The organism is Pseudomonas sp. GW821-FHT09A09 (assembly GCF_059418405.1).
This window is the reverse complement of record NZ_JBWKPU010000028.1, coordinates 1-57,671: the sequence shown is the minus strand read 5'-3', so window position 1 is coordinate 57,671 and position 57,671 is coordinate 1. Positions and strand designations below refer to the sequence as shown.

Below are 57,671 nucleotides of genomic sequence, written 5' to 3'. Positions count from 1 at the left end.
TCATCACCATGCGGAAGTCGTTAACCAGACGCTCCAGCGCCTCACCGGAAATGCCCGGGGCTTCGTCGTTCAGGTGCAAGCTGGCATCTTCCAGGGCCGACTGCGTCATGTACTCTTCCATGGCGTCGTCGTCTTTGATGTATTGCTCTTGCTTGCCCTTTTTGACTTTGTACAACGGCGGCTGGGCGATGTAGATGTAGCCGCGTTCGATCAGCTCCGGCAACTGACGGAAGAAGAAGGTCAGCAGTAGGGTACGAATGTGCGAACCGTCGACGTCAGCATCGGTCATGATGATGATGTTGTGATAGCGCAGCTTGTCGATGTTGTACTCTTCGCGGCCGATACCGCAGCCCAACGCCGTGATCAAGGTGCCGACTTCCTGAGAGGAAATCATCTTGTCGAAGCGGGCTTTTTCAACGTTGAGGATCTTACCCTTCAACGGCAGGATGGCCTGAGTGCGACGGTTACGACCCTGCTTGGCGGAACCGCCAGCAGAGTCACCCTCCACCAGGTACAGTTCGGAGAGGGCAGGGTCCTTCTCCTGGCAGTCGGCCAATTTGCCCGGCAGGCCAGCGATATCCAGCGCACCTTTACGGCGGGTCATCTCACGGGCTTTACGCGCCGCTTCACGAGCACGTGCGGCGTCGATCATCTTGCCGACAACCAGCTTGGCTTCGTTCGGGTTCTCCAGCAGGAAGTCAGAGAAGTACTTGCCCATCTCTTGTTCCACTGCGGTCTTCACTTCGGAAGACACCAGCTTGTCTTTGGTCTGGGAGCTGAACTTAGGGTCCGGCACTTTAACCGAGATAATCGCAGTCAGGCCTTCGCGCGCGTCGTCACCGGTGGTGGCAACTTTATGCTTCTTGGCCAGGCCTTCGGCTTCGATATAGGTGTTCAGGTTACGCGTCAGTGCGGAACGGAAACCCACCAAGTGAGTACCGCCATCGCGCTGCGGAATGTTGTTGGTGAAGCACAACAGGTTCTCGTTGAAGCTGTCGTTCCACTGCAGGGCGATTTCTACGCCGATGCCGTCTTCACGCTGGATGTTGAAGTGGAACACCTGGTTGACCGCAGTCTTGTTGGTGTTCAGGTATTCAACGAACGCACGCAAGCCACCTTCGTACTTGAACAGCTCTTCCTTGCCGCTGCGCTCGTCTTTAAGGACGATACCTACGCCGGAGTTGAGGAAGGACAGCTCACGAATACGCTTGGCCAGGATGTCCCAGCTGAAGTGGATGTTCTTGAAGGTCTCGCTGGAGGCCTTGAAGTGAATCTGGGTACCCGTGGTTTCACTGTCACCCACAATCGCCATCGGTGCTTGAGGCACACCGTGCACGTAGGTCTGTTCCCAGATCTTGCCGCTACGGCGAACAGTCAACACCAATTCTTCGGAGAGGGCGTTTACTACCGAAACACCTACACCGTGCAAACCGCCGGAAACTTTATAGGAGTTGTCGTCGAACTTACCGCCGGCGTGGAGCACGGTCATGATGACCTCTGCCGCCGAAACGCCTTCTTCTTTGTGCACGTCTACCGGAATGCCACGACCGTTGTCGCGCACGGTGATGGACTCGTCCGGGTGGATGATGATGCTGATATCGTCGCAGTAACCGGCCAGAGCTTCGTCGATCGAGTTATCGACCACCTCGAACACCATGTGGTGCAGACCGCTACCATCATCGGTGTCGCCGATGTACATACCGGGACGTTTGCGTACGGCATCCAAACCTTTCAGCACTTTAATGCTGGTCGAGTCGTACGTGTTTTCTTCGCTCATGCCTTCACTCCCGATGGTCGTGGGTCTGGGTGATACGGCCCTGTTCCACGTGGAACAAAGCGACTGGCGTTTCCGTCTGCCAGCCTTCCCTCAATAATTCGTGGTCTACACAGGTGATAAATACCTGGCAGCGTAAGTCTTCCAACAAGCGGCATAACGCACGGCGGTGTTGCTCGTCGAGCTCTGACGGCAAGTCATCCACCAGATAAATACACTGACCGCGCCGAGCCTGGCTAACCAGGTGGCCCTGGGCAATACGCAGTGCACACACCACCAACTTCTGCTGACCGCGGGACAAGATATCCGCAGCATTATGTGCGCCGAGTCTAAGGCGCAAGTCAGCCCGTTGGGGTCCGGCCTGGGTATGGCCAATTTGCTGATCCCGTTGCAAGGACGTGGCAAGCACCGCACTCAGTTCACGCTCTTTGTCCCAACCACGGTAGTAGCTCAGCGTCAGCCCCTCGAGGTCCAATAGCTCACTCAAGGTCTGCTCAAAGACTGGTTTCAAGGCTTTGATATAGGCGCGTCGGTATTCATCTATTTCGTCGCTGGCCAGGCACAGTTCCCGGTCCCAGGCCGCTTGTGAAGCGGCGTCAAGTGTACCATGCCGCAGCCATGAGTTCCGCTGCCGCAGGGCCTTCTGCAGGCGCTGCCAAGTGGCCATGAAACGCGGTTCCACGTGGAACACTCCCCAATCGAGGAATTGCCTGCGGACTTTTGGCGCACCTTCCAACAGCCTGAAGCTGTCAGGGTTGATCAATTGCAGCGGCAGGATTTCTGCCAACTGCGCCGCACTGCGCGCGTTTTGACCATCGATACGAATCTGAAACTCCCCACCACGATCACGGGATATCCCCAGGGCGCTGTGCCCACCTTCAGCCAATTCGACCTGGCCAAATACCGTGCACGCCAGTTGTTCGTACTGAATCACCGGCAACAAGCGAGCACTGCGAAACGAACGGGCAAGGCCTAGCAGGTGAATGGCTTCCAGCACGCTGGTTTTGCCACTGCCGTTGGCGCCGTGGAGGATATTGATGCGGGGGGAGGGGGAGAAGGTCACCGGGTGCAAATTGCGCACCGCGGTGACCGAGACGCGACTGAGGGACATCTAGCTTCTGCTGAGCATGATTACAGACGCATCGGCATGACAACGTAAGCCGAGTCGTCGTTATCAGATTCTTGCACCAGCGCGCTGCTGTTGGAGTCGGACAGAATCAGGCGAACCTGTTCGGTGGTCATCACACCCAGCACGTCGAGCAAGTAGCTTACGTTGAAGCCGATTTCCAATGAACCGCCGTTGTAGTCGACGCCCACTTCTTCTTCCGCTTCTTCCTGCTCCGGGTTGTTGGCCTGGATTTTCAGCTGACCATTGGCCAGTTGCAGGCGAATGCCGCGGTACTTTTCGTTCGACAGGATCGCAGTACGGCTGAAAGCTTCACGCAGCGCCTGACGATCGCCCAGTACCAGCTTGTCGCCACCTTTAGGCAGGACGCGCTCGTAGTCCGGGAACTTGCCGTCGACCAACTTGGAAGTGAAGGTGAACTCGCCGGTGGTTGCGCGGATGTGGTGTTGGCCCAACACGATGCTGACAATGCCTTCCGGCTCAGTGAGCAAGCGGGCCAGCTCCAGGATACCTTTACGCGGCACGATGACCTGGTGGCGGTCAGGCTGACCAATATCAGCACGCATCGAGCACATCGCCAGGCGGTGACCGTCTGTAGCCACAGCGCGGATAATGCCTTCGGACACTTCCAGCAGCATGCCGTTGAGGTAGTAGCGTACATCCTGCTGGGCCATGGCGAAGCTGGTGCGCTCGATCAAACGGCGCAGCTTGCTTTGCTCCAGGCTGCAGGTCAGAGAGCCTGGGCCTTCTTCCACGGTTGGGAAGTCATTGGCCGGCAGTGTGGACAAGGTGAAGCGGCTGCGACCGGCCTTGACCACCAATTTGGCTTCATCGACCTTGATGTCGATCAGCGCGTCGTTCGGCAAGCTCTTGCAGATGTCCATCAGCTTGCGCGCCGGCACGGTGATCTCGCCAGGTTCGGCGGGTTCTTCCAGCTGCACACGACCAACCAATTCGACTTCCAGGTCGGTACCGGTCAGGGACAATTGCTGGCCTTCGACCACCAGCAATACGTTGGAGAGCACCGGCAAGGTCTGTCGGCGCTCGACGACGCCTGCGACCAGTTGCAGGGGTTTCAACAGGGCTTCGCGTTGAATGGTGAAATGCATGGTCTAGTCCCTTGCCTTAATAAGCTGCGCTGGTGTCATCAAGTAGTCAGTGTACGCAGCAGGTTCTTGTAGTCCTCGCGAATATCCGCGTCGGATTCCTTAAGTTCGTTGATCTTGCGGCACGCGTGCAAGACCGTGGTGTGGTCGCGACCGCCAAACACATCACCGATTTCCGGCAGGCTGTGGTTGGTCAACTCTTTGGAGAGCGCCATGGCCACCTGCCGAGGACGTGCGACCGAGCGCGAACGGCGCTTGGACAGCAGGTCGGAAATCTTGATCTTGTAGTACTCGGCCACGGTGCGCTGGATGTTATCCACACTCACCAGCTTGTCTTGCAGCGCCAACAAGTCTTTCAAGGATTCGCGAATCAGCTCGATGGTGATGTCGCGGCCCATGAAGTGCGAGTGAGCGATGACGCGCTTGAGCGCACCTTCCAGTTCACGCACGTTGGAGCGAATGCGTTGAGCAATAAAGAATGCCGCATCGTGTGGCAGATCGACTTTGGCCTGGTCGGCCTTCTTCATCAGGATCGCAACGCGGGTTTCCAATTCTGGCGGCTCGACCGCAACGGTCAGGCCCCAACCGAAACGGGATTTCAAACGTTCTTCCAGGCCTTCGATTTCCTTCGGGTAACGGTCACTGGTCAAGATGACCTGCTGGCCACCTTCGAGCAGGGCGTTGAAGGTATGGAAGAACTCTTCCTGGGAACGTTCCTTGCGCGCGAAGAATTGAATGTCATCGATCAGCAAGGCATCAACGGAGCGATAGAACCGCTTGAACTCGTTGATGGCGTTGAGCTGCAAGGCCTTGACCATGTCAGCCACGAAGCGCTCCGAATGCAGGTACACGACCTTGGCATTCGGGTTCTTCTTTAATAGGTGGTTACCCACAGCGTGCATCAAGTGCGTCTTACCCAAGCCTACGCCGCCATAAAGGAAGAGTGGGTTGTAACCGTGCTTGGGGTTATCGGCGACTTGCCAGGCAGCCGCGCGGGCCAACTGGTTGGATTTACCTTCGACGAAATTCTCAAAGGTAAAGGTGCGATTCAGATAGCTGGTGTGCTTGAGCGCGCCTTCGACCTGGACCGTGCGTTGTTCGGCACGCACCGGGGCCTGTTGTGAGCTGGCGCCGGCCATCGGGTCGAAGCTGTCGCGGGACGGCTCTTCGTGCTCTGGAGCATTCTTCTGCGCAGACGATTTTGACGCCGCAGGTGCTGGGGCAGGCGCCGTAGCAACCGGAGCGGTCGCTACCTGGGCTTGCGACGCAGCAGCAGCCAGCGGTGCATTGGGTGCGGCGCGAGGTGCGGAACTGCGTTTGCTGCCTATTAATAAGGAAAGCGCAGGCGCGAGGCCGTTGCCATGTTCGTCGAGCAATTCGAGAACGCGGCTCAGGTACTTCTCGTTGACCCAATCGAGAACAAAACGATTCGGCGCGTAGACACGCAACTCGTCGCCTTCGGCTTCGACCTGTAGCGGACGGATCCAGGTGTTGAATTGCTGGGCAGGCAGCTCATCGCGCAAAAGCTCCACGCACTGCTGCCAAAGTTCCACTGACACGGATATCCCCTAAGTTGAAAGCCGGTGAGGCAAAAACAGCCGCCATTGTAGCGGCGAGACGCCCACTTATCCACATGTAGGTTGCTCACAGCACACCCAAAATCAATGCCTTAACCACAAAAAATACGACCAATGGTCTGTGCATAAGCTCTGTGGATAAACGCACCTGAGCTCGTTGTACAAGTGGGGTCGAAAGTCTGTGGGTAACTGGCCTGTGGATAACAACCTGTTTCACGCACAGCTTATCCGACAGCGCAGCACAGGGAGAGCACCGTTTTCCCCCGTAGTTGTCATTCTCTGTACAGCAGATGAAATAAGGGCTAAAGGCAGTTATCCACAGGTGAAGACCTCTCTAGCTTTTATAAGCTTTACAGAAAAGCTTTAAATAACTTCCTTCTTTATTTTTATATCTATGCCCAGTCTCATGAAAGGCAGGCACACCGAAAAGGGCTCCCTGGCCTATAGAGATCTAATTAAAGGAAAAGCTGGTTGGAAATTGACCTAGAGGCTTGCTTTCTCTAGAATCGCCGGTCTCTTAAAACGGGGGCCATTCCGGCCCGTTGTGGACGAACCAGGTAACAACGCCATGAAACGTACTTTCCAACCAAGCACCATCAAACGCGCCCGTACCCACGGTTTCCGTGCTCGCATGGCTACCAAGAACGGCCGTGCAGTCCTGTCGCGTCGCCGCGCCAAAGGTCGTGCGCGTCTGGCAGTTTGATAATCCGGTACTGGTGGTGAGTCAGGACTTCAGTCGGGAAAAGCGTCTGCTAACCCCCCGGCACTTCAAGGCAGTCTTTGACTCCCCCACCGGCAAGGTTCCGGGGAAAAATCTCCTGCTCCTTGCGCGTAACAACGATCTTGATCACCCCCGTCTCGGGTTGGTGATTGGCAAGAAGAGCGTAAAGCTCTCCGTTGAGCGCAATCGCCTCAAGCGTCTGATGCGCGAATCGTTTCGCCTCCACCAGGACACTCTGGTTGGTTGGGATATTGTTATCGTCGCGCGCAAAGGCTTGGGGGATGTAGAAAACCCCGAATTGATTCAGCATTTCGGCAAGCTCTGGAAACGTTTGGCGCGTACCCACAAGCCAGCACCAGCAGTCAGCACCGAAACTGTAGGGGTAGACAGCCTTGATGCGTAAACTGGCCCTCGTTCCGATCCAGTTTTATCGCTACGCCATTAGTCCTCTGATGGCCAACCACTGTCGTTTCTACCCCAGTTGTTCTTGCTACGCGTTAGAGGCCATAGAAAATCATGGTCTTCTGCGCGGTGGCTGGCTGACCTTTCGTCGTTTAGGTCGCTGTCATCCGTGGAATCCCGGTGGTTATGACCCGGTTCCACCTATCCCTACCTCCCGTTCTTCTTCGATGGCCGAGTAATCATGGATATTAAACGCACGATCCTGATCGTCGCCCTGGCAATCGTGTCCTACGTCATGGTTCTTAACTGGAACCAGGACTATGGCCAGGCTGCCCTGCCGACTCAGAATGTTGCTACCAATCAGGCTGCGCCGGCTATTCCGGACACCCCGTTGGGTAACAATGCTTCCGCCAGTGCCGATGTACCCAGCGCGAATGCCGATACCAGCACCCCAGTTGAAACGCCGGTTATCACCAATAAAGACCTCATCCACGTAAAAACGGATGTGCTCGATCTGGCAATCGACCCACAAGGTGGTGATATCGCCCAGCTGAAGCTGCCGCTGTATCCACGTCGCCAGGATCACCCGGATGTTCCGTTCCAACTGTTCGATAACGGTGGCGAACGTATTTATCTGGCACAAAGTGGCCTGACCGGCACCAACGGTCCGGATGCACGTGCGACCGGTCGTCCGGTTTATTCGACCGAACAGAAGACTTACCAACTGGCTGATGGCCAGAACCAGTTGAACGTCGACCTGAAATTCAGCCTCGACGGCGTCAACTACATCAAGCGTTTCAGCTTCACCCGTGGTTTGTACGACTTGAAGGTCACTTATCTGATCGACAACGAAAGCGACAAGGCATGGACCGGCAACCTGTTTGCCCAACTGAAGCGTGACAACAGCGCCGATCCTTCTTCCAGCACCGCCACCGGCACCGCGACATACCTGGGCGCCGCCCTGTGGACAAGTAGCGAGCCGTACAAAAAAGTGTCGATGAAAGATATCGACAAGGGCGCGCTGAAAGAAACCGTGCAAGGTGGCTGGGTTGCCTGGTTGCAACACTACTTCGTGACCGCCTGGATCCCGAACAAGGGTGAAGCCAACCTGGTTCAAACCCGCAAAGACAGCCAAGGCAACTACATCATTGGTTTTACTGGCCCGGCGTTGACCGTGGCACCAGGCGCCAAGGCTGAAACCAGCGCTACCCTGTACGCCGGCCCGAAAAGCCAGGCTGTGCTGAAAGAGTTGTCCCCAGGTCTGGAACTGACTGTGGATTACGGCATTCTGTGGTTCATTGCCCAGCCGATCTTCTGGCTGCTGCAACATATCCACAGCATTGTGGGTAACTGGGGCTTCTCGATCATCTTCCTGACCATGCTGATCAAAGGGATCTTCTTCCCGCTGTCGGCAGCCAGCTACAAGTCGATGGCGCGCATGCGTGCCGTGGCTCCGAAACTGGCGGCTCTGAAAGAACAACATGGTGATGACCGGCAGAAAATGTCGCAGGCCATGATGGAGCTGTACAAGAAAGAGAAGATCAACCCGTTGGGCGGTTGCTTGCCGATTCTCGTACAGATGCCGGTGTTCCTCTCGCTTTACTGGGTACTCCTGGAAAGCGTGGAAATGCGCCAGGCTCCGTTCATGCTGTGGATAACTGACCTGTCGATCAAAGACCCGTTCTTTATCCTGCCGATCATCATGGGCGCAACCATGTTCATCCAGCAGCGACTGAACCCGACTCCGCCGGATCCGATGCAGGCCAAGGTCATGAAAATGATGCCAATCATCTTCACCTTCTTCTTCCTGTGGTTCCCTGCTGGTCTGGTGCTGTACTGGGTGGTCAACAACGTGTTGTCGATCTCTCAACAGTGGTACATCACACGTAAAATCGAAGCGGCTACCAAAAAAGCTGCGGCGTAATTTACTCTGTGGATAACCACTCAAGACGCCCCCTAGTGGGGCGTTTTGCTTTCCGTCACTTTTGTTCTGGAACCTGCTGATGAGCGCTCCTCGTGAAACCATCGCTGCTGTCGCTACCGCTCAAGGTCGCGGCGGTGTCGGTATCGTTCGTATTTCCGGACCGCTTGCGAGCGTGGCAGCCATGGCCATCAGTGGCCGCGAGCTGAAGCCACGTTATGCCCATTACGGCCCGTTTCTGGATGCCGACGAAAGCGTGTTGGACGAGGGCCTGGCCCTCTATTTCCCGGGACCTAACTCGTTTACGGGTGAGGATGTTCTGGAACTGCAGGGCCACGGTGGTCCGGTGGTGCTGGATATGTTGTTGCAGCGCTGCCTGCAATTGGGTTGCCGCCTGGCACGCCCTGGGGAATTCAGCGAGCGGGCTTTCCTGAATGACAAGCTCGACCTGGCCCAGGCTGAGGCGATTGCCGACTTAATCGAAGCCAGTTCCGCACAGGCTGCGCGCAATGCACTGCGTTCACTGCAGGGCGCATTCTCCCTGCGTGTGCATAACTTGACCGAACAACTGATCAGCCTGCGTATCTACGTCGAGGCAGCGATTGATTTCCCGGAAGAAGAAATCGATTTTCTCGCCGATGGCCACGTCCTGACGATGCTGGATAAGGTCCGTGATGAGTTATCCACCGTCCTGCGCGAGGCAGGCCAGGGCGCGTTGTTACGTGACGGTATGACGGTAGTGATTGCCGGCAGGCCGAACGCGGGTAAATCCAGCCTGCTGAACGCATTGGCGGGCCGTGAAGCGGCGATTGTTACCGAGATTGCCGGCACCACACGGGATATCCTGCGCGAACATATCCACATCGATGGCATGCCACTGCACGTCGTCGACACGGCCGGCTTGCGCGATACCGATGACCAGGTGGAAAAGATTGGTGTAGAGCGTGCACTCAAGGCAATCGGTGAAGCGGATCGCGTGCTGTTGGTGGTGGATGCCACTGCGCCTGAGGCTGTGGATCCCTTTGCCTTGTGGCCGGAATTTCTTGAGCAAAGGCCGGACCCGGCCAAAGTCACCTTGATCCGCAACAAGGCGGACCTGACTGGTGAAGCGATCGCGATGGAAACCAGTGCGGACGGACATGTCACCATCAGCTTGAGTGCCAAGGCGGCCGGCGATGGCCTGGAACTGTTGCGTGAGCACCTCAAGGCCTGCATGGGATACGAACAGACCTCGGAGAGCAGCTTCAGTGCACGTCGTAGGCACCTGGAAGCCCTGCGACACGCCAGCGCGGCGTTGGAGCACGGTCGGGCGCAGCTGACCCTGGCAGGTGCTGGAGAGCTGTTGGCCGAGGATCTGCGTCAAGCACAGCAGCTGTTGGGGGAAATCACCGGGGCATTCAGCTCTGATGACCTGCTCGGTCGAATCTTTTCCAGCTTTTGCATCGGTAAATAACCTTCCGTTATCCACAGACAGGCCATTCGTGCCTGTCTGTTTTCCCCCTTTCGCCCGACACCTCACGAATTTTCCTTCTATCACCAAGACTTTGGAGGCATTCGCGTGGACGCAATTTGCCCCGAGAAGTGGATTTCTGTGGATTAAGCCCTGTGAATAACCGCCTCTGTGCCCAGTTGATAACAGGGCCTGAAACCTGAGTAAAAACCCGTCTGTGGATAACCACCTCTTTCATCCACAGGCTTAAAGCACTTATCCAAGGGCCTCATTGGCACATGACCACAGACTTTTGAATCGCTGTACATCACGTAAATAGAGGCTTGTGTAAATCTATCCACAGAAAGATAGGTCAGTAGAAATAAACATAAAAACAAAGATTTAATAAATTTCTCTCTTTTAATTTCTATTGTCTGTGATTCATCCACAGCTGGTTAAATTTTGTGCAAAGGGTTCTTTAGGAAGGGCTAAGTCCCTATACTTGCCGCCAAAGCTCTAAAACCCTTTCAACAAACAATTCCTGATTACCTACATAAGCAGGCACGAGGTGCGTGGTGGATTTCCCTTCCCGTTTTGAAGTGATCGTCATCGGCGGCGGTCATGCCGGTACCGAGGCAGCACTGGCGTCAGCACGCATGGGCGTAAAAACCCTGTTGCTGACGCATAACGTGGAAACCCTCGGTGCAATGAGTTGCAACCCCGCCATTGGTGGGATCGGCAAAAGCCACTTGGTCAAAGAAATCGACGCCCTCGGCGGCGTGATGGCCATGGCTACCGACAAGGGTGGTATTCAATTTCGCGTGCTGAACAGCCGCAAAGGCCCGGCCGTGCGTGCGACTCGGGCTCAAGCCGACCGTATCCTGTACAAGGCAGCGGTGCGCGAAACCCTGGAAAACCAGCCGAACCTGTGGATATTTCAACAGGCCGCGGATGACCTGATCGTCGAAGAGGATCAGGTACGCGGTGTTGTGACCCAGATGGGCCTGCGTTTCTTTGCAGAATCCGTGGTGTTGACCACCGGTACGTTCCTCGGCGGACTTATCCACATCGGTATGCAGAACTATTCCGGCGGCCGCGCCGGTGATCCGCCATCGATTGCCCTGGCAAAACGCCTGCGTGAATTGCCGCTGCGTGTCGGCCGCCTGAAAACCGGGACCCCGCCGCGTATCGACGGACGTTCTGTGGACTTTTCGGTAATGACCGAGCAAGCCGGTGATACGCCTATCCCTGTGATGTCGTTCATGGGCTCCAAAGAACAACACCCGAAACAGGTCAGTTGCTGGATTACCCACACCAACGCCCGCACCCACGAAATCATCGCTGCGAACCTCGACCGTTCGCCGATGTATTCCGGGGTGATCGAAGGTATTGGCCCACGTTATTGCCCGTCGATTGAAGACAAGATCCACCGCTTTGCCGACAAGCAAAGCCACCAGGTCTTCATCGAACCCGAAGGCTTGACCACCCACGAGCTGTACCCGAACGGGATTTCCACTTCCCTGCCGTTCGACGTGCAAATCCAGATCGTGCAGTCGATTCGCGGTATGGAAAATGCTCACATCGTGCGCCCGGGCTACGCCATCGAGTACGACTACTTCGACCCGCGTGACCTGAAGTACAGCCTGGAAACCAAAGTGATCGGCGGCCTGTTCTTTGCCGGGCAAATCAACGGCACCACCGGTTACGAAGAAGCCGGCGCCCAAGGTTTGTTGGCCGGGACCAACGCAGCACTGCGCGCCCAGGGCAAAGACAGCTGGTGTCCGCGTCGCGATGAAGCGTACATCGGCGTGTTGGTCGACGACCTGATTACTCTGGGTACCCAGGAACCGTACCGGATGTTCACTTCCCGGGCGGAATACCGTCTGATCCTGCGCGAAGACAACGCCGACCTGCGTCTGACCGAAAAAGGCCGTGAGCTGGGCTTGGTCGACGACGTGCGCTGGGCGGCCTTCTGCAAAAAACGCGAAAGCATCGAGCTGGAAGAGCAACGCTTGAAAAGCACCTGGGTTCGCCCCGGTACGGAGCAGGGCGATGCGATTGCCGAAAAATTCGGCACGCCGCTGACTCACGAATACAACTTGCTGAACCTGCTGTCCCGTCCGGAAATCGACTACGCTGGTCTGGTCGAAGTGACAGGCAATGGCGCGCAAGATCCACAGGTCGCGGAACAGGTCGAAATCAAGACCAAATACGCCGGTTACATTGATCGCCAACAGGATGAGATTGCTCGTCTGCGCGCCAGTGAAGACACCAAGCTGCCTGCGGATATCGACTACACCGGGATTTCCGGGTTGTCGAAAGAGATTCAAAGCAAGCTGGGGATAACTCGCCCTGAAACTTTGGGCCAGGCTTCCCGTATTCCCGGCGTCACCCCGGCAGCGATTTCGCTGTTGATGATCCATTTGAAAAAACGCGGCGCGGGCCGTCAGTTGGAGCAAAGCGCTTGAGTTCGTTGGTCACCTCGCAACACGCCGAAGAGTTATCCACAGGTGCGCGCCAATTGGGCGTTGAACTGACTGCAGCCCAGCACGAGCTGCTGCTGGGCTACCTGGCCCTGTTGATCAAATGGAACAAGGCCTACAACCTGACCGCCGTGCGTGATCCGGACGAAATGGTGTCCCGTCACTTGCTCGACAGTTTGAGCGTGATGCCATTCATCGAAAACGGCCGCTGGCTCGACGTCGGCAGTGGCGGCGGCATGCCGGGTATCCCACTGGCGATCCTGTTTCCGGAGTCGCAAGTGACCTGCCTGGACAGCAACGGCAAGAAAACCCGCTTTCTGACCCAGGTCAAACTCGAACTCAAGCTGGATAACCTGCAAGTTATCCACAGTCGCGTCGAAGCCTTCACGCCTGAATTGCCCTTTAACGGAATTGTTTCCCGGGCGTTCAGCAGCATGGAGAACTTCAGCAACTGGACTCGCCACCTGGGCGACCGTGACACCCGCTGGCTGGCAATGAAGGGCGTCCATCCAAGCGATGAGCTGTTAGCATTGCCGGCAGACTTCCACCTCGATAGCGAACACGCCTTGGCCGTACCCGGTTGCCAAGGCCAACGCCATCTGCTGATACTGCGCCGCACGGCATGATTGGGAACACAAGCAAGAATGGCTAAGGTATTCGCGATAGCGAACCAGAAAGGTGGCGTGGGTAAAACCACCACCTGCATCAACCTCGCAGCATCCCTGGTCGCTACCAAGCGCCGGGTGCTGTTGATCGATCTTGATCCACAGGGCAACGCCACCATGGGTAGCGGTGTGGATAAACACGGCCTGGAAAACTCGGTCTACGACTTGCTGATTGGCGAGTGCGACCTGGCCCAGGCCATGCACTACTCCGAGCACGGTGGTTATCAACTGCTGCCGGCCAACCGCGATTTGACCGCGGCGGAAGTGGTGTTGCTGGAAATGCAGATGAAAGAAAGCCGTCTGCGCAGCGCTTTGGCGCCGATCCGCGAGAATTACGATTACATTTTGATCGACTGCCCGCCGTCGCTGTCGATGCTCACGCTCAATGCGCTGGTGGCCGCCGATGGGGTGATTATCCCTATGCAGTGCGAGTACTACGCACTGGAAGGGTTGAGCGACCTTGTGGATAACATCAAGCGTATCGCCGAGTTGCTCAACCCGAACCTGCAGATCGAAGGTCTTTTGCGCACCATGTTCGATCCGCGCCTGAGCCTCATGAACGATGTGTCGGCGCAGCTCAAGGAACACTTTGGCGACCAGTTGTACGACACAGTGATCCCACGCAACATCCGTTTGGCCGAAGCGCCCAGTTACGGCATGCCGGCGCTGGCGTATGACAAACAATCCCGTGGCGCACTGGCCTACCTGGCCCTTGCCGGCGAGATGGTTCGTCGCCAACGCCGCAACTCACGCACCGCTGCTGCCCAGCCAACTTAAGGAATCCCCATGGCCGTCAAGAAACGAGGTCTCGGACGTGGACTGGATGCACTGCTGAGTGGTCCGACCGTCACATCGCTTGAAGAACAAGCGGTGCAGGCCGACGAGCGCGAGTTGCAGCACCTGCCCCTGGACCTGATCCAGCGTGGCAAATACCAGCCACGCCGGGACATGGACCCCCAGGCGCTGGAAGAACTGGCCAATTCGATCAAGGCTCAGGGCGTGATGCAGCCGATCGTGGTCCGCCCGATCGGTGGCGGGCGCTTCGAGATCATCGCCGGTGAACGTCGCTGGCGCGCTAGCCAGCAGGCCGGCAAGGAAACCATTCCGGCCATGGTGCGCGACGTGCCGGATGAAACCGCCATCGCCATGGCGTTGATCGAGAACATCCAGCGTGAAGACCTCAACCCGATCGAAGAAGCGATTGCGTTGCAGCGGCTGCAGCAGGAATTCCAGCTGACCCAGCAACAAGTGGCCGAGGCGGTGGGTAAATCCCGCGTGACCGTATCCAACCTGCTGCGTTTGATCGCGCTGCCGGAAGTCATCAAGACCATGTTGTCCCACGGCGACCTGGAAATGGGTCATGCCCGTGCTTTGCTCGGTTTGCCGGAAAATCAACAGGTTGAAGGGGCGCGACACGTTGTCGCACGGGGGCTCACCGTTCGTCAGACTGAAGCGCTGGTTCGCCAGTGGCTCAGCGGCAAACCTGCACCGGTCGAAACGGCCAAACCTGATCCGGATATCGCGCGTCTCGAGCAGCGCCTGGCCGAGCGCCTAGGCTCTGCGGTGCAAATTCGCCACGGCAAGAAGGGCAAAGGGCAATTGGTGATCGGATATAACTCACTCGACGAGCTTCAGGGCGTCCTTGCCCACATCCGTTGAAACATTTGCTTATGTAGCGCGCGATCGGAAAACACTACCCGACAGTTGAATAGGGGCTGAACCGCCCCTATACTCTGCGCGCATTTTGTCGGCACAAATTATGCCAAGTTATTGATTTCCGGCAGCCGACCATTGAGGAGCAAGAGTGATGGAAACCCGCACGCCAAACACGTTGCCGTTCCATCGCTTGGCCGTTTTTCCGGTTTTATTGGCTCAATTTGTCATTTTGCTGATCGCCGCATTGGCGCTTTGGTATTGGCATGGAGTCGTTGCCGGATATTCAGGACTCTGCGGAGGCCTGATAGCCTTGCTGCCCAATATGTATTTTGCTCACAGGGCCTTTCGGTTTTCCGGCGCCCGAGCAGCCCAGGCTATCGTCCGGTCTTTTTATGCCGGCGAGGCGGGGAAACTGATTTTGACGGCAGTGCTGTTTGCACTGACCTTTGCAGGTGTGAAGCCATTGGCGCCGCTGGCTGTATTCGGCGTCTTCGTGTTGACCCAACTGGTCAGCTGGTTCGCTCCCCTGCTAATGAAAACAAGACTTTCGAGACCTTAGGGCGTTTGAGGCAACCATGGCAGAAACAACCGCTTCGGGCTATATCCAGCACCACTTGCAGAACCTGACCTTCGGTCAGCTACCCAATGGCGGCTGGGGCTTTGCCCACTCCGCAGCAGAAGCCAAAGAAATGGGCTTCTGGGCTTTCCACCTGGATACTCTGGGCTGGTCGGTCGCATTGGGTCTGATCTTCGTCCTGATTTTCCGCATGGCGGCAAAGAAGGCGACTTCCGGTCAGCCAGGTGCTTTGCAGAACTTCGTTGAAGTATTGGTCGAATTCGTCGATGGCAGCGTGAAAGACAGCTTCCATGGCCGTAGCCCGGTGATTGCACCGCTGGCACTGACCATCTTCGTCTGGGTGTTCCTGATGAACGCCGTCGACCTGGTACCGGTCGACTGGATTCCTCAGTTGGCCATCCTGATCTCCGGCGATCACCACATTCCATTCCGTGCGGTTTCCACCACGGACCCTAACGCCACCCTGGGCATGGCCCTGTCGGTGTTCGCGTTGATCATTTTCTACAGCATCAAGGTCAAGGGCATCGGCGGCTTCATCGGCGAACTGACCCTGCACCCGTTCGGCAGCAAGAACATCTTCGTTCAAGCCCTGCTGATCCCGGTGAACTTCCTGCTGGAGTTCGTGACCCTGGTCGCCAAGCCGATCTCCCTGGCCCTGCGACTGTTCGGCAACATGTATGCCGGCGAACTGGTGTTCATCCTGATCGCTGTGATGTTCGGCAGCGGCCTGCTCTGGCTTAGCGGCCTGGGCGTCGTTCTGCAGTGGGCGTGGGCTGTGTTCCACATCCTGATCATCACCCTGCAGGCCTTCATCTTCATGATGCTGACCATCGTCTACCTGTCGATGGCGCACGAAGAGAACCATTAAGACCAGTCTCGACTAGTCTGATGTCCTTCCCGGTGAAACGGGAAGGTAGGCCCTACCGGGCTATGAAACGATTTGTTTTACCGCTTTAAAATCTAAAAAACCTAAACCATACGACGTAAAAGTCGGGAGGAAAGATGGAAACTGTAGTTGGTCTAACCGCTATCGCTGTTGCACTGTTGATCGGCCTGGGCGCCCTGGGTACTGCCATTGGTTTCGGCCTGCTGGGCGGCAAATTCCTGGAAGGCGCAGCGCGTCAGCCAGAAATGGTCCCAATGCTGCAAGTTAAAATGTTCATCGTCGCCGGCCTGCTCGACGCCGTGACCATGATCGGCGTTGGTATCGCTCTGTTCTTCACCTTCGCGAACCCCTTCGTTGGTCAACTCGCTGGCTAATCACTCGACTTTTCGAGTGATTAGGGTGATGGACAACGAATGAGCGAGGTGTTGGCGTGAACATTAATGCAACCCTGATTGGCCAATCCGTTGCGTTCTTCATTTTTGTAGTGTTTTGCATGAAGTTCGTGTGGCCTCCGGTCATCGCGGCTTTGCACGAACGTCAGAAGAAGATCGCGGACGGTTTGGACGCTGCCACCCGTGCAGCTCGCGACCTGGAGTTGGCCCAAGAGAAAGCGGGTCACCAACTGCGCGAAGCTAAGGCACAGGCAGCTGAAATCATTGAGCAAGCCAAGAAACGCGGTAACCAGATCGTCGAAGAGGCTGTTGAAAAAGCCCGCGTCGAAGCTGACCGTGTGAAGGCTTCGGCTCATGCCGAGATCGAACAGGAACTGAACGGCGTCAAAGACGCGCTGCGTGCCCAACTGGGTGCTCTGGCGGTCGGCGGTGCTGAGAAGATCCTCGGTGCCACAATCGATCAAAACGCGCACGCGGAGCTGGTTAACAAACTGGCTGCTGAAATTTAAGCGAGGGCGATCATGGCAGAACTGACCACGTTGGCCCGACCTTACGCCAAGGCAGCCTTCGAGCACGCCCAGGCCCACCAGCAGCTGGCCTCTTGGTCAGCCATGCTCGGCCTGGCAGCAGCGGTGTCGCAAGACGACACCATGCAGCGCGTGCTCAAGGCCCCGCGCCTGACGAGCGCAGACAAGGCCGCCACTTTTATTGAAGTGTGCGGCGACAAGTTTGATGTGAAGGCACAGAACTTCATCAATGTCGTTGCCGAAAACGACCGTCTCCCGCTGTTGCCGGAGATCGCCGCTCTGTTCGACCTGTACAAGGCCGAGCAAGAGAAGTCGGTAGACGTTGAAGTGACCAGTGCTTTCGCATTGAACCAAGAACAGCAAGACAAACTCGCCAAGGTTCTCAGTGCACGACTCAACCGGGAAGTGCGCCTGCATGCTGCGGAGGATGCATCCCTGATCGGGGGTGTTGTCATTCGCGCCGGCGACCTGGTTATCGATGGCTCGATTCGCGGCAAAATCGCGAAACTTGCCGAAGCATTGAAATCTTGAGTTTGAAGGGGCAGCAGAGCAATGCAGCAACTCAATCCTTCCGAAATAAGTGAAATTATCAAGGGCCGCATCGACAAGCTCGATGTGACCTCCCAAGCCCGTAACGAAGGCACTGTCGTCAGCGTATCTGACGGCATCGTGCGGATTCACGGTCTGGCCGACGTCATGTACGGCGAGATGATCGAGTTTCCGGGCGGCGTCTACGGTATGGCCCTCAACCTGGAGCAAGACTCCGTAGGTGCCGTTGTATTGGGCGCGTACACCAGTCTGGCTGAAGGCATGAGCGCCAAGTGCACTGGCCGCATCCTGGAGGTTCCGGTTGGTAAGGAACTGCTGGGTCGCGTTGTCGACGCACTGGGTAACCCTGTTGACGGTAAAGGTCCACTGGGCAACACCGAGACCGACGCGGTCGAGAAAGTTGCTCCAGGCGTGATCTGGCGTAAGTCGGTAGACCAGCCTGTACAGACTGGCTACAAGGCTGTCGATGCCATGATCCCAGTCGGCCGTGGCCAGCGTGAGCTGATCATCGGTGACCGTCAGATCGGTAAGACCGCTCTGGCGATCGACGCGATCATCAACCAGAAAGACAGCGGCATTTTCTGCGTCTACGTAGCCATCGGTCAGAAACAATCGACCATCGCCAACGTGGTTCGCAAGCTGGAAGAAAACGGCGCCCTGGCCAACACGATCATCGTGGCTGCCAGTGCTTCGGAATCTCCTGCGCTGCAATTCCTGGCACCGTACTCCGGTTGCACCATGGGCGAATACTTCCGCGACCGCGGTGAAGACGCGCTGATCGTTTATGACGATCTGTCCAAGCAAGCAGTGGCTTACCGCCAGATTTCCCTGCTGCTGCGCCGTCCACCAGGCCGTGAAGCTTACCCAGGCGACGTGTTCTATCTCCACTCCCGTCTGCTGGAGCGCGCATCCCGCGTTTCGGAAGAGTATGTAGAGAAGTTCACCAACGGCGCAGTGACCGGCAAAACCGGTTCCCTGACCGCACTGCCGATCATCGAAACCCAGGCTGGCGACGTTTCCGCGTTCGTTCCGACCAACGTGATTTCCATCACCGACGGTCAGATCTTCCTGGAATCGGCCATGTTCAACTCGGGCATCCGCCCTGCAGTGAACGCCGGTGTTTCGGTATCCCGTGTGGGTGGTGCCGCTCAGACCAAGATCATCAAGAAGCTCTCCGGTGGTATCCGTACCGCTCTGGCTCAGTACCGTGAACTGGCGGCATTCGCCCAGTTCGCTTCTGACCTGGACGAAGCGACCCGTAAGCAACTTGAGCATGGTCAGCGCGTTACCGAGCTGATGAAGCAGAAGCAATACGCCCCAATGTCGATCGCTGACATGGCGTTGTCGCTGTATGCCGCTGAGCGTGGGTTCCTGACTGACGTCGAAATCACCAAGGTCGGCAGCTTCGAACAAGCGCTGATTGCTTACTTCAACCGCGATCACGCCGACTTGTTGGCCAAGATCAACGTGAAGGGTGACTTCAATGACGAAATCGACGCTGGCATGAAAGCCGGTATCGAGAAGTTCAAGGCCACCCAAACCTGGTAAGCCGCAGCGGGAGCCGCAAGGCTCCCGCTTGCTAACCTGATAGGTGTTACATGGCAGGCGCAAAAGAGATTCGCAGTAAGATTGCGAGCATCAAAAGCACGCAAAAAATTACCAGCGCCATGGAAAAAGTGGCGGTCAGCAAAATGCGCAAGGCACAAATGCGCATGGCTGCTAGCCGTCCTTATGCGGAGCGTATCCGCCAGGTAATTGGGCATTTGGCCAACGCCAACCCGGAATACCGCCACCCGTTCATGATCGACCGCGAAGTTAAGCGTGTGGGTTATGTGGTAGTGAGCAGTGACCGTGGTTTGTGCGGTGGTTTGAATACCAACCTGTTCAAGGCCCTGGTCAAGGACATGGCGGTAAACCGCGAAAAGGGCGTCGAGATCGATCTGTGTGTTGTTGGTAGCAAGGGTGCGGCCTTTTTCCGCAACTTCGGCGGTAACGTCGTTGCAGCTATCAGCCACCTGGGTGAAGAGCCGTCGATCAATGATTTGATCGGCAGTGTGAAGGTGATGCTGGATGCTTACCTGGAAGGCCGGATTGACCGCCTGTCCGTGGTATCCAACAAGTTCATCAACACCATGACCCAGCAGCCAACCGTGGAGCAATTGATTCCACTGGTGGCGACTCCGGATCAGGAACTCAAGCACCACTGGGACTACCTCTACGAACCAGACGCCAAAGAGCTGCTTGACGGCTTGATGGTGCGCTACGTGGAGTCGCAGGTGTACCAGGCGGTGGTCGAGAACAACGCAGCTGAACAAGCGGCGCGGATGATCGCGATGAAAAACGCTACCGATAACGCCGGTGATCTGATCAGCGATTTGCAGCTGATCTACAACAAGGCGCGTCAGGCTGCGATCACCCAAGAGATCTCGGAAATCGTCGGCGGCGCTGCCGCGGTTTAACGGTTCAAATATTCAGAGGATCCAGCTATGAGTAGCGGACGTATCGTTCAAATCATCGGCGCCGTTATCGACGTGGAATTTCCACGCGACAGCGTACCGAGCATCTACAACGCGCTGAAAGTACAAGGCGCGGAAACTACTCTGGAAGTTCAGCAGCAGCTGGGCGACGGCGTAGTTCGTACCATTGCGATGGGTTCCACCGAAGGCTTGAAGCGCGGTCTGGACGTTGTCGACTCTGGCGCAGCCATCTCCGTACCGGTCGGTAAAGCGACCCTGGGCCGGATCATGGACGTACTGGGCAACCCGATTGACGAAGCGGGCCCGATCGACACCGAAGAGCGTTGGGGCATTCACCGTCCAGCACCTTCGTTCGCGGAGCAAGCTGGCGGCAACGACCTGCTGGAAACCGGCATCAAGGTTATCGACCTGGTTTGCCCGTTCGCCAAGGGCGGTAAAGTCGGTCTGTTCGGTGGTGCCGGTGTAGGCAAGACCGTAAACATGATGGAACTGATCCGTAACATCGCCATCGAGCACAGCGGTTATTCCGTGTTCGCCGGTGTGGGTGAGCGTACTCGTGAGGGTAACGACTTCTACCACGAGATGAAGGATTCCAACGTTCTGGACAAAGTGGCACTGGTTTACGGTCAGATGAACGAGCCGCCGGGAAACCGTCTGCGCGTAGCACTGACTGGCCTGACCATGGCCGAGAAGTTCCGTGACGAAGGTAACGACGTTCTGCTGTTCGTCGACAACATCTACCGTTACACCCTGGCCGGTACTGAAGTATCCGCACTGCTGGGCCGTATGCCTTCGGCAGTAGGTTACCAGCCGACCCTGGCCGAAGAGATGGGCGTTCTGCAAGAACGTATCACTTCGACCAAAGAAGGTTCGATCACCTCGATCCAAGCGGTATACGTACCTGCGGATGACTTGACTGACCCGTCGCCTGCGACCACCTTCGCCCACTTGGACGCCACCGTCGTACTGTCCCGTGACATCGCTTCTCTGGGTATCTACCCAGCGGTCGATCCACTCGACTCGACTTCGCGCCAGCTGGACCCGAACGTGATCGGCCAGGAGCACTACGACACCGCTCGCGGCGTTCAGTACGTGCTGCAGCGTTACAAAGAACTGAAGGACATCATTGCGATCCTGGGTATGGACGAGCTGTCGGAAGCCGACAAGCAGTTGGTAAACCGTGCTCGTAAGATCCAGCGTTTCTTGTCGCAGCCGTTCTTCGTGGCTGAAGTCTTCACCGGTGCCTCGGGTAAATACGTTTCCCTGAAAGACACCATTGCTGGCTTCAAAGGCATCCTCAACGGTGACTACGACCACCTGCCAGAACAAGCGTTCTACATGGTCGGCGGCATCGAAGAAGCGATCGAGAAAGCCAAGAAACTGTAATCCAAGCGCCCGGAAACGGGCGCTCATCAGGTTGAGGCAATCAGATGGCTATGACAGTCCATTGCGATATCGTCAGCGCGGAAGGGGAAATTTTCTCCGGTCTGGTAGAGATGGTGATTGCACACGGCGAACTGGGTGACCTTGGTATTGCCATGGGCCACGCACCGCTGATCACCAGCTTGAAGCCAGGTCCGATCACTCTGACCAAGCAAGGCGGGGACAAGGAGGTGTTTTACATCTCCGGTGGTTTCCTCGAGGTTCAGCCGAACATGGTCAAGGTACTTGCCGACACCGTGCAACGTGCTGGCGACCTGGATGAAGCCTCCGCTCAGGAAGCCGTCAAGGCTGCTGAGAAGGCCCTGAACGAAAAGGGTGCGGACTTCGACTACAGCGCTGCTGCTGTACGTCTGGCCGAGGCTGCAGCCCAGCTGCGCACGCTCCAGCAGATCCGCAAGAAGTAAGCGGCCACGCCGTCATGCTTCAAGCGCGATTGATTAAAAAGGGTAGCCTCGGCTACCCTTTTTCTTTTTCAGCAAAACACTTCTCTGGTCTGAAGACGGACCGCCCAGGATTGGTAGCCATTCATGTCTCTTGAAATCGTCATTCTCGCCGCAGGCCAGGGCACCCGCATGCGTTCAGCCCTGCCCAAGGTGCTGCACCCGGTTGCCGGCAATTCCATGCTGGGCCACGTTATCCACAGCGCCCGGCAACTTGATCCACAGCGCATCCACGTGGTGATCGGCCACGGTGCCGATGTGGTGCGTGAACGCCTGGCGGCCGACGACCTGAATTTCGTATTGCAAGACAAACAACTCGGCACCGGCCACGCCACTGCGCAAGCCGTGCCATTTATTACCGCCGACACCGTGCTGATCCTCTACGGCGATGTGCCGCTGATCGAAGTCGAAACCTTGCAGCGCCTGCTCAAGCACGTGGTGCCTGGCCAAATGGGCCTACTCACCGTAGAGCTGGATGACCCCACCGGCTACGGTCGCATTGTGCGTGACGCCAGCGGAAAGGTTGCCGCCATCGTCGAGCACAAGGATGCCAGCGAAGCCCAGCGCGCCATCACCGAAGGCAACACCGGCATTATGGCGGTGCCTGGCAACAAGCTCGCCGACTGGATGAGCCGCCTGTCCAACAACAACGCCCAGGGCGAGTACTACCTCACTGACGTCATCGAGATGGCCGTGAGCGATGGCCTGCTGGTCGCCACCGAACAGCCCCACGACCCGATGGAAGTGCAGGGCGCCAACGACCGCAAGCAGCTTGCGGAGCTTGAGCGTCATTACCAGCTGCGTGAAGGCCGCCGCCTGATGGCTCAGGGCGTAACCCTGCGCGACCCGGCTCGCTTTGATGTACGCGGCGAAGTCACCGTCGGCCGTGACGTGCTGATCGATATCAACGTGATCCTCGAAGGCCGCGTGATCATCGAAGACGACGTGATGATCGGGCCTAACTGCGTGATCAAGGACAGCACCCTGCGCAAAGGCGTGGTGGTCAAAGCCAACAGCCACCTGGAAGGTGCCGTGATGGGCGAGGGCAGCGATGCCGGCCCGTTTGCACGCCTGCGCCCTGGCAGCGTGCTGGAGGCCAAGGCCCATGTGGGTAACTTTGTCGAACTGAAAAACGCCCACCTGGGCGAGGGCGCCAAGGCCGGTCATTTGACCTACCTGGGGGATGCTGTGGTTGGCGCGCGCACCAACATTGGCGCGGGTACCATCACCTGCAACTACGATGGGGCCAACAAGCACCAGACCGTATTGGGCGAAGACGTGTTCATCGGCTCCAACAACTCGTTGGTCGCTCCGGTGAAAGTAGGCGACGGCGCCACTACGGCGGCCGGTTCAACCATCAACGTGGATGTGGATAACTTGCAGCTCGGCGTGGCCCGTGCCCGCCAGCGCAACATCGACGGCTGGAAACGCCCGGTCAAAATCAAAAAGAGCTGAGTTATCCACAGCTCTATGGCCTAGTGCGGTTCCCTGTGGGAGCTGGCTTGCCTGCGATAGCGGTCTGACATCCAAGATGGGTGTCGCCTGACACTCCGCCATCGCAGGCAAGCCAGCTCCCACATTTGGTTTGTGATGACCCAAAAAAAATTTTGCTCGCCCTGCTTGACGATCTTTCGCCAATAGGTTTTTATTGCCTTCGTTATCTTTCGAAACGAAACTTATCATCACCATGTCGAAACGAAATACACCCCAACGGCGCCACAACATTCTGACTTTGCTCAATGAACAGGGCGAAGTCAGCGTGGACGAATTGGCCAAGCGTTTCGAAACCTCGGAAGTCACCATCCGTAAGGACTTGGCTGCCCTCGAAAGCAATGGTCTGTTGCTGCGCCGCTACGGCGGTGCAATCACCATGCCCCAGGAACTGGTGGGTGACGCCGCCCAGCCCATCTCGGTGTACAAGCGCGCCATCGCCCGTGCCGCCGTGATGCGCTTGCGTGAGCACGCCCGCATCATCATCGACAGCGGCAGCACCACCGCCGCCATGATCCCGGAGTTGGGCCACCAGCCTGGCCTGGTGGTGATGACCAACTCCCTGCATGTGGCCAGCGCCTTGAGTGAGTTGGAGCACGAACCGGTGCTGCTGATGACCGGCGGCACCTGGGACCCGCATTCGGACTCGTTCCAGGGCCAGGTTGCCGAGCAGGTGCTGCGTTCCTACGACTTTGATCAACTGTTCATCGGCGCCGACGGCATCGATCTGCAGCGTGGTACCACCACCTTCAACGAACTGTTGGGCCTGAGCCGTGTGATGGCCGAGGTCGCCCGTGAAGTGGTGGTGATGGTCGAATCCGACAAGATCGGCCGCAAGATTCCCAACCTGGAACTGCCCTGGAGCAGCGTCCATACCCTTATTACCGATGATCGCCTGCCGCTTGAGGCCCGCGACCAGATCCAAGCCCGCGGCATTACGCTGATATGCGCGGCAATCATCTAGGAGAAACACCATGTGTGGAATTGTAGGCGCAGTCGCTGAACGCAACGTTACCGCCATCCTGCTCGAAGGCCTCAAGCGCCTCGAATACCGCGGCTACGACAGCGCCGGCGTGGCCGTATTTACCAACGCCGGCAAGCTTGAGCGCATGCGTCGCCCGGGCAAGGTCAGCGAGTTGGAACAGGCCCTGGCCGGCGAGCCGTTGGTGGGCCGTTTGGGCATCGCCCACACCCGTTGGGCCACCCACGGTGCGCCCTGCGAGCGTAACGCCCACCCGCATTTCTCCGGCGACTTGGCCGTGGTGCATAACGGCATCATCGAGAACCACGAAGTACTGCGTGAACAACTCAAGGGCTTGGGCTACGCGTTCACCTCGGACACCGACACCGAAGTCATCGCTCACCTGCTGAACCACAAGCTCAAGACCCTGGGCGACCTGACCGTGGCCCTGAAAGCCACCGTGAAGGAACTGCACGGTGCCTACGGCCTGGCCGTCGTGTCCGCCAGCCAACCCGACCGCGTGGTTGCCGCCCGCAGTGGCAGCCCGCTGGTGATCGGCCTGGGCCTGGGGGAAAACTTCCTCGCCTCCGACCAACTGGCCCTGCGCCAGGTCACTGACCGCTTCATGTACCTGGAAGAAGGCGACATTGCCGACATCCGCCGTGAAAGCGTGCAGATCTGGGACGTCAACGGCAATTCCGTCGAGCGCGAAGCCGTGCAATACCGTGACGGTGCCGAGGCTGCCGACAAGGGCGAGTTCCGCCACTTCATGCTCAAGGAAATCCACGAGCAGCCTTCCGTGGTGCAACGCACCCTCGAAGGTCGCCTGAGCCAGAACCAGGTGCTGGTCAATGCCTTCGGCCCGCAAGCCGCCGAGCTGTTCGCCAAAGTACGCAATGTGCAGATCGTTGCCTGCGGCACCAGCTACCACGCCGGGATGGTTGCGCGTTACTGGCTGGAAGAACTGGCCGGTATCCCGTGCCAGGTCGAAGTCGCCAGTGAGTTCCGCTACCGCAAGGTGGTGGTGCAGCCTGACACCCTGTTTGTGACCATCTCCCAGTCCGGCGAAACCGCCGACACCCTGGCCGCGCTGCGCAATGCCAAGGAGCTGGGTTTCCTCGGCAGCCTGGCGATCTGCAACGTCAGCATCAGCTCGCTGGTGCGTGAATCCGACCTGACCCTGCTGACCCAGGCCGGTCGCGAAATCGGCGTAGCGTCCACCAAGGCCTTCACCACCCAGTTGGTCGGCCTGCTGCTGCTGACCTTGTCCCTGGGCCAAGTGCGCGGCACCCTCGCCGAGGGCGTCGAAGCCACGCTGGTAGAAGAACTGCGTCGTTTGCCGACCCGTCTGGGCGAAGCCCTGGCGATGGACAGCACCGTGGAAAAAGTCGCCGAGCTGTTTGCCGACAAGAACCACACCCTGTTCCTCGGCCGTGGCGCGCAGTACCCGGTGGCGATGGAAGGTTCGCTCAAACTCAAGGAAATTTCGTACATCCACGCCGAAGCCTACCCGGCCGGCGAGCTGAAACACGGCCCACTGGCCCTGGTGGATGACGACATGCCGGTGGTCACCGTTGCGCCTAACAACGAACTGCTGGAGAAGCTCAAGTCGAACCTGCAGGAAGTGCGCGCCCGTGGCGGCCAATTGATCGTGTTCGCCGACGAAAAAGCTGGCATGACCAACGGTGAAGGCACCCACGTCATCAACATGCCGCACATCCACGACACCTTGTCGCCGATCCTCTACACCATCCCGCTGCAGTTGCTGTCGTACTACGTCGCCGTGCTCAAGGGCACCGACGTCGACCAGCCGCGCAACCTGGCGAAGTCGGTGACCGTGGAGTAACCCCTCATGAATCGACTGGCTGCCATGGAAGCCTTGGTGCGCGTCATCGAAACCGGTTCGTTTTCCGGTGCGGCACGCCAGCTTCACGTGGGGCAGCCGGCGATTTCAAAAGCCATCGCCCAGCTCGAAGAGCGGCTGGGTGTGCGCCTGCTGTTGCGTTCGACCCACGGCCTGACGCCCACCGAAGCCGGACAAAACTTCTACGAACACGCCAAACGTTCGATCGAAGAGGCCGACGAGGCGGACATGGCCGCGCGGGGTGCCGCGACGGCGCTCACCGGCCGTTTGCGGATTTGCGCCGCCGTGACCTTTGCACGGCTGCACATCGTGCCGCACCTGGGGCAGTTCCTCGCGGAGCACCCGTCGCTGGAGGTCGAGGTGGTGCTGGATGATCGCAACGTCGATCTCATCGAAGCCGGCATCGACGTGGCGCTGAGGATGGGCGACCTGGTCGACTCCGGTTTGACCGCCAGGAAAATCGCCCAGTCTCGCCGCCTGGTGCTCGGCACGCCGGCCTATTTCGAAAGCGCTGGCGAGCCGCAGGTACCTGCGGATGTGGCGTCCCATCAAGCCGTCGTCTACGACCAACGGGGCGGGGGCGCGGTGTGGGCGTTCCAGCAAGGTTCGGAAAAAACCACCGTGACCGTTCGCGGGCGACTACGCATCAGTGCGGCTGAAGGTATTCGTGAAGCGGTGCTGGCCGGGCTGGGCCTCACCATCTCCTCCGAATGGATGTTCGCCCCCGAGCTACAGGCCGGAACCGTGAAACCCGTGCTGCAAGACTGGACACTGCCCTCCATCGACCTGTGGGCCGTGTTCCCCACGGGTCGTCAGGCCAGCGCCAAGGCGCGGGCTTTTATTGCGTTCGTGGAGTCGCGGATGGCAACGGCATCCCCGCCGACCTGATCCTCTTGCTCAAGGCCAAGCTATTCTGATCTGGAATAACCTTCATGCTTGGTCACCCTCTACAAGGCATGTGCCTCCCTCAGTACCGTTGAGTTCTTGGTCCGTAACCCACGGGCACTCATCAGGTGGAGCACTGCATGGCCAGGCTACAAGGCAAGGTCGCCGTCATCACAGGCGGCAACAGCGGTATCGGGCTGGCGACAGCCAAGCGTTTCGTCGATGAAGGCGCCAGCGTTTTCATCTTCGGCCGCCGCCAATCTGAACTGGACAACGCCGTCAGCCTGATTGGCGGCGACATCACGGCGGTGCAGGGCGACGCGTCCGAACCCCGCGACCTCGACCGGCTCTACGCCACGGTCGAGCAGGCGAAGGGCAAGCTGGATGTGCTCTTTGCCAACGCAGGTGTGGTGGAGCTTCGCCCCCTGGAAGCATTTTCCACCGAACACTACGACAAGACCTTCGACGTCAACGTGCGCGGCCTCGCGCTCACCGTGCAGAAGGCATTGCCGCTGCTGCGCGATGGCGCCAGCGTCATCCTCACCGGCTCGATTGCCGGAGTCAAAGGCTACCCCACCTACGGCACCTACAGCGCCAGCAAGGCAGCGGTCCGCTCGTTTGCTCGCACCTGGACGATGGAGCTGAAAGACCGCGGCATCCGGGTCAACACCATCAGCCCGGGCGCCATCGATACGCCGATCATGGACAGCCAGGTATCCACGCCCGAAGAGGCTGACGCCCTGCGCGTTCAGTTCGCACAAGCCACTCCCCTCGGACGCCTTGGCCGGCCTGAAGAGGTGGCATCGGTTGCCCTCTTTCTCGCCTCTGAAGACAGCAGCTTCGTGGCCGGTATCGACCTGTTTGTCGATGGCGGCATCGCCCAGGTCTAGTCACCGCATCCACTCAAAAACACGGAACTCATCATGACCAAGCTATTCAGCTCCACCCAAGTCGGCACCCTCAACCTGGCTCACCGCGTCGTGCTTGCACCGCTTACCCGCCTGCGCACCGAAACCGGTGATGTACCCGGTGACTTGATGGTCGAGTACTACACCCAGCGCGCCACCAAAGGCGGGCTGCTGATCGCCGAAGCCACCAGCGTGTCGCCCATGGGTATCGCTTATGCGCTCGCGCCCGGCATCTACACCGATGCGCAAGTGGCTGGCTGGAAGCGTGTGACCGACGCCGTGCACGCCAAGGGCGCCAGCATCTACCTGCAAATCTGGCACGGCGGCCGCCAGGCGCACCCGGGCAACCTGGACGGTGCGCAACCCGTCGCCCCTTCGGCGATTCGCGGTGAAGAAAAATCGGTGATCCGCGACGGCGACAGCATCGCCGAGGTGGATCAGGTGGTGCCACGCGCGCTCAGGATCGACGAGATCCCGGGCGTTATCGAAGAATTCCGCCGTGGGGCAGAACGCGCCAAGGCCGCAGGCTTTGACGGCGTAGAACTGCATGGCGCCAACGGTTACCTGCCGGACCAGTTCCTGCAGGACGGCTCCAACCACCGCGACGACGCTTATGGCGGCCCGATCGAGAACCGCGCGCGGTTCATGCTCGAAGTCGTCGAGGCACTGGTCTCGGTGTGGGGCGGCAATCGCGTTGCCGTGCGCATCTCACCGAGCGGCCAGTTCGGCACCATGTCGGACAGCAACCCGGCCGCGACCTTCGGTTACCTGGCCGAGGCACTCAACCGCTTTGGCCTGGCCTACCTGCACGTCATCGAGCCGCGCATTCGCGGTTACGAAGACATCGAGCTGAACGTCCCCGCCGTGGCCTCCAAAAGCCTGCGCGGTCTCTTCAAGGGACCGATCCTGGCGGCCGGCGGATTCTCACGGGAAACCGCCGAAGAAATCATCGCGGCGGGCGATGCCGACCTGGTCGCGTTCGGTCGGCTCTTCATCTCCAACCCCGACCTGCCAGAGCGCCTGCGCAGCGGCGCGCCGCTCAATGATTACGACCGTAATACCTTCTACGGCGGCCGTGGTGAGGGTTACATCGATTACAGCTTCCTCGACGAAGTCGTCGCCTGACGCTGTCTTTGTGGCGAGGGAACAAGCGCCCTCGCCACACGGATGTGTACGCACGATTGAGCGTAAACGAACCTTCACGAAATAAACCGGCCCTTCCAGGTGTTCCCTTGGGGAGAACGCGCCAAGCCACCCCTGGAAGACCATCATGCTGACCTGTTTCGAACCCCTTGAAGCCCTGTCCGCCTCGCAAGCCCCGTTGCAGGCACTGTTCCAGCACGCGGCCGAACGGCCCAATGCCATTGCTCTGATTGCCGACGGTGACGTGTGGTCCTATCACCGCCTGGCCGGTGAGGTGGTGCGCCTGAGCAATGGGTTCAAGCGTGAGGGCGTCGAGCCGGGTGATCGTATCGTCATGCTGGTGCGCACTTCGCCGCTGTATGCGGTGTTCCTGTTTGCCGCGATGATGAGCGGCGCAATCATGGTGCCGCTCAAGACTGAATTCACTGCGCGGGAGCTGGAGGAGTTCCTGGGCTGGCTGCGGCCTCGGCTGTTTATCCATGAAGCGGATTTGCAATCCGTCATCGCCCAGATAGACGACGCGGCTATCGAACGCACGCGCACCTTCAGCAGCACGAGCTGGCACGCGCTGCTGGGCGAAGGCAGCCCGCAAACGGCGGCAGTGCCCGGTGATATCGACTCAACCTGCCTGCTGCTGGCGACGTCCGGCACCACCGGCATGCCCAAGCTGGTGGCCTACAACCAGCGTGCGATTGCCCACGTGGTCGGCGCCTTGGGCGCGTGGCAGCTGGATCTGGACTCGTGCACCCTCGGCAGCACGCCGGTGGCCCATGTGTCTGGCTCGTTCGTGTTGATGGCGACAATCATCAAGGGCTGCCAGGAAGTCATGTTCAGCCGCTTCGATGCCGACAAACTGCTCGACGCCATCGAGCAAGAGGGCGGCTCCATGCTGTTTGTCGCGCCGTTCATCTGCCCGCCGCTGGTGGACGCCCAGCGCAAGCGCCCACGGGATCTCAGCTCGTTGAAAGTCTGCGGGATTGGCGGCGACGCGTGCCGGCCGATGGTGGCCGAGACTTTTCAGGACACCTTTGACCTGCGCCTGAACAACACCTATGGCCTGACGGAATGCCTGGGCAGCATGGCCTTCGGCTCCGCCTGGGACACCCTCACCGCCGTGCCCGGGCGCGCCCGCCTGGTGGATGCCAACGGCGTGGCCGTGGCCCCGGGCGAGGTGGGCGAATTGCAGATGTGCGGCCCCAACCTGAGCCTCGGCTACTGGACCGGCCCCGGCGACATCATCAGCCACAGCCGTGATGGCTGGTTTTCATCCGGCGACCTGATGCAGCAGGAACCCAACGGCGAGTTTCGTTTTGTGGGGCGCTGCAAAGACCAGATCGTCTGCTTCACCGACAAGATCTCCCCGGTGGAAGTGGAAAACCAACTGATCCTGCACCCGGCAATCGCCGACGCTGCCGTGGCCGGCGCGCCGGATTGCAACGCCGGGCAACGCGTGGTGGTGCTGGTCAAGCTGGAACAGGAGGCTGCCGGCACCACGGCGGATGAACTTCTCGCCTGGCTGCGCACGCGCCTGGCGCCGTTCAAGTTGCCCCAGCGCATCGTGTTGAGCCAGACCATCCCGCGTAATGCGCTGGGCAAGGTGGACCGGAATGAGGTGGTGCGAATGGCCCAATCCAATTAACGACCTCTTGTCGAATCTGTGGGCTACTGCCGAGCGCACGGTCCGGCTTTAACCCTAGAATGCCCCCTGTGGATAACTCACCCAGGGACGCGCTCACCATGAATATCGAACTGCTAATCGCCGGCATCGTTGTGCTGATCATTGTCGTCGGCCTGGTGGGCTGGATGGTGGGGGTCTACAACGGCCTGGTGATGCGGCGTAACGATGTGGATAAAGCGTTTGCCAACATCGACGTGCTGCTCAAGCAGCGGGCTGATCAGATCCCGGACCTGATGCGTGTGGTGCAGACCGCCATGAATCACGAGCACGCGCTGTTCACCCGGCTCAGCGATGCGCGCCAGCAGTACCTGAATGCCAGCAGCCTCAACGACAAGGTCGATGCGTCCAACCAGTTGAACGCGGCGCTCAAGTCGGTGATTGCGGTGGCGGAGGGTTACCCGACGTTGATCTCCGGCCCCAACATGGTCGAGTTGCAGCACGCCATCTCGGCCGTGGAGGAGCGCATTGCCGACCGCCGTGAGTTCTTCAATGAGTCGGTCAACCTCTACAACATCGCCATTGCGGTGTTCCCCGACCTGTTCTTTGCGCGGATGCTCAGCTATCAGCGCATCCCGCTGCTGGCCATCAGTGCCGAAGAAACCCGTTACGAAGGCGTGAAGCTTGAGGTGCCGGGGGCATGAAAACCACTCAGGCGGGCGTTGTGGTGAAAAAGCCGAAGTGGAAAACGGCGCTGGGCCTGATGTTCCTCGCCGGTTTTATCGCCTTGATGGTGTACGCGCCGAACATCCTGATCGCGCTGTTTTTCCCGATGCTCATCCTGATCGGCCTGCTGGTCAGCTTTGGCCCCAACTTCTACAAAACCGAACAGCGCCTGGCCACCAGCCAGATACGCTCGTTGGCCATGGGCCTGGTGGAGGTGCGCGGCAAGGTCATTGCGGACAAGACGATGCTGTCGCCGGTCAATGGCAAGCCGTGCGTGGGTTATGTGTGGATTGTCGAAGAGGGCACCCAAGACAAAGATGGCGATTGGAGCTGGAGCCGAGTGTCTGGCGAGGCGCGCTGCAATGACTTTCGCCTGAAGGACGCCAGCGGTGAGGTGGCGGTGATTGCCGAGGGCATTGATCTGTTCGGCAATAAATCGCCCGACGAATACGCGTTGCTGGGCAGTTCCCGACGCCAGGGCGAACTTCTGCTGGTGCAGGACCTGGACGTGATGCTGATCGGCGACGCCTGTGAGCGCGATGGCCATACGGTAATCGCACAGGGCAAGGACCCGAAAGCCGTGTTTGGCGTGGCGCTGACCGCTGATGTGGAAAACCGTCGTGTGCTGGCGCCGTTATGGCGTGCCGGTGGCTTCTATGGCGCGATAGTCGGGCTGCTCGGCGTCGGCGTGATGGCCATGACCCCGGCCCATTTTGCGCAACTGCATTTACCGGGGCCCGACACTTATCCACAGATGGCCGGACAGGGTCCGGTGTATCAGTTGCTCGCCTGGCTATACCGCGAAGGTGGTTTTCCGATTCCGTTCATGGCGGCGTTCGGCTTCATGCTGACGATTTTCATGGTGCTGATCTGGACCCGGTTGTTGCTGCCCAAAGGGGTACGCCTGGCCGTGGGACGTGTACTCGGCGCGTGGGCGGCGTTGGGAGCGGTCATCGGCGGGGTGGTGGCCTTGCTGTTGTTTGTCGCCCATGTGGATGCATTGAAGCAATTTTTGATCTGGATGCTGATCTTGCTCGGCACCCTGGCGTTCTCGCTGTTTGAGCAACGCAAGATGGGCGTGGCGTATCAACATTTTGCCAAGCGCGTGAGCAAAGGCAGTTTCAGCGACGAAGACGCCTGATCAGGGCACAAACTCCACTTTCAGCCCCCGGCTGGTGCTGCGCCCCTGATCATCGGTGACCCGCAACCGATACTCCCCCGACTTGCCCGGCCGCCAGTTCAACAGGGCTTGCGGCGGGCCCTGGGCGATCAGGGTCTGGTCGGCGAACCAGTACAGCGTCGTTGCATCGCTGGCGGCGTTGGCGTTCAGCGGGATGCTTTCCTGGGGTTGAGACAGGCGCAACTGATAGCTCACCTGGGTCAGTGGCGAGCGGATCTGCGGCGCTTCGCTCGTGTCACTGATGCGATTGGGCTGGCAGTTTTTCATCACGTTGGGTGGCGTGCGCCGAGGCAGGCCGGCCGCGCGGTACAGGCGTTGCACGTCGCTGGGCCAGAATTCGAAGATTTCTTCACGGGTGTATTGGGCATCGAAGGGCGGGCACGCGGCCTTGCCGGTGCGGGTGTCGATCAGCATCGGGCGATGCAGGTTGGACACGCGAATCGGCGAGACGCCGGGGATGTACCAGGTCTTGCGGGTTTGCGGGCACCAGCGGTTGGGCAACTCGCCGGACGCGGCGCAGACGTCGATGCGCACCAGCCCCACGGGTGGCTTGTCGGGTTTGATCACCACGTTGGGCAACGCCAGGGGCAACGCGTCGGCGATGCGGAAGAACAACGGCGCGGCGGTCTTGGCCCCGATAAACGCCGGGTTCGGCCGGCCATCGAAGTTGCCCACCCACACCACCAGCACGTAGGGGCCCACCAGGCCGGCACTCCACGCATCGTGAAACCCCCAGGAGGTGCCGGTTTTCCAGGCGGTGCGCCAATGACGGCTCGGCAACCCGTCGGGGCGTGGGTTGCGGCGCAACATGTCGCGCACCATGAATGCTGCTTGGGGCGTGAGCAACTGTGGGCCGGTGGATTGAGGCTGTTCCTGCAGATAGCGCAACGGGCGCGAATGCCCGTCGCCGGCCAGCATCACGTACAGGCGGGCCAGCTCTTCCGGGGTCATCTCGCCGCCGCCGAGCGCCAGGGCCAGGCCGTAATGGCTTTCGTCGCGCAGGCCCTTGATGCCGGCGCGTTGCAGCAACCCGTACAACGAAGGTGATTTCACCTGGCTGGCCAGCCACACGGCCGGGATATTGCGACTACGGATCAACGCATCCCGCGCCGTCAGTGGCCCGACAAAACTGCCGTCGAAATTTTCCGGCTGGAAGTAGCCGAAGTTACTCGGCAGGTCCTTGAGGATGCTCATGGGGTGAATCACCCCCTGATCCAGTGCCAGCCCATACAGGAACGGCTTGAGCGTCGACCCGGGCGAGCGCCGCGACAGTACACCGTTGACCTGGCCGTGGATGCCTGTGGATAAGTAGTCCGCCGAGCCCACCAGTGCCTTGACGCTTTGGTCGCGGCTGTCGATCAGGATGGCCGTGGCGTTTTCCACACCGGTGCTGCGTCGTTCGGCGATAAAGCCTGTGATCAGGCGTTCCAGTAACTGCTGCAGTGGTAGGTTGAGTGTGCTGTTGAGCTCGTTGCCCGGCTGGGACGCCAGCAGCTGTTCACTCAGGTGCGGCGCCAGGAACGGGATCTGCTGGCGGTTGCGCGCTTCCAGGGGCAAGTCCAGCAAGCTGTCGTTGCGCGGGTCCTGTGGATAAGTGGCGCGCCAGTCGGCCATCAAGCGCAGCCTGGCGTTTTGCAGCGACGGCCCGAAGCGCGCGCGCCGCCCGGGTTGCTGAGGGATCACGGCCAGTGCCAGCGATTCAGACAACGAAAGCTGCGCCGCCGACTTGCCAAAATAGATGCGGCTGGCCGCCTCGGCGCCTTCGATATTGCCGCCCATGGGCGCCAGGTTCAGGTAGGCCTCAAGGATGTCGTGCTTGCTGTAGCGTGCTTCCAGCCACAGCGCCAGGGCCATCTGCTGCACCTTGCCGGGGACCTGGCGGGTGTTGAGGTCCCACAGGCGTCGTGCCAATTGCATGCTCAAGGTCGAGCCGCCCTGGCGCTGGCCACCGCTGTAGGTGGCCATGGCCGCCCGCAGCAATGCCGGAGGATTGACCCCCGGGTGCCAGTAGAAATTACGGTCTTCCTTGAGCAACAAGGCTTCGACCAATGAAGGCGACATCCGCTCCAGGGGGAGCCACAAGCGGTATTGCCCGTCGTCCGCCAGTGTCATGCGCAGCAGTGAGCCATCGTCGGCCAGCACCACCCGTGATGAGGTCACGGCCTGTTCCAGCGGGGCGTGCGGCCAAAGCCGCAACCCCGCCAGCACCACCGCCGCTGCAAACAGCGGCGCCAGGCGTTTAAGGCTTGGTAATTTCAAGCTGGCCTACTTTGCCGCGCCCTTGCAGGGTGGTTTCGTACATGCCTTCGGCATAAGCCGGTGGCGTATTGAAGGTCCCGGCGTTGGTGGCGCGTACGCGGTACACGAAAGTGCCTACATCGCGCAGCGCGGTGCCGTATAACACCACTCGGTCATCACGCACGTCGACGTAGTCCGGCTGCCAGTTACTCAGCTCGGTTTCGCCGATCGGCGCTTGCCAGGCATCGGCCTCTTGGTTGTCTTCGCTGGTTTCCACGTACTCGGCATCGTCGCCTTCACTTTCCTCGGTGCTCGCGGCTTCCGGCTCCGGCGGCAGGTTATACACAGGCTCGACCCCGCCCGGCAGCAGGTCGACCACGGCCACCTGTTGCACTTGATCGCGGTCGGTAGCCCGCAGGCGCAGGCGCACCAGGAACTCATCGCCGACGGCGACTTTGCTCACCGGGTCGCCCTTGAGGTCGAGGTATTCGTGGATGATTTCCAGGCCGTTGGTGATCGACTTGAGCTTGGCACCCTTGTCGAAGCCGGCTTCGCTGAGCATGTAGAACGCGGCCGGGCCGTCGGTTTTTTCCATTACCAGTTTCTGCGTGGCGCTCGGCACGGCCGCGCGGGGTGGCTGGCCAGCCATTTCCAGCAATTGCTGTTGTTTGTCACTCAGCCACGCGGTGGCCTTGAGGGTCATGTCGCTTTGCGCACGTTGGCCGTAGTTATCCAGCGCACGCAGCAACAGCGCGGCCGACAGCGAGTTGTAACGCTGTTCGTTGAGACGTTTGCCGAGTTTATCCAGCAGCGCCGTCGGCACGTCGTCGATCATCTCCGGGAAGTGCCGTGCCAGCAGGTGCAGGTGTTCTGCGTCGTGCACCAGCGGGTCGTAGTACAGGCCGTCGCTGTCCCACTTATCCACAAGGGAACGCCACGGGATTTTGCGGAACAGCGTGTCGGCCTGGCGATCCTGCTTGAGCAGCTTGTAGCTGGCGGCCAGGTACGCAGCGCCCAGGTCGTTCTGCCAGGTGTCCTTGAAGTAGCTCTCGTAACGCTCGCGGATATCACTCAACGCACCGCTCACCAGAATCCCCTGACGGCTCAGCAGGTAACTGGCGTAGGCGCGGTTGCGCAATTCCGACAAGCCTTCGCTCGGGCCGTTGGCCAGGTCGGTCAGGTACGCATTGGACCGCACCAGCAGGTCCTCCGGCACTGGCAGCCCACGTTCCTTGGCTTCGATCAGGAAGTCAGTGGCGTACAGGCTGGCGTAAGGCGCTACATCCGGGTTGGCCGCCCACAGACCAAAACCACCGGCCCCGTTCTGACGCTGGCGCAACATGCGCACCGCGCCTGTGAACGCCTGTTCGGCTTCCGGCGCGTTGCCGCCCCAGATCAGCGCCGGCATGGCCTTGGACACCAATTGCTCGGTGCAGGCATAGCCGTAGTCGTCCAGGTAATGCTTGAGGCCATTGGCCCATACCAGCGGCGACGCAGCCACGCCCACTTGCACATCGCGCAGTTGGCTGAACAGTTCGCGGGTGGGCTTGAGTTCTTTGTTGGCGCCGTCGAAACGGCCCAGGCTCAAGGCCACGCGGTGCTCGCTCAATGGGCGGACCGAGGTGGTTTCCGCCACCTGGACTCGCTTGCCATCCGGCAGCACGGCGACAAAGCGCAGGTCCGCCGAACCAAGGGTTTCGCCGACCTTGATCTTGAACTCAGCCGTGCCTTCCTTGCGCGGTTGCAGCGACAGCGTGCTGCCCTTGTCGCCCTGAACGTTCAAGCCGTCGCTGGTCTGCAGTTCAAACTTCACATCCGCCGCGGCGTCGAGGTTGCTGAACACCCCGGCGCTCACGTTGAACACATCGCCCGGCGCTACAAAAGCGGGGACGTTTGGCGTGATCACGATCGGCCCGCGCACTTCCGTGTTGGCGTCGCTGACGCCGACGCTGTCGTTATCCACCGCCACTGCAAACAGGTGCAGCTTGCCGTTGAAGCTGTCCGGCACCTGGTAGTGCAGCACGGTTTCACCGGCCGGCAGGTCCACCAAGCCGGACCACCACGCCACAGGCGGCTGGTGTTTACGCTTGAACGGGTTGAGGTGGTTGGCCAGTGCGCCTTCTGTATCACCACCAGGCGCCGCCCCACTGAGCAGGCGGCTGAATTCCGGCAGGATCAGGTCAAGGATCTGACTGGTGCCGACCTCCAACGCACGTTTCTGGAAGAAGAAACCCAGCGGGTCCGGCGTCTGGTAGCGCGCCACTTGCAGGATGCCTTCGTCTACCGCGTAAACCACGGCGCGGCCCGGGCGGTCGGCGGTGACCTTGATGTCCAGGGTCTGCCCCGGCTCGATCTTCGCCGGGCCTTCGACCTTCAGCGCCATGCGCCGCGCATCCAGGTTGATGCTGAACGGCACCACGCCATAAGACAGCGGGCTCATGTACACCTCGGCCGAACCCATGTCCCGCACAAACTGCACGTTGACGTAGGCATTGCCCTCAAGCCCCGCAGGCACGCGGATGTGCTGCACGCTGTTGGTGCTGTCGGCCTTGAACCACTGCTGGGTGTAGACCTTGTCGCGCTCGATGGTGATCAAGCCCGCGCCGGTGTACGGCGCGCGGATGCTGATGGCGATCTCATCACCGGTGGCATAGCTGCGTTTATCCAGGCGCAGTTGCAGTTCGGCGTTGCGCTCCAGGGAGCGCGAAGTGTTGCCGCGCCCGGCCACGCTGTAGTCGATCTGGTTAAGCAGGTTGCCGTTGGCATCCTTGAGTTGCAGGGTGAAATCCCCCGGCGTACCGGTGTTCAGAGCCTGCTTGGCGCCGTCTTTGGTCATCACCAGCGGTGAAGCCGGTTGGCTGATGTTCTTGATGCGCGACTCGTATTTGTAGGTGCCGTTGGACTGTTTCACCAGCACCGACACGTAACGGTGTTCCACCACTTCCGTGGTCAGGCCGTCGACCGCCACCGGCGTAAGATCTGGCGCTACCGCCAGCCATTGCACCTGGCGCGGCGCATCCTTGGCGACATACGACAGCGAATCCTGACTTTTCACACCGACCAGGTAAGGCGCGGACGACACCAGCAAGGCGTTTTGCGCCGCCACGTTACGACCGCCCTCGGCTTCGAACACCTGGGTCATCACCTGCAGGCGATAGGTGCTGTTGGCGAAGCGTTGCAGGTTGAGGTCGAGCGTGGCCTGGCCGTTGTCATCCACGGTGGTTTCGGCCAGGTCTTCGGTGCTGGCGTCTTCCAGGGCGTTGTTCAGGCGGAAGCGGTAATCCGGGTAGCGGTCGAACGCCGCGAGCGTTGGGCTCAGGGACATTTTCGCGGTGACGCGGCGGCCGGACGCCGGGGCGCCGAACAGGTGCATGGCGGTGACCTTGGCCACCACCTGGTCCGGTGGAATCCAACCCAGCACCGGCGTGTCGTGCAGGCTCAGGCTGACCTTCATGCGATCCGGCTCGAAATCCCGCACCTTGAAGCTGACACTGCCCAGGTCGGTGCGGGTCTGCTTCTCGCCAATCAACTGCAAGGTCGCGGTGTACTCACCGGCCGGGGCGACTTCGCTGCTGGGGAAATCAAAGGTTTCAAAGCCGCTGGCCGACAGTTTCAGGGGCTGGCGAATCACTTCCAGGCCCCGTGGGTCGGTGATTTGCAGCTCGACGGGCAGGCCTTGCAGGGCACCTTTCCAGTTGCCGCTGCGCACGATCATGCCCAGGTGCGCGGTCTCGCCCGGCCGGTACAGGCCACGGTCGGTGAACAGGTAGGCGCTGAGGCGATCAATCGCGCCGTCCTCTTCCAGACCGCCTACGTCGAAGCGCGACAAATCCAACTGCTGGGACTGGCGGGCAATCGGCAGGAACGACTGGTCATTGCCCCGTGTGACCACGTACATCAGCGGGGTTTTCTCACGGCGCAGTTCGTCCAGCTTGGCGAAATGCGCGTGGCCTTCGGCGTCAGTGCGGCCGCTACTCACCGGCAAACCGTTGCGGCCAATGATGTCGACTTGGGCGTCAGACACCGGCGAACCGTTGCCGATGGACTGCACATACACGTCATGGCTGCCGTCACTGGAGCGCTTGGCGATGATGCCGAGGTCCGTCACCACGATGAAGCGCAGGTCGCTGGTGCTGCTGCGGTCGTACTCGAAGGTGCGGGTGGCCGGGTCATCCTGCGGGCTGAGCTTGAGCACGAAAATGCCGCGACGCCCGCCGTTGGCGGTGAGGTAGTGGCTGAGGTCCACATTGTCGTAGACGGTTTTTGCCGGGTCGTTGGACGACAGGGGGATGTCCAGCGACTGACGCTCAACCATGCGGTCAAAGTATTCGTTGCCAAAGTTCGGCCGGGCAAAGCTGCCGCTGCTCTGGTCCACCAGGTGCTGCAACTGGTTGGGCAGCAGGCGGGCGATTTCCACGTGGGCGCCGGGCACGCCACGGGCCATGAAGCCCAGGCGCTTTTCACCGTTGAGGCTGAGCAGTGCGCCGTCAGACAGGAACTGCAGGGTGCGTGGGTAAGCCGGCATGCTGATCAGCGAGGCCGTAGGGTTTTTCGCCAGGTAGCCGCCGATGGCTTCCAGGTTGGCAGGCACGCGCACGTAAATGGCGCGACCGGCCGGAGCCTTGAACTTGAAGGCGTGCAGGGTGTTCAGCGGTTCGACGCTGGGCACGTGGGTCAGGGTGACCTTGGTGCTGCGGGCCAGCAGGGCGTCGTCGATGTCGTTGCTGTTATAGGGGCGCGTGTCGTCCTGGGCTTTTTCCGGCAGCAACCAGGCCTGGACCTTACCGGCGATGGTTTCATCGGCGACGGCGCTGGAACTGCTGAACATCAGCACCGGCTCCGGCTCGCCGCGTTGGTTGTCGACAAAACTCACGTCGGCGCCGGTGAACGTCAGGCGATAGCGGCCGGGCACGGTGACTTCCGAGACCAGCGGCGCGGTGCTGGCGTTGCCGCCATCACGGGCCTTGATGCCTTCATCGAGCTTGGCACTCACCGGCGTGCTTTCCAGCGGCGTCGCCAAGGCGGCGGAGCGGACGTAGGCGTTGAGCCTGGTGTCGTCGAAGGTGACTTCCGGGCGGTTGGGCAACTGGGCGTCGCGGTAGGCCAGGCCTTTGCCGAGGGTCACCGACACGCGTTTACGCAGGTTGTCTTCATCCACCGGGTGGGAAAAATGGAAGGTCGCCACCAGTTGTTTCAGCGTCGGGTTGGACGGGTCCTGGTACAGCTCGTTTTGCGCCAGGGTGGCGCGGAACGGTTGGGTGGAAAACTGGCTGCTGTACTGGCTGAGCAATACGCCGTCGGCCAGCAGCTTTTTCTTGGCCAGGTCCAGGGTGTAATGGGCGTCTATCGGCCAGTCTTTTTCCGGCACGAACTGCAGGGTGCGGTCATCGGACCAGCGCCAGGCGCCCGCCACCGGTGGTTTGAGGGTGATGCCTTCTGTGACCGGCTTGCCAATGGCAGCCAGTGGGGCCACGGACTCGGCAAAGCGCACCTGCAAGTTATCCACAACCGGTGGTTGCTGGGTGTAGTCGGTCAGGTTCGGCTTGTGCAGCGAGTAACCCACGGTGTGGGGCTGCGGCAGGTGGGAATACCACTGCCAGCCATAGAAGCCGGCGCCGGCCAGTAACGCCAGGCCCAGCACGCCAGCACCGGCTTGGCGCGGATAGGCGCGGGCCTTGTGGCCCAGGTTCGCCAGGCCACGGCCGATAGCGCGCAGCCAGAACGGCGGATGCCATTCGCCAAAGACGGCCCCCACCACAGTCAGTAACGCACTGGTCATACGGCGGCTGATCGCTTTCAACGAATCGAACATGGTGAGCATCCCTGGCTAAGTGCGGCGTATCTTACACGCGTCTTTGATACAAAAGATGACGTGGATACGCCGGACCGCTCAGGCGTGTTGCACAAAGGTGAGGCGTACCGCAAAACCGATCAAAAGACTGCCGAACAACCATTGTTGCACCCGCTGCGCCGAACGATTGCGCGCCAGCCATCGGCCGATGCGCGCACCGGCCAGGGCGTAGCAGCAGTCGAAGGCAAAACCGACCGCCACCAGGATCACACCCAGCAAGGCAAACTGCGCCGCCACCGGGCCGGCCTGCGGGTTGATGAACTGCGGCAGCAGCACCGAACAGAACAGCAGCGCCTTGGGGTTGAGCAGGTTGGTCAACAGGCCACGCTGGAAGGCTTCGCGCCAGGCGTGGGCCTGTGTGATGGCGTGTGTCGGGTCGAGGTTGGGCAACAGGTTCGCGCGCAGGCATTGCACACCCAACCACAACAGGTAGGCCGCACCGCCCAGGCGCACCACGTCAAACGTCCACGGCGCCACCTTGAACAGCGTCGCCAAGCCCATGCCGGCCAACGCCACGTGGCACGCCCGGGCAGCCCCCAGGCCAATCGCCGTGGTCAACGCCAAAGCCTTGCCCTGGCGGGCGCCGGTTTGCAGCAGCAGGATCATGTCCGGCCCCGGCAGCAGATACGCCACCGAAAGGGCCACCAAAAACAACCAGAGCTCCGCCATGTTTCACCCCCTTGAATGGTTGGCAAATTCTAGGGCGCAAAGGCGGGGCAGGTGGTTGCGTAGTCAGCTGATAAATCGGCTAGTCTTGGCACTATCTACCACTAACAACTACAAAGACCATTCACTTATGCCAAATCTGAAACTCGATGCTTTTGACCGCAAGATTCTAGAAGCCCTGCAACGGGATGGTCGCCTGAGCAACGTGCAACTGGCCGACGAGATTGGCCTGTCTGCTTCACCTTGCCTGCGCCGCGTACGCCTGCTTGAAGAAGCCGGGGTCATTCGCTGCTACCAGGCCACGCTGGATCGCGATGAAGTGGGCCTGGGCATGATGGTGTTTGTGGGCGTGAAGGTAGAGCGGCATAACGACACCGAGGCCAATGCCTTTCGTGAGGCGGTGACGGCACTGCCCGAGGTGATCTCGGCGTTCCTGGTGTCGGGGGAGTCGGACTTTCTGTTGCAGGTGGTGGTGCCGGATTTGCGCGGGTATGAACGGTTTGTCACCGGCAGCCTGTTGACGCTGCCGGGGGTGAGGGATATCCGCAGCAACTTCGCGATCCAGACCGTGAAGACCCCCGGAGCGTTGCCGTTGGGCCATCTACCCACCTAACGGCCCACCACAACACCTTGTAGGAGCCGGCTTGCCGGCGATGGCGTCCTCAGGGGCCCCATCGCCGGCAAGCCGGCTCCTACAGGGGAATCATTGGGTTTGAGGGCTGTGATTGTCAGGTCCACCAGTAACGCACGAGGTGGAAGAAGATGGGCGCCGCGAAGCACACGGAGTCCAACCGATCCAGCATGCCGCCGTGCCCTTCGATCATATGCCCCCAGTCCTTAACGCCACGGTCGCGCTTGATTGCCGACATGACGATGCCGCCAGCAAAGCCCAGCAGGTTGATCAACAGCGCGATCAAAAACGACTGCCACGGGTTGAACGGTGTGGTCCACCACAGCGCCGCACCGATCAGCGAGGAGAGCAGGATACCGCCGACAAAGCCTTCCACGGTCTTGGACGGCGACAGGTTGGGCGCGATCTTGTGCTTGCCGAACAGCTTGCCGCACACGTACTGCAGCACGTCCGAGAGCTGCACCACGATCACCAGGTAAGCGATCAGCAACAGGTTGCGGCCTTCGTAGCCCGGGATGTCGAGGGTCAGCAATGCCGGTACAAATGACACGCAGAACACCGCGATCATCAAGCCCCACTGCACTTTCGAGGCACGCTCCAGAAAGTGCGTGCTGTCGCCGCCCAGCGACGCGAGGATCGGCAGCAGCAGGAACACGTACACCGGGATGAAGATCGAGAACAGCCCGTACCAATCCGAATAGATCAGCAAGTATTGCAGCGGCAGGGCCAGGTAGAACGCCGCCACCAGCGCCGGGTAGTCGCTGCGGCGGGTGGGGGTCAGGGTGAGGAACTCACGCAGGGCATAGAACGACACGGCGTAGAACAGCAGGATCACCGCGCCGGTGCCGAGCCAGAAGGCGATGCCGATCACCACCACCATCACCCACCAGGCATTGATGCGGGCGTTGAGGTTGTCGATCACCGCATTCGGTGTGCCACGGGTACGCAGCTTGAGGATCAGGCCGATCAGTGAGGCGAGCACCAGGATCGCGCCGATACCACCGAACAACATCAGGGTTTGGCTAGGCATGTCAGACGTGCTCCGGGGCAAGGGCGAGCAGCGCGTCGCGGGTGCGGGTGAGGAACGCGGCTTTGTCTTCGCCCTCTTCCAATTGCAGCGGTTTGCCGAAGCTGGTGGTGCACAGCAGGGGCAGCGGCAACACGCGACCCTTGGGCATGACGCGGTTGAGGTTGGCAATCCACACCGGGATCAATTCGGCCTGTGGGTAACTTTTCGCCAGGTGATAAAGCCCGCTCTTGAACGGCAGCAAACCGTCTTCCAGGTTGCGTGTGCCCTCGGGAAAGATGATCAGCGAATCGCCTGCCTCCAGGGCGCTCAGCATGGGCTGCAGCGGGTTATCCACAGGGTCCTTGCGTTCACGATCGATCAGCACGCCGTTGAACACGCGGTTGATGATGTAGCGGCGCAGGGCGCTTTTGTTCCAGTAATCGCTGCCGGCCACCGGGCGCGTGAATTTGCGCAGGTTCTGCGGCAGCGAGGCCCACAACAGCACAAAGTCGCCATGGCTGCTGTGGTTGGCGAAGTAGATGCGTTGCACCGGCACCGGCGCGCAACCGAGCCACAGGCTGCGGGCGCCCGTGACGGTACGGGCCATGGAAGTAATCAGCGTGGCGACCACGGGTTCGAACATGGGGATTCCTTATCCGGCGAAAGGCAGCCAAGGGCTGGCGAGGACCACGCCCAGGGTCAGCAGCGCTTGTGCACCGAGCAACCAGGCTTGTTTGCGCAACAGTTTGAGGGCGCCGCGACGGCGTTCGCTCCAGGGCCGGCCAACGCGCTTGGCCGATTGCAGGCCTAGGTCCACCAGCGCCTGGTCGAGGTCCGGGGTGCGTGCGGTGTCGCGGGCCAGCAGGGCGAACAGGTCGGCGTCGAACGCCACGCGCAGCGCCCAGTACTTTTGCAGCAGCCCCAGGATGATCATCCACAGGGCGAGCAGCAGGCAGAGGGTCGAGATACTTGCCAGTAACAGTTGAGCAAGACCAAACAGAAAGCCGAGCAGTGTCAGGCCTGTGGATAACTGATCCAGGGAGCGGCCACGGCGCAACAGGCTGGCGACCACCTGGAGTTCCATATCAGCGGGCATGGGGCAAACCCTCCAAAGCTTCGCGGTGAGCGAGGTGCAGGACCACCTGGGTCCGCGCTGTACGAATAATAGCCAGTGCCTCGTCCACCGTGCTGGCGCGACCTGTGTGCATCAGCCAGGCGGCCACGGCAGTGGCGCTGCGCGAATAGCCGAGGGCACAGCACACCAGCAGCGGGCCGTGTGAGCGCAGGCGTTCGATGGCTTGCGCAGCCTGCAGGCATTCGGCGGGCGTGGGCGCGATCAGGTCCAGCACAGGAATGGATTGATAGGCGCGGCCCTGTGGATTAATCGGTAATTCGGCGCACAGATCGACGATTGCCTTGAAGGGCGCCTGCTCGTTCGTTGTAGGAATGCGCCCGAGCCAAACGTTATCCACAATCAGGTCCGGCTGTGGATGCTTGCGTGTCCACAGGCGTGAATTGATCCACGCGGCCGCCAAGTACGGTGCGTACAACCAACGCGCGGCGGGCGTGAGTCGGCCATCGGCGCGTTTCTGGAAGCCTGAAGCACCGAGCACGAAGTAGTTGGCCTTGATCAACGCCAGGGAAACCACCGGCCACAGTATCCACAGCCAGGCGCCGCGCAGCACCCAGGCCAGAATCACCAGGAGCGCCGCCCCCAGGCCATAGCGCGCACCGATTTTCCAGCGTTGTACGTCCCGCGTCAGTCGCACATTCAACAATGGGCTGGGATGGTCCACCGGCCATAACCACACGCACAGCCAGCCAGCGAGGGCGCCTGTGGGTAAGTCGATAAAGTGATGTTGATAAGTGGTCAGCACTGAGATCCCGATCAAGGCGAACCAGCCATGCACCAGCACACGCCAGAGCCCCTGGGTATGACGCTGGTACATCACCCACAGGATCACCAGCAGCGCGATATGCAGCGACGGCGCCTGGTTGAACGGCTTATCGAAACCGGCCAGCACTGCAAACAGCCAGCCGAACACGCCGTCCAGCTCAGGCCGCTCAAAGGTGAAACGCAGCGGCCAGATCAGGAAGCAACTGACAGCGATCACCTGGGCCGTCAGCAAGCGCAGTGCGTGCTGCTTGAGTTCATGGCGGGTATTGGGCAGCAGCAGGGAAAAGCCGTAGAGCAGGTCGATGGACCAGTAGGGCACGATGGTCCATGCCCAGAAGGGCATGTGGGTTTCCCAGTCGAACACCAGGGTGCCGACGTCGCTGCGCTGGCTGGTGACCCACGTGGCAAAGCCGTAGGTGCTGAAAAACAGCGGTGCCAACACCAGCAGCCACAGGACGGCGGGCTTCAACAGGCCGGGTTCGCGCATGCTTAGATCTTCTGCGCCAGGGACACGGTGAAAATGCCCCACTCATCCACGCGTTGGGTGATCTTGCGGAAGCCGGCGGCTTCCACTAACTGGTCCATTTCCGCCTGGCTGCGACGGCGCATCACCCAGGCCTGGCCCTGGCGGTGGCTGGTCAAGGCGCGAGCGATCAGTTCCAGTTGCGGGTGCCAGGGCTGGCCGGTGTAGACCAGATAGCCACCCGCCTCTACGGCCTCAGCCAGGCCAGCCAGGGAGCCGCCGACCATGCCGTTATCGGCGAACAATTCGTACAGCCCGGACACCACCGCCAGCGTCGGCTTGGGGTCCAGCGCCGCGAGGTCGGCGCGATCAAAGGCGTCACCTTTGACGAATTGCGCGATATCGCCCAGGCCTTTTTCGCGGATCAACGCGCCACCGTCACGCACGTTGATGTCGCTGTAGTCGCGCAGCAGGATCGATTCCGGCAGTGGCGAAACGCCCTGCAAGGCTTCGAGGATGTAACGTCCATGGCCGGCGGCGATATCGACGATGCGCACTTCACGGCGGTCATCGCGCAACTTGGCCATGGCCAGGCGCAGCAGCTCCTCGACGTTCAATTTGCGCTGGCGAATGCCACGCCAGCCGATGGAGTTGAGGTAGTTGGTGTCGATCATCCGCCCCAGCCCGCCCTTGCCGGTGGGCGTGTTGCGGTACACGTAATCCAGGGTGCTGCCCGAGTCGAAGCCGGTGTCGAAGCCCAGCTTCACGCCGTCCGACAGGCTTTTGCCCAGGCCCATGCTGGCGCGGGTGAGGCGCCAGTACAGGTCGCGCAGGGAATTGCGCGGCAGTGGCGCGGCGAGGGCTTCGGATTCGGCGCAGGTGGCGCCCAGCTTGTCGGCATCCAGCAAGGACGCGCGGTCCAGCGGGTAGGTGAAGTTTTGCAAGATAAAGCGCCTGGCGCTGCTCACGGCGGTGGCCCGGTCGCGTTCGCCGAGGGTGTCGTGGAAGAAGCCCGGGAGAATGTGCAGCTCTTTTTTCAGGCTGCCGAGGCGGTCGAAAAACTGCTGCTGGGGTTTGCGGTGCACCACGAAGTCGGCGCCAGACACCAGCACTTGGGTCGGCACCTGGATCGCCTGGGCATCGGCGACAACACGGTCGGCCGCTTCATACAGGCCCAGCAGCACGTTCACCGAGATGGCCTTGGTGATCAGCGGGTCGCTGTCGTAGGAGGCTACACGCTCCGGGTCATGGCTGAGGAACTTGGCCTTGACGTAGCTGTTGACGAAAAAATTGCCGCGAAACTTGCGCATCAGCGCCAGGCCCGGGCGGGCGAAGGGCACGTACAGCTTGACCTTGAAGGCCGGGGAGGCGAGCACCAGCGCGCGGATCTTCGGCGCGTAATCGTGCACCCAGGTGGCGGCGATCACGGCGCCGACGCTTTGGGCGATGACCGCGAGGTTTTCTTCCTCAATGCCGTAGGTGGCGCCGATGTGGTCGCAGAAGGTCTGCACGTCGCGGGCGCTGGTGGCGAAGCTTGGGCTGTCGCCGCGCTCCCCGGGCGACTGGCCGTGACCACGGGCGTCCCAGGCAAAGAAGTCGAATTGCGGCAGGTTCAGTTCATCCACCAGGTGCGCAATGCGCCCCGAGTGCTCGTGGCCGCGATGGAACAGCAGGATCGCCTGGCGCGGCCCGGTGGTGTCCGTGGCCGGCCAGTGGCGGTAGAAAAGCTCGACGCCATCATGGGTACTGAAGGTGTGCTCTTGCTGTTCGCGCATCGCAAAAATCCTTATGCAATCGGAGAGGTGTGTTCTTCTTTGAGGCCTTGGCGCACACGGTTGACCAAGGTGTAGGCGAGCAGGGCGGCGACCAGCCACATCACCGTGTTGACCCAGCCGGCACCCAGCCAGCCCAGGGCGACGCCGGTGGCCAGCACGCCGAGTACGAACGCCCGGTCGCTCTTGCCCATGGGCCCGTCGTAACGGCGTGACGCACCGACCATCGGCCCGAGTACACCGGCGTATTCGCTGAACACCGCCAGCAGCGCCACCAGCAGCACGGGAATGAGGCTGACGCCGGGGATCAGCGCAAACGGCAGGATCAGTGCGCTGTCGGCGATCACGTCACACAGTTCATTGAGGTAGGCACCCAGTCGCGACTGCTGGCCGAATTCCCGGGCAAGCATGCCGTCGATGGCATTGAGGGCCATGCGCAGGATCATCCACAGCGGGATCAGCGCGAACAGCCAGAGATGTTGGGCAAATGCAGCGATCAGTGCGCCGACCAGCAAGGATACGACGCCGGCCAGCACGGTGATCTGGTTGGCCGTGGTGCCATTGTCGTAGAGACGCTGCACAAGCGGGCGCAGCAGGTTTTGAAAACGCGGCTTGAGTTGGTAGATCGAAATCATGGGGGGTGACGCTTCCTTGTCCGTGGACCCGCGAAAAACTGTTTCGGAGTGTGCCGATTAATCACGGCCTGCACCAGTGATGGCTCGTGTTTATGGGGGTTTAGTCACAGTGATAGCGCTATGTAGGAGCTGGCTTGTCGGATCGCCGCACCGCAGCGATGCAGGCACCTCGGTTTATCAGCTGCACCGAGTCGATGCCATCGCAGGCAAGCCAGCTCCCACAAAAGCCTGATCCCACAGGGGATTTACGTTGTATTCGGACAAAAATTTCACGCTCCGTGTTATATCGTAACTAATTGTGTGTTAACGGGCGTTGAGTGGATGCAAGTGGATCTGGAAGCTGACGGCGCTTCGGTGGAAGGCCTTCCGCGTTTTCAACAGGGGGTGTTTCACGCCCGTCGATTGCGCCAAGCCGGCATCAGCCTGACAACCCTGGCCGTGGCCGGTTGGATACTGGCGCTGTTTGTTGCCCTGTTTGCCCCGCTGTCGATCTGGCCGGTGGTGTTGATCACCTGTTCGTCGGCGCTGCTGGTGCTGGTGGCCGGGTTGCAATCGGCGTGGTGGGTGGCTGATTGGCGTGCCCAGGTGCTGGAAGAACCCGCGGAGCCACTGATTGAGCCGCCCGCCGATGAAGCGGCGGGGTATTCGCGCCTTGTCGGGCGTTTGCGCAGTGGCCTGCTGGCCCAGATTGGCGCGCCAGTGCTGTGGCTGGCAGGTTGGTCGTTGCTGGCGCTGGTCAGCCTTATTGAGTTCTGGAACCTGGCCTTGCCCGCTGCGCCCGTCGGCCAATCGGCAAGCATCGGTGCCGCGCTGGCGTTGGCCTTGGCGTTCGGCTTGCTGGTGTTCGAGCGCCGCCTGGCCCAGGAGTCCGTTGCCCAATGGCCGGAAGCTTCGCCACTGGCGCAATTGAGCCGGGTGGCGATTACCTGCCTGGTGGTCAGTGCGCTTTGTTTGCTGTTTGCCGGTGCGGAGTCTGTGTGGCCGCTGCGCCTGGCCGTGCTGGTCGGCCTGCTGCCGGGGCTGGTGGCCGTGGAGTTTTTGCTGCGGGCCGTGCTTTCGCTGTTCAGCCCACGCCAGCCACGCCTCGAACCGCGCCTGATGGCGCAGAGTTTTATCGCCGGGCTGCTGCGCTGGCCGCCGCAACCCCTGCTGGCCTTGCAGCACGAACTGCACAACCGCTTCGGTATCGATCTGCGCCAGATCTGGGCGTTTACCTACATGCGCCGGGCGTTTCTGCCGGTGCTGCTGGTGGTGCTGGCGGTGGGCTGGTCTTTGACCGGCGTGCATGAAGTGCCCCTGCAAGGCCGTGGGATTTATGAGCGCTTTGGCAAACCCGTGGAAGTGTTCGGCCCCGGTCTGCACGCCGGGTTGCCGTGGCCGTTGGGCCGGGTGCTGAAGGTGGAAAACGGCGTGGTGCATGAGTTGGCGACCAGCGTCAGCGAAGCCTCCACCCCTGAGTTGGCACCCGCCGAAGGCCCGGCCCCGCTGATCGCCAACCGGTTGTGGGACGCCAGCCATGTGAATGACAAATCCCAGGTCATCGCCAGCAGCAGCGGCGACAAGCAGGGCTTCCAGATCGTCAACATGGACGTGCGGTTCGTCTACCGCATCGGCCTGACTGACCGTGCTGCACTCGCCGCCACCTACAACAGCGCGGATGTGCCGACCCTGATCCGCAGCACCGCCAGCCGCATCCTCGTCCACGACTTCGCCTCGCGCACCCTCGACGAATTGCTCGGTGAACAACGCACACGCCTAGCTGATGAAATCGGCCGCGCCGTGCAGGCCGACCTGCAAAAGCTCGACAGTGGCGTCGAAATTCTCGCCACGGTGGTGGAAGCGATTCACCCACCGGCGGGTGCCGCCAACGCGTATCACGGGGTGCAAGCGGCGCAGATCGGCGCCCAGGCGCTGATTTCCCGCGAACGTGGCGCGGCCAGCGAGCAGACCAACCAGGCCCAGTTGCAAGCCAGCACCGTACGCGATGAGGCCCAGGCCACGGCGCGCGAAGTGAACGCTGGCGCCAGAGCGGCCGACCTGCGCTTTGCCGCCGAACAAAAGGCCTACGCGACGGCGGGCCAGGCGTTCGTGCTGGAGCAATACCTCGGCCAGCTCAGCCAAGGCCTGGCCCACGCCAAGCTGCTCATTCTGGATCATCGCCTGGGCGCCGACGGCGCGCCGACGATCGATCTGCGTTCTTTTACTTTGCCGGCTGACCCTTCGGTGCCGCGTAAAGCCGTTCAATAAGGAGTCTGTCTGTTGAGCGCTCATTCTCACGACCATCATCACGGCCATCACCACCACCATCATCACGGTGATGAACACGCGGCGGGCCCGTTCCCTTGGCGGCGCATGGCCTGGGCGGTGCTGCTGGTGCTGTTTGCAGTGGCAGCCGCCAGCCTGGTGCAAGTGCGTTCCGGCGAGGCCACGGTGATTACCCGCTTCGGCAACCCGTCCCGTGTGCTGCTGGAACCGGGCCTGGGTTGGCGTTGGCCGGCGCCGTTCGAGGCGGCGATTCCGGTGGACCTGCGCCTGCGCACCACCTCCAGCGGCTTGCAGGACGTGGGCACCCGCGATGGCCTGCGCATCATCGTGCAGGCTTACGTGGCGTGGCAGGTGCAGGGCGACGCCGACAATGTGCAGCGCTTTATGCGCGCGGTGCAGAACCAGCCTGATGAAGCGGCGCGGCAGATTCGCACCTTCGTCGGCTCGGCTCTGGAAACCACCGCCGCGAGCTTTGACCTGTCCAGCCTGATCAACACCGACGCCAGCCAAGTGCGCATCGTTGATTTCGAAGCGCAATTGCGTCAGCAGATTGATCAACAATTGCTCACCACCTATGGCGTGCGTGTGGCGCAAGTGGGCATCGAGCGCCTGACCTTGCCGTCGGTGACGCTCACCGCCACCGTCGACCGCATGCGCGCCGAGCGTGAAACCATCGCCACCGAGCGTACTGCCGTGGGCAAGCGTGAAGCGGCGCAGATCCGTTCGGCTGCCGAGCGTGATGCGCGCATTGTGCAAGCCGATGCCACGGTGAAAGCCGCCGATATCGAGGCGCAATCGCGGTTCGAGGCGGCGCAGATTTATGGTCGCGCCTACGCCGGGAACCCGCAGCTGTATAACTTGCTGCGTTCCCTGGATACCTTGGGCACGGTGGTGACGCCGGGCACCAAGATCATCCTGCGCACCGATGCCGCGCCGTTCCGCGCCTTGGTGGACGGGCCGAAGGACGTCCAGCCATGACCGAGCGTGACAGCCCGGACAGCCCTTGGATCCAGGCCGGGCGCCTGACCTTCCTGGCGCTGTACGCGGTGACCGTGCTGGCGGCGTTGGCCTGGGCATTTTCCAATGTGCGCCAGATCGACCCGCAAAACCGCGCCGTGGTGCTGCACTTCGGCGCCCTGGACCGGATTCAGAATGCCGGCCTGTTATTGGCCTGGCCGCAACCGTTCGAGCAGGTTGTGCTGTTGCCGGCCGCCGACCGGGTGATCGAGCGCCGGGTAGAAAACCTGCTGCGTTCCGACACTGCGATCCAGGCCGACCGGGTGGCCAGTTTTGCCACGCCGTTGAGCGACGCCCTGGCCGGCTCCGGTTACCTGCTGACCGGCGACGCGGGTGTGGTGCAACTTGATGTGCGGGTGTTCTACAAAGTCACCGAGCCCTACGCGTTTGTGCTGCAGGGCGAGCATGTGTTGCCAGCGCTGGATCGGCTGGTGACACGCAGCGCCGTGGCCCTGACGGCGGCGCGTGACCTGGACACTATTCTGGTGGCGCGTCCCGAACTGATCGGCACCGACAATGGCGCCGCCGAGCGCCGTGAGCGGCTGCGCGGTGACTTGGTACAAGGCATCAATCAGCGCTTGGCTGAATTGGCCTCGACGGGCCTTGGGCTCGGCATCGAGGTGACCCGCGTCGACGTGCAATCGAGCCTGCCGGGCCCGGCGGTGAATGCCTTCAACGCGGTGCTGACCGCCAGCCAGCAGGCCGACAAAGCCGTGGCCAATGCGCGCACCGAGGCCGAAAAACTCACCCAGACGGCCAACCAGCAAGCCGACCGCCTGGTGCAGGTGGCCCATGCCCAGGCCAGCGAGCGCCTGGCCAATGCTCAGGCGCAAACTGCCACGGTCGCCAGCCTTGCCCAGGTCAAAGACCCGGGCTTGCTGCTGCGCCTGTACCGCGAGCGCTTGCCGAAGATCCTCGGCCAGGCCGGCTCGGTGACCACGGTCGATCCTAAAGACGACTCCCGCTTGATCATTCAGGGAGCCGAGCAATGAGCGCACCCATGCTGACTTCCGCCGAGCAGCGCAGTGCTGCCCGGCAATTGACCCTGGCCATGCTGGCCCTGGGTTTGCTGGTGCTCGGGCTGGTGTGGCGCTGGCTGGCACCGGACCAGACTGGCGTCAGCCAATTGTTGCTGGGCGTGGCCTCGTTGCTGGTGGCCGTGCCGGTGATGCGATCGGCCTGGTACAGCCTGCGTTACCCGAGCCTGCATGGCATCACTGACCAGCTGATCGCGTTGGCGATGATGGGCGCGTGGGCCACGGGTGATCTGCTGACTGCTGCGTTGCTGCCGATCATCATGATCTTCGGCCATGTGCTGGAAGAGCGCAGCGTGATTGGTTCCCAGGAAGCGATCCACGCATTGGGCAAGCTGACCCGCAGCCATGCGCGGTTGGTGCAGGCCGACGGCAGCATTGTTGAAGTGGACAACGGCACGCTGAACACCGGGGATATCGTCGAAGTGCGTGCCGGCGACCGCGTGCCCGCCGACGGGGTGGTGCTGTCCGGCCAGGCGAGCCTGGACACGGCGCCGATCACCGGCGAGTCGGTGCCGTTGGAGGCCAGCGTCGGCGTGCAAGTGTTTGGCGGGGCGATCAACCTGGATGGCCTGCTGCGCCTGCAAGTGACCCGTACCGGCAATGAGTCGACCCTGGGCAAAGTCATCGCGCTGATGCAGAACGCCGAGCGTTCCAAGCCGCCGATCACGCGGCTGCTGGAGCGTTATGCCGGCAGCTATATGGTGCTGGTGTTGTTGCTGGCGGCGGTGACCTGGTTTGTGACCAACGACGCGCAGGCAATGCTGGCGGTGTTGGTCGCTGCGTGCCCGTGCGCGTTGGTGCTGTCGGCGCCGGCCACGGCAATTGCCGGGATTGCGGTAGCGGCGCGCCATGGGATTTTGATTCGCAGCTCGGCGTTCCTCGAAGAGCTGGCCGACCTGACCTCCCTGGTGGTCGACAAGACCGGCACCCTGACTTACGGCACCTTGCGTCTGCAATCAATCGAGACAAGTGCGCCGGATCGCCAGGTGCTGCTGAATCTAGCGGCCAGCCTGGGGTCGGCCAGCAGTCACCCGGTCAGCCGGGCGTTGGCAGGGCTGGCGACCCAGGAGCAGCTGCTGGTGCTCACGGATATTCGCGAGCGCCAGGGCCTTGGTGTGGTGGCCCAGACCGAGCAGGGCGAAGCGGCGTTGGGGCGCCCGGAGTTGTTCGAGCAGTTGGGCATCGTCACCACTGCGGTGCCGAATCACGATGGCCCGATTGCCGGGCTGGCGCTGGACGGGCAGTTCCTCGCCTGGTTGCTGCTCGCGGACAGCGTCAAGCCGGAAGCCCGCCAAGCCCTGCAAGAGTTGCGGGAGTTGGGCCTGGGCCGGCAATTGCTGCTGACGGGCGACCGCCAGAGTGTGGCCGATAGCCTGGCGCTGGACGTGGGCATCAGCGATGTCGAGGCCCAGGCGCTGCCGGAAGACAAGCTCAACCGGGTGCTGGGTGAAATCGGCAACGGCTTCCGCCCGATGGTGGTGGGCGATGGGATCAACGATTCCCTGGCGCTCAAGGCCGGGGTGGTGGGCGTGGCGATGGGAGCGGGCGGGGCGGATATCGCCCTGGCGTCGGCAGACGTGGTGTTGATCGGCAGTGACTTGCGTCGCCTGGGCACCTGCGTGCGCTTGAGCCGCCAGTGCCGGCAGACGCTGCAGGTCAACGTGATCATCGGCCTGGGCTGGACGCTGGCCATCGTGGTGTTTGCGGCGTTTGGCTGGTTGGGCGCGGCGGGCGCCATGATCGCGGCGGTGCTGCATAACCTCAGCACGTTGCTGGTGCTGGGCAACGCCGGGCGTTTGCTACGCTTCCAGGAGCCACTTTTGAAGCTCGACGAATAATTTTCAGAAATATTTGCACACGGCTGTAACGCCGATGAGGGACCTCACTCTAGTGGTATGTCGAGACTGAACAATCCGTTTGGACCGACACCCCTACCGATCATGAGGATACAAAAATGAACTTCAAATCCGCTGCTGCTGGTGCCGCCCTCGCAATGGCCGCCGCTACCATGTTTGCTGGTGTTGTCACTCAGGCTCAAGCCGCTGACATGTCTGTGCACTGCTACGGCATCAACGCCTGCAAAGGCCAGAACGACTGCAAAACCAAGGACCACGCCTGCAAAGGCCAGGGTTCTTGCAAAGGCCAGGGCTTCAAAGTTCAAGCCAGCGCTGATGCTTGCACCAAGGCTGGCGGTACCGTCGGCGAATAACCGGCAACCGAGTGCTCCCGCAGCGGGTGCCCCCCACCGCTGCGGACACTTTGCCCAGGAGTGTCTGATGTCCGCTTCTCTTCCGAGCCTGGGTTATGGCCTGGGTCTACGCAGCGAGTACTACCAGCAGATCCTTGAACAGTCGCCGGCCGTGGATTGGTTCGAAGTGATCTCCGAGAATTATCTGGTGCAGGGCGGCAAAGCCTTGTACTACCTGGACGCGATAGCCGAGCGCTATCCCCTGGTGATGCATGGCGTGTCCCTGTCTATCGGCGGACCCCATGCCCTCGATACCGATTACCTGAAACAGCTCAAACAGCTCGCCCAGCGCATCCAACCGGCGTGGGTGTCCGATCACCTGTGCTGGAGCCGCGGCAGCGCCCATCAATTGCACGACCTGCTGCCCCTGCCTTACACCGAAGAAAGCCTGTACCACGTGGCCGGCCGTGTGCGCCAAGTGCAAGACGTATTGCAGCGCCCGTTGGTGCTGGAAAATGTCTCCAGCTACGTACGCTCCAAGGCTGATGAGTTCACCGAGTGGGAATTTCTCAACGCGCTGGCTCACCTGACGGGCTGCCAGTTGTTGCTGGACGTCAACAATGTGTACGTCAGCTCGCGCAACCATGGGTTCGATGCCTGGACGTTCATCCGCAACTTGCCGCCTGACAGCATCCGCCAACTGCACCTGGCCGGGCATATGGACTACGGCGACTATGTGGTCGATACCCATGACCACCCGGTGTGCGATCCGGTGTGGGCGTTGTACCAGCAGACGTTGGAGCACCTGGGGCCGGTGTCGACCTTGCTGGAACGCGACGACCATTTTCCGCCGTTCGAAGAGCTGCTCACCGAACTGAGCAAGGCCCGTGAACTGGGGGCTTCGGCATTGGCCAGGAGGTCGTTATGCGCCTGACCGATTGGCAGCTGGCGTTCGAACAGCATCTGTTGTCCGAGAATTCCGTCGCCAATAGTGGGTTCACCGCTACGTTATTGGGCGGGCCGACGCTGGATGTGGACACGGGCCTGGCGATTTATCACAACGCCTACGTGTCGCGGTTGCAGGAGGTGTTGCGGCATGACTTCGGCGCCATCTGGTATTGGCTGGGGGATGACGAGTTCGCGCTGTTGACCCACGCTTATGTGCGTCGTTATCCGTCTGCCCATTACAGCCTGCGCTGGCTGGGCGAGCGTTTCCCGGCGTTTATCGTGGAGCACCTGGTGGCTGAACAGAGCGCACCGCTGGCCGAGCTGGCGCGATTGGAATGGGCATTCACCCTGGCGTTCGATGCGCCGCAGGGCGAGCCGCTGACCCTCAATGACATGGCGCAACTGGCGCCTGAAGAGTGGCCAGGCCTGCAGGTGAGTTTGGCGCCGTCGGTGCAGCAGAGGCTGTGCCACTTCAACAGTGTGGCGATCTGGCGTGCCAGCAAGGATGAGTCGGACTTCCCCGACAGCCAGGCCCTGGCACTGCCGCAGGTTTGCCTGGTGTGGCGTCACCAGAATGTGTGTCATTACCGCAGCCTGGAACCCGCTGAGGCGAGCGCATTGGCCGGCATGGTGACCACTGGCTGGAATTTTTCAGAACTGTGCGAGCAGTTGCTAGTCACTTATGCAGAGGGTGCGCCACTGCAAGCGGTGACGTGGCTGAAACAGTGGATCCAGGACGGTTTGCTCGAGCGCCGAGCCCCATAGAGGAACGCTATCAAATCGATAGCCTCCTACTTTGTCTTCGGATGGTCTACCCTCACTCCAGACGTCTGAAACAAGGGGGGACTACTCATGCTCGCGCAACTTCCACCGGCCTTACAGAATCTTCAGCTACCGCTGCGTCTTCGACTCTGGGACGGCCATGAATTCAACTTGGGCCCCGAGCCCAGTGTGACCATCGTGGTGAAGGACCCCACGGTCGTGACCAAGCTGACCCATCCCACGCTCGATTCATTGGGCGAAGCCTTCGTCGAGGGCAAACTGGAGCTGGAAGGCTCCATCGCCGAGGTCATCCGGGTGTGTGACGAATTGAGTCACGCCCTGATCGAAGACGACGAGGGGAGTCGTCCGGTGCGCTCGATCCACGACAAGGCCACTGACGCAGCGGCTATTTCCTACCATTACGACCTGTCCAACGAGTTCTACCAGCTGTGGCTGGATCAGGATATGGCGTACTCCTGCGGTTACTTTGAAACCGGCAGCGAATCCATCGACCAGGCCCAACAAGACAAATTCCGCCACCTGTGCCGCAAGTTGCGCTTGCAGCCGGGCGAGTATCTGCTCGATGTCGGCTGTGGTTGGGGCGGGCTGGCGCGGTTTGCGGCGCGGGAGTTCGGGGTCAAGGTGTTTGGTATCACCTTGAGTAAAGAGCAGTTGGCGTTAGCCCGTGAGCGGGTGAAAGCCGAAGGTCTGGAAGACCAAGTCGACCTGCAACTGCTCGACTACCGCGACCTGCCGCAAGACGGACGTTTCGACAAAGTGGTCAGCGTGGGCATGTTCGAACACGTGGGCCACGCCAACCTGGCGGAGTACTGCAAGACACTGTTCGGCGCGGTGCGTGAAGGTGGCCTGGTGATGAACCATGGGATTACCGCCAAGCACACCGATGGCCGCCCGGTGGGGCGTGGCGCTGGCGAGTTTATTGAGCGTTATGTGTTCCCCAATGGCGAGCTGCCGCACCTGGCGATGATGACCGCTGAAATCAGCGAAGTCGGGCTGGAAGTGGTGGACGTTGAAAGCCTGCGCCTGCACTACGCGCGCACGCTGGACCATTGGAGCGAGCGTTTGGAAGACAATCTGGAAGCGGCAGCCAGGATGGTGCCGGAGCAGGCGCTGCGAATCTGGCGGCTGTACCTGGCCGGTTGCGCCTATGCGTTTGCCCGGGGCTGGATCAACCTGCACCAGATATTGGCGGTGAAGCCTCACGGCGATGGCAGCCATGAATTGCCGTGGACGCGGGAAGATATCTACCGCTGATTGACTGCAACACCGTAGATCCAAAAACTGTGGGAGCTGGCTTGCCTGCGATGGCGGTGTATCAGGACCGGATAAGTCGACTGATACACCGCT

Annotated in this window: 49 protein-coding genes (1 of these 49 running past the window's edge); 36 read left to right on the top strand and 13 right to left on the bottom strand. The window is 60.7% G+C overall.

Annotated features, from left to right (window positions below; translation table 11 throughout):
• The 4 genes in view from gyrB to dnaA are tightly spaced (at most 38 nt apart) and all read right to left on the bottom strand, a layout consistent with a single transcriptional unit that may run on beyond the window.
• Positions 1-1,777: the 5' portion of a DNA topoisomerase (ATP-hydrolyzing) subunit B gene (gene gyrB, locus AC07OV_RS22085; RefSeq protein WP_176994579.1), read on the bottom strand. Its footprint begins 641 nt before the window's first position; the window shows 1,777 of its 2,418 coding nt (coding positions 1-1,777); the start codon lies at positions 1,775-1,777; its stop codon lies off the left edge, out of view.
• 4 nt (positions 1,778-1,781) lie between these two features.
• On the bottom strand, positions 1,782-2,885 hold the full coding sequence (recF, locus tag AC07OV_RS22080) for a DNA replication/repair protein RecF (RefSeq protein WP_495092977.1): 1,104 nt from the start codon (positions 2,883-2,885) through the stop codon (positions 1,782-1,784).
• Between the two features lie 20 nt (positions 2,886-2,905).
• Positions 2,906-4,009 carry a DNA polymerase III subunit beta gene (gene dnaN, locus AC07OV_RS22075; protein WP_176994578.1) on the bottom strand — a complete coding sequence of 368 codons (1,104 nt, stop codon included), beginning with the start codon at positions 4,007-4,009 and terminating at the stop codon, positions 2,906-2,908.
• A 38-nt stretch (positions 4,010-4,047) separates the two neighbouring features.
• Positions 4,048-5,565, bottom strand: a complete 1,518-nt coding sequence (gene dnaA, locus AC07OV_RS22070; protein ID WP_494998366.1) for a chromosomal replication initiator protein DnaA — start codon at positions 5,563-5,565, stop codon at positions 4,048-4,050.
• Positions 5,566-6,151: 586 nt separating this feature from the next.
• Here dnaA and rpmH point away from each other — a divergent pair.
• The 27 genes from rpmH (at position 6,152) to AC07OV_RS21935 (ending at position 32,885) form a co-directional block, all read left to right on the top strand.
• Positions 6,152-6,286: a 50S ribosomal protein L34 gene (gene rpmH, locus AC07OV_RS22065; RefSeq protein ID WP_003213577.1), complete on the top strand. Its 135-nt coding sequence runs from the start codon at positions 6,152-6,154 to the stop codon at positions 6,284-6,286.
• 13 nt (positions 6,287-6,299) lie between these two features.
• Entirely contained in the window at positions 6,300-6,707 is a 408-nt protein-coding gene (gene rnpA, locus AC07OV_RS22060; protein ID WP_020302575.1) for a ribonuclease P protein component, read from the top strand.
• On the top strand, positions 6,700-6,945 hold the full coding sequence (gene yidD / locus AC07OV_RS22055; RefSeq protein WP_003213574.1) for a membrane protein insertion efficiency factor YidD: 246 nt from the start codon (positions 6,700-6,702) through the stop codon (positions 6,943-6,945). Before rnpA ends, yidD begins: the two co-directional genes overlap by 8 nt.
• A 2-nt stretch (positions 6,946-6,947) precedes the next feature.
• Positions 6,948-8,630 (top strand): membrane protein insertase YidC, encoded by a 1,683-nt coding sequence (gene yidC / locus AC07OV_RS22050; protein WP_176994575.1) that lies wholly within the window; start codon positions 6,948-6,950, stop codon positions 8,628-8,630.
• A gap of 79 nt (positions 8,631-8,709) precedes the next feature.
• Positions 8,710-10,080, top strand: a complete 1,371-nt coding sequence (gene mnmE / locus AC07OV_RS22045; protein ID WP_495092976.1) for a tRNA uridine-5-carboxymethylaminomethyl(34) synthesis GTPase MnmE — start codon at positions 8,710-8,712, stop codon at positions 10,078-10,080.
• 551 nt (positions 10,081-10,631) lie between these two features.
• Positions 10,632-12,524: a tRNA uridine-5-carboxymethylaminomethyl(34) synthesis enzyme MnmG gene (gene mnmG, locus AC07OV_RS22040; protein WP_495092975.1), complete on the top strand. Its 1,893-nt coding sequence runs from the start codon at positions 10,632-10,634 to the stop codon at positions 12,522-12,524.
• Positions 12,521-13,165 (top strand): 16S rRNA (guanine(527)-N(7))-methyltransferase RsmG, encoded by a 645-nt coding sequence (gene rsmG / locus AC07OV_RS22035; RefSeq protein ID WP_494998363.1) that lies wholly within the window; start codon positions 12,521-12,523, stop codon positions 13,163-13,165. Before mnmG ends, rsmG begins: the two co-directional genes overlap by 4 nt.
• 18 nt (positions 13,166-13,183) lie before the next feature.
• Positions 13,184-13,981 (top strand): ParA family protein, encoded by a 798-nt coding sequence (locus AC07OV_RS22030; protein WP_494998362.1) that lies wholly within the window; start codon positions 13,184-13,186, stop codon positions 13,979-13,981.
• A gap of 9 nt (positions 13,982-13,990) precedes the next feature.
• Positions 13,991-14,863, top strand: coding sequence for a ParB/RepB/Spo0J family partition protein (locus AC07OV_RS22025; RefSeq protein ID WP_016970690.1), 873 nt, complete (start codon positions 13,991-13,993; stop codon positions 14,861-14,863).
• 148 nt (positions 14,864-15,011) lie between these two features.
• Positions 15,012-15,419, top strand: coding sequence for a F0F1 ATP synthase subunit I (locus AC07OV_RS22020; protein ID WP_071485335.1), 408 nt, complete (start codon positions 15,012-15,014; stop codon positions 15,417-15,419).
• 16 nt (positions 15,420-15,435) lie between these two features.
• Positions 15,436-16,305 carry a F0F1 ATP synthase subunit A gene (gene atpB, locus AC07OV_RS22015; protein ID WP_058424360.1) on the top strand — a complete coding sequence of 290 codons (870 nt, stop codon included), beginning with the start codon at positions 15,436-15,438 and terminating at the stop codon, positions 16,303-16,305.
• A gap of 134 nt (positions 16,306-16,439) precedes the next feature.
• Complete coding sequence (atpE, locus tag AC07OV_RS22010; RefSeq protein WP_002555987.1) at positions 16,440-16,697, top strand: F0F1 ATP synthase subunit C; 258 nt, start codon at positions 16,440-16,442, stop codon at positions 16,695-16,697.
• A gap of 56 nt (positions 16,698-16,753) precedes the next feature.
• A complete protein-coding gene (locus AC07OV_RS22005) occupies positions 16,754-17,224 on the top strand; it encodes a F0F1 ATP synthase subunit B (RefSeq protein ID WP_060756576.1) in 471 nt (156 codons plus the stop codon).
• 12 nt (positions 17,225-17,236) lie between these two features.
• The gene (locus AC07OV_RS22000; protein ID WP_176994570.1) at positions 17,237-17,773 is read left to right on the top strand and encodes a F0F1 ATP synthase subunit delta; all 537 of its coding nucleotides are present in this window, start codon (positions 17,237-17,239) and stop codon (positions 17,771-17,773) included.
• A gap of 21 nt (positions 17,774-17,794) precedes the next feature.
• Positions 17,795-19,339, top strand: coding sequence for a F0F1 ATP synthase subunit alpha (gene atpA, locus AC07OV_RS21995; protein WP_016970694.1), 1,545 nt, complete (start codon positions 17,795-17,797; stop codon positions 19,337-19,339).
• A gap of 50 nt (positions 19,340-19,389) precedes the next feature.
• The gene (atpG, locus tag AC07OV_RS21990) at positions 19,390-20,250 is read left to right on the top strand and encodes a F0F1 ATP synthase subunit gamma (RefSeq protein WP_010207685.1); all 861 of its coding nucleotides are present in this window, start codon (positions 19,390-19,392) and stop codon (positions 20,248-20,250) included.
• 27 nt (positions 20,251-20,277) lie between these two features.
• Positions 20,278-21,654 (top strand): F0F1 ATP synthase subunit beta, encoded by a 1,377-nt coding sequence (gene atpD / locus AC07OV_RS21985; RefSeq protein ID WP_176994569.1) that lies wholly within the window; start codon positions 20,278-20,280, stop codon positions 21,652-21,654.
• A 44-nt stretch (positions 21,655-21,698) separates the two neighbouring features.
• Positions 21,699-22,115 carry a F0F1 ATP synthase subunit epsilon gene (locus AC07OV_RS21980; RefSeq protein ID WP_178920930.1) on the top strand — a complete coding sequence of 139 codons (417 nt, stop codon included), beginning with the start codon at positions 21,699-21,701 and terminating at the stop codon, positions 22,113-22,115.
• A 123-nt stretch (positions 22,116-22,238) separates the two neighbouring features.
• On the top strand, positions 22,239-23,606 hold the full coding sequence (glmU, locus tag AC07OV_RS21975) for a bifunctional UDP-N-acetylglucosamine diphosphorylase/glucosamine-1-phosphate N-acetyltransferase GlmU (RefSeq protein ID WP_495092974.1): 1,368 nt from the start codon (positions 22,239-22,241) through the stop codon (positions 23,604-23,606).
• Between the two features lie 232 nt (positions 23,607-23,838).
• A complete protein-coding gene (locus AC07OV_RS21970; RefSeq protein WP_122716288.1) occupies positions 23,839-24,606 on the top strand; it encodes a DeoR/GlpR family DNA-binding transcription regulator in 768 nt (255 codons plus the stop codon).
• 10 nt (positions 24,607-24,616) lie between these two features.
• Entirely contained in the window at positions 24,617-26,449 is a 1,833-nt protein-coding gene (gene glmS, locus AC07OV_RS21965) for a glutamine--fructose-6-phosphate transaminase (isomerizing) (RefSeq protein WP_178920934.1), read from the top strand.
• Positions 26,450-26,455: 6 nt separating this feature from the next.
• Entirely contained in the window at positions 26,456-27,355 is a 900-nt protein-coding gene (locus tag AC07OV_RS21960) for a LysR family transcriptional regulator (RefSeq protein WP_495092973.1), read from the top strand.
• Positions 27,356-27,492: 137 nt separating this feature from the next.
• Positions 27,493-28,242, top strand: a complete 750-nt coding sequence (locus AC07OV_RS21955; protein WP_494998360.1) for an SDR family NAD(P)-dependent oxidoreductase — start codon at positions 27,493-27,495, stop codon at positions 28,240-28,242.
• Positions 28,243-28,275: 33 nt separating this feature from the next.
• Positions 28,276-29,385, top strand: coding sequence for an alkene reductase (locus AC07OV_RS21950; protein ID WP_495092972.1), 1,110 nt, complete (start codon positions 28,276-28,278; stop codon positions 29,383-29,385).
• Positions 29,386-29,530: 145 nt separating this feature from the next.
• A complete protein-coding gene (locus tag AC07OV_RS21945) occupies positions 29,531-31,042 on the top strand; it encodes a class I adenylate-forming enzyme family protein (RefSeq protein WP_495092971.1) in 1,512 nt (503 codons plus the stop codon).
• A gap of 98 nt (positions 31,043-31,140) precedes the next feature.
• Positions 31,141-31,722 (top strand): LemA family protein, encoded by a 582-nt coding sequence (locus tag AC07OV_RS21940; RefSeq protein WP_495092970.1) that lies wholly within the window; start codon positions 31,141-31,143, stop codon positions 31,720-31,722.
• Positions 31,719-32,885, top strand: a complete 1,167-nt coding sequence (locus AC07OV_RS21935) for a hypothetical protein (RefSeq protein ID WP_495092969.1) — start codon at positions 31,719-31,721, stop codon at positions 32,883-32,885. The genes AC07OV_RS21940 and AC07OV_RS21935 overlap by 4 nt, the downstream gene beginning before the upstream one ends.
• Here AC07OV_RS21935 and pbpC read toward each other — a convergent pair whose 3' ends face one another.
• The 3 genes from pbpC to AC07OV_RS21920 form a co-directional block, all read right to left on the bottom strand.
• Positions 32,886-35,183: a penicillin-binding protein 1C gene (gene pbpC, locus AC07OV_RS21930; RefSeq protein WP_495092968.1), complete on the bottom strand. Its 2,298-nt coding sequence runs from the start codon at positions 35,181-35,183 to the stop codon at positions 32,886-32,888.
• The gene (locus AC07OV_RS21925) at positions 35,164-40,974 is read right to left on the bottom strand and encodes an alpha-2-macroglobulin (protein WP_495092967.1); all 5,811 of its coding nucleotides are present in this window, start codon (positions 40,972-40,974) and stop codon (positions 35,164-35,166) included. The genes pbpC and AC07OV_RS21925 overlap by 20 nt, the downstream gene beginning before the upstream one ends.
• A 78-nt stretch (positions 40,975-41,052) precedes the next feature.
• The gene (locus AC07OV_RS21920) at positions 41,053-41,682 is read right to left on the bottom strand and encodes a LysE family translocator (protein ID WP_495092966.1); all 630 of its coding nucleotides are present in this window, start codon (positions 41,680-41,682) and stop codon (positions 41,053-41,055) included.
• A gap of 136 nt (positions 41,683-41,818) precedes the next feature.
• Between AC07OV_RS21920 and AC07OV_RS21915 the strand changes: the two genes are divergently transcribed.
• The gene (locus tag AC07OV_RS21915) at positions 41,819-42,292 is read left to right on the top strand and encodes an Lrp/AsnC family transcriptional regulator (RefSeq protein ID WP_495092990.1); all 474 of its coding nucleotides are present in this window, start codon (positions 41,819-41,821) and stop codon (positions 42,290-42,292) included.
• A 115-nt stretch (positions 42,293-42,407) separates the two neighbouring features.
• Here AC07OV_RS21915 and AC07OV_RS21910 read toward each other — a convergent pair whose 3' ends face one another.
• From AC07OV_RS21910 to AC07OV_RS21885, 6 genes are read right to left on the bottom strand one after another with little or no spacing between them, the layout of a single operon-like run.
• Positions 42,408-43,340 (bottom strand): phosphatidate cytidylyltransferase, encoded by a 933-nt coding sequence (locus AC07OV_RS21910; protein ID WP_178924220.1) that lies wholly within the window; start codon positions 43,338-43,340, stop codon positions 42,408-42,410.
• Position 43,341: 1 nt separating this feature from the next.
• The gene (locus AC07OV_RS21905) at positions 43,342-43,962 is read right to left on the bottom strand and encodes a lysophospholipid acyltransferase family protein (protein WP_176994555.1); all 621 of its coding nucleotides are present in this window, start codon (positions 43,960-43,962) and stop codon (positions 43,342-43,344) included.
• 9 nt (positions 43,963-43,971) lie between these two features.
• Entirely contained in the window at positions 43,972-44,415 is a 444-nt protein-coding gene (locus tag AC07OV_RS21900) for a hypothetical protein (RefSeq protein ID WP_176994554.1), read from the bottom strand.
• Entirely contained in the window at positions 44,405-45,703 is a 1,299-nt protein-coding gene (locus AC07OV_RS21895) for a phosphatase PAP2/dual specificity phosphatase family protein (protein ID WP_495092965.1), read from the bottom strand. Before AC07OV_RS21895 ends, AC07OV_RS21900 begins: the two co-directional genes overlap by 11 nt.
• Before the next feature lie 2 nt (positions 45,704-45,705).
• On the bottom strand, positions 45,706-47,454 hold the full coding sequence (locus AC07OV_RS21890) for a bifunctional alpha/beta hydrolase/class I SAM-dependent methyltransferase (protein WP_495092964.1): 1,749 nt from the start codon (positions 47,452-47,454) through the stop codon (positions 45,706-45,708).
• A gap of 11 nt (positions 47,455-47,465) precedes the next feature.
• A complete protein-coding gene (locus AC07OV_RS21885) occupies positions 47,466-48,086 on the bottom strand; it encodes a CDP-alcohol phosphatidyltransferase family protein (RefSeq protein WP_178924211.1) in 621 nt (206 codons plus the stop codon).
• A 321-nt stretch (positions 48,087-48,407) separates the two neighbouring features.
• Here AC07OV_RS21885 and hflK (AC07OV_RS21880) point away from each other — a divergent pair, with 321 nt between their 5' ends.
• The 8 genes from hflK (AC07OV_RS21880) to cfaB all read left to right on the top strand — a co-directional run bounded on the left by hflK (AC07OV_RS21880) (position 48,408) and on the right by cfaB (position 57,578).
• Positions 48,408-50,333 (top strand): protease modulator HflK, encoded by a 1,926-nt coding sequence (gene hflK / locus AC07OV_RS21880; protein WP_495092963.1) that lies wholly within the window; start codon positions 48,408-48,410, stop codon positions 50,331-50,333.
• Between the two features lie 9 nt (positions 50,334-50,342).
• Complete coding sequence (gene hflC, locus AC07OV_RS21875; protein ID WP_495092989.1) at positions 50,343-51,329, top strand: protease modulator HflC; 987 nt, start codon at positions 50,343-50,345, stop codon at positions 51,327-51,329.
• Positions 51,326-52,360 carry a protease modulator HflK gene (hflK, locus tag AC07OV_RS21870; RefSeq protein WP_495092962.1) on the top strand — a complete coding sequence of 345 codons (1,035 nt, stop codon included), beginning with the start codon at positions 51,326-51,328 and terminating at the stop codon, positions 52,358-52,360. Before hflC ends, hflK (AC07OV_RS21870) begins: the two co-directional genes overlap by 4 nt.
• A complete protein-coding gene (locus tag AC07OV_RS21865; RefSeq protein WP_495092961.1) occupies positions 52,357-54,243 on the top strand; it encodes a cation-translocating P-type ATPase in 1,887 nt (628 codons plus the stop codon). Before hflK (AC07OV_RS21870) ends, AC07OV_RS21865 begins: the two co-directional genes overlap by 4 nt.
• A 116-nt stretch (positions 54,244-54,359) precedes the next feature.
• Complete coding sequence (gene bufA2, locus AC07OV_RS21860) at positions 54,360-54,614, top strand: BufA2 family periplasmic bufferin-type metallophore (protein WP_176994547.1); 255 nt, start codon at positions 54,360-54,362, stop codon at positions 54,612-54,614.
• 67 nt (positions 54,615-54,681) lie between these two features.
• A complete protein-coding gene (gene bufB / locus AC07OV_RS21855; protein WP_495092960.1) occupies positions 54,682-55,527 on the top strand; it encodes an MNIO family bufferin maturase in 846 nt (281 codons plus the stop codon).
• Positions 55,518-56,306, top strand: a complete 789-nt coding sequence (locus AC07OV_RS21850) for an HvfC/BufC family peptide modification chaperone (RefSeq protein ID WP_495092959.1) — start codon at positions 55,518-55,520, stop codon at positions 56,304-56,306. The genes bufB and AC07OV_RS21850 overlap by 10 nt, the downstream gene beginning before the upstream one ends.
• A gap of 87 nt (positions 56,307-56,393) precedes the next feature.
• Complete coding sequence (gene cfaB, locus AC07OV_RS21845; protein WP_494999172.1) at positions 56,394-57,578, top strand: C17 cyclopropane fatty acid synthase CfaB; 1,185 nt, start codon at positions 56,394-56,396, stop codon at positions 57,576-57,578.
• Positions 57,579-57,671: the final 93 nt, after the last annotated feature.

Bases quoted from the DNA above. Each gene is read 5' to 3' on its own strand.
- glmU (WP_495092974.1), top strand. From the start codon at position 22,239: ATGTCTCTTGAAATCGTCATTCTCGCCGCAGGCCAGGGCACCCGCATG.
- dnaN (WP_176994578.1), bottom strand. From the start codon at position 4,009: ATGCATTTCACCATTCAACGCGAAGCCCTGTTGAAACCCCTGCAACTG.
- AC07OV_RS21980 (WP_178920930.1), top strand. From the start codon at position 21,699: ATGGCTATGACAGTCCATTGCGATATCGTCAGCGCGGAAGGGGAAATT.
- yidD (WP_003213574.1), top strand. From the start codon at position 6,700: ATGCGTAAACTGGCCCTCGTTCCGATCCAGTTTTATCGCTACGCCATT.
- mnmE (WP_495092976.1), top strand. From the start codon at position 8,710: ATGAGCGCTCCTCGTGAAACCATCGCTGCTGTCGCTACCGCTCAAGGT.
- AC07OV_RS21960 (WP_495092973.1), top strand. From the start codon at position 26,456: ATGAATCGACTGGCTGCCATGGAAGCCTTGGTGCGCGTCATCGAAACC.
- AC07OV_RS21955 (WP_494998360.1), top strand. From the start codon at position 27,493: ATGGCCAGGCTACAAGGCAAGGTCGCCGTCATCACAGGCGGCAACAGC.
- AC07OV_RS22000 (WP_176994570.1), top strand. From the start codon at position 17,237: ATGGCAGAACTGACCACGTTGGCCCGACCTTACGCCAAGGCAGCCTTC.
- AC07OV_RS21945 (WP_495092971.1), top strand. From the start codon at position 29,531: ATGCTGACCTGTTTCGAACCCCTTGAAGCCCTGTCCGCCTCGCAAGCC.
- recF (WP_495092977.1), bottom strand. From the start codon at position 2,885: ATGTCCCTCAGTCGCGTCTCGGTCACCGCGGTGCGCAATTTGCACCCG.
- AC07OV_RS21920 (WP_495092966.1), bottom strand. From the start codon at position 41,682: ATGGCGGAGCTCTGGTTGTTTTTGGTGGCCCTTTCGGTGGCGTATCTG.
- AC07OV_RS21925 (WP_495092967.1), bottom strand. From the start codon at position 40,974: ATGTTCGATTCGTTGAAAGCGATCAGCCGCCGTATGACCAGTGCGTTA.
- AC07OV_RS22030 (WP_494998362.1), top strand. From the start codon at position 13,184: ATGGCTAAGGTATTCGCGATAGCGAACCAGAAAGGTGGCGTGGGTAAA.
- atpB (WP_058424360.1), top strand. From the start codon at position 15,436: ATGGCAGAAACAACCGCTTCGGGCTATATCCAGCACCACTTGCAGAAC.
- AC07OV_RS21970 (WP_122716288.1), top strand. From the start codon at position 23,839: ATGTCGAAACGAAATACACCCCAACGGCGCCACAACATTCTGACTTTG.
- atpE (WP_002555987.1), top strand. From the start codon at position 16,440: ATGGAAACTGTAGTTGGTCTAACCGCTATCGCTGTTGCACTGTTGATC.
- cfaB (WP_494999172.1), top strand. From the start codon at position 56,394: ATGCTCGCGCAACTTCCACCGGCCTTACAGAATCTTCAGCTACCGCTG.
- bufA2 (WP_176994547.1), top strand. From the start codon at position 54,360: ATGAACTTCAAATCCGCTGCTGCTGGTGCCGCCCTCGCAATGGCCGCC.
- AC07OV_RS21865 (WP_495092961.1), top strand. From the start codon at position 52,357: ATGAGCGCACCCATGCTGACTTCCGCCGAGCAGCGCAGTGCTGCCCGG.
- hflK (WP_495092962.1), top strand. From the start codon at position 51,326: ATGACCGAGCGTGACAGCCCGGACAGCCCTTGGATCCAGGCCGGGCGC.
- atpD (WP_176994569.1), top strand. From the start codon at position 20,278: ATGAGTAGCGGACGTATCGTTCAAATCATCGGCGCCGTTATCGACGTG.
- AC07OV_RS21890 (WP_495092964.1), bottom strand. From the start codon at position 47,454: ATGCGCGAACAGCAAGAGCACACCTTCAGTACCCATGATGGCGTCGAG.
- bufB (WP_495092960.1), top strand. From the start codon at position 54,682: ATGTCCGCTTCTCTTCCGAGCCTGGGTTATGGCCTGGGTCTACGCAGC.
- hflK (WP_495092963.1), top strand. From the start codon at position 48,408: ATGCAAGTGGATCTGGAAGCTGACGGCGCTTCGGTGGAAGGCCTTCCG.
- glmS (WP_178920934.1), top strand. From the start codon at position 24,617: ATGTGTGGAATTGTAGGCGCAGTCGCTGAACGCAACGTTACCGCCATC.
- AC07OV_RS21850 (WP_495092959.1), top strand. From the start codon at position 55,518: ATGCGCCTGACCGATTGGCAGCTGGCGTTCGAACAGCATCTGTTGTCC.
- rpmH (WP_003213577.1), top strand. From the start codon at position 6,152: ATGAAACGTACTTTCCAACCAAGCACCATCAAACGCGCCCGTACCCAC.
- atpA (WP_016970694.1), top strand. From the start codon at position 17,795: ATGCAGCAACTCAATCCTTCCGAAATAAGTGAAATTATCAAGGGCCGC.
- atpG (WP_010207685.1), top strand. From the start codon at position 19,390: ATGGCAGGCGCAAAAGAGATTCGCAGTAAGATTGCGAGCATCAAAAGC.
- AC07OV_RS21910 (WP_178924220.1), bottom strand. From the start codon at position 43,340: ATGCCTAGCCAAACCCTGATGTTGTTCGGTGGTATCGGCGCGATCCTG.
- AC07OV_RS21900 (WP_176994554.1), bottom strand. From the start codon at position 44,415: ATGCCCGCTGATATGGAACTCCAGGTGGTCGCCAGCCTGTTGCGCCGT.
- AC07OV_RS22025 (WP_016970690.1), top strand. From the start codon at position 13,991: ATGGCCGTCAAGAAACGAGGTCTCGGACGTGGACTGGATGCACTGCTG.
- AC07OV_RS21885 (WP_178924211.1), bottom strand. From the start codon at position 48,086: ATGATTTCGATCTACCAACTCAAGCCGCGTTTTCAAAACCTGCTGCGC.
- AC07OV_RS22020 (WP_071485335.1), top strand. From the start codon at position 15,012: ATGGAAACCCGCACGCCAAACACGTTGCCGTTCCATCGCTTGGCCGTT.
- yidC (WP_176994575.1), top strand. From the start codon at position 6,948: ATGGATATTAAACGCACGATCCTGATCGTCGCCCTGGCAATCGTGTCC.
- AC07OV_RS21950 (WP_495092972.1), top strand. From the start codon at position 28,276: ATGACCAAGCTATTCAGCTCCACCCAAGTCGGCACCCTCAACCTGGCT.
- AC07OV_RS21935 (WP_495092969.1), top strand. From the start codon at position 31,719: ATGAAAACCACTCAGGCGGGCGTTGTGGTGAAAAAGCCGAAGTGGAAA.
- AC07OV_RS21895 (WP_495092965.1), bottom strand. From the start codon at position 45,703: ATGCGCGAACCCGGCCTGTTGAAGCCCGCCGTCCTGTGGCTGCTGGTG.
- AC07OV_RS21940 (WP_495092970.1), top strand. From the start codon at position 31,141: ATGAATATCGAACTGCTAATCGCCGGCATCGTTGTGCTGATCATTGTC.
- AC07OV_RS21905 (WP_176994555.1), bottom strand. From the start codon at position 43,962: ATGTTCGAACCCGTGGTCGCCACGCTGATTACTTCCATGGCCCGTACC.